Source organism: Nocardiopsis sp. TSRI0078 (assembly GCF_001905145.1).
Taxonomy (GTDB): Bacteria; Actinomycetota; Actinomycetes; order Streptosporangiales; family Streptosporangiaceae; genus Nocardiopsis.
In genome coordinates this window covers 343,636-385,773 of record NZ_LWLB01000034.1, presented here as the reverse complement: position 1 = coordinate 385,773, position 42,138 = coordinate 343,636, and the positions used below count along the sequence as shown (strand labels likewise).

Below are 42,138 nucleotides of genomic sequence, written 5' to 3'. Positions count from 1 at the left end.
TCCTCGCCGTCCCGCAGCGACCCGATCGACTCTAGGCAACCGATCTGGTCGTGTCAAATCCATCGTCCGTTCCAGATCCGGATGCCCGCCGGGGACGCCTGTCGGCGCCTCCTGAGAGACCCGGTACAACGTGCAACGGGGGCGGCATCCGGAACATTCCCGCGCCGGACGCCGCCCCCGTTGTCCCGATGCGCGCCACCGCTCGGGCATGGAGCCCCTGGTCAGAGGATGTCCGCGAGCTCCTGGGCCAGCTTACGGAAGGCGATCCCCCGGTGGCTGATGGCGTTCTTCTCCTCCGGGGACAGCTCCGCGGTGGTGCGGCTCTCCCCCTCGGGAACGAAGACCGGGTCGTAGCCGAACCCGTTCTCCCCCCGGCGTTCCCGCAGCAGGCGACCGCGCAGCACGCCCTCGGCGACCGCCTCGGTCCCGTCCGGCATCACCAGCACCGCCGCGCACACGAACTCGGCGCCCCGGCGCTCGGCCGGGGTGTCGGCGAGCTGGTCCAGGACCAGGTCCAGGTTGGCCCGGTCCTGGTCGCCCGCGCCGAAGCGGCCGGCCCAGCGGGCGGACAGCACCCCGGGCATCCCCCGGAGCTCGTCCACGCTCAGACCGGAGTCGTCGGCGATGGAGGGCAGCCCCGTGTGCTCGGCGATGGCACGCGCCTTGAGCAGTGCGTTCCCCAGGAAGGAGGGCTCGGTCTCGGGGACCTCCGGCGCGTCGGGAAACGCGTCGAGCGAGAGCACCTCCGCGTCCATCCCGGCGTCGGCCAGGATGGCCCGCATCTCGGGCACCTTCTTCTTGTTGCGTGTGGCCAGGACGACCTTCACGGTTGCTCCTCCCACCCGGACGCCGCCGATCCGGGTGAGTCCCCGCTTTGCGACGGTCACTCCGAGAGCGCCTTCTTCTGGATCGCGGTCAGTTCCTCGCACCCCGCCGAGGCGAGGTCGAGCAGCTGGTTGAGCAGGTCCCTGTCGAAGGGGGCGCCCTCCGCGGTGCCCTGCACCTCGACGAACCTGCCGTCGCCGGTGAGTACGACGTTCATGTCGGTCTGGGCGACCGAGTCCTCCAGGTAGTTCAGGTCCAGCCGGGGCTGTCCCTGCACCACGCCCACGCTGACCGCGGCCAGGGAGCCGGTCAGCGGGTTGTTCTTGAGCTTGCGGCGCTTGCGCAGCCACTTCATCGCGTCGGCCATCGCCACGTACGCGCCCGTGATCGCCGCGGTGCGGGTACCGCCGTCGGCCTGGAGCACGTCGCAGTCCAGGGTGATGGTGTGCTCGCCCATCGCCTTGAAGTCCACGACGGCGCGCAGGGAGCGGCCGACGAGGCGGGAGATCTCGTGGGTGCGGCCGCCGATCTTGCCGCGAACCGACTCGCGCGCGCCGCGGGTGTCGGTGGAGCGGGGCAGCATCGCGTACTCGGCGGTGACCCACCCCTCTCCGGTGCCCCGGCGCCAGCGCGGGACGCCGTCCTCGACGCTGGCCGCGCACAGCACGCGGGTGTCCCCGAACTCGACGAGTACGGAGCCCTCAGCGTGGCGGAGCCAGTTGCGGGTGATGGTCACGGGGCGGAGTTGGGTCGGAACACGTCCGTCAGGTCGGGCCATGTCAAGAGCGTATATCCGCGCGGGGCCCTGCGTGACTGAAGAGGGCGACCGCCCGTTCCGGGAGGACACCCGCCACCTTCTCCCCCGTCCACCCCGCCCCAGGTCCGCCGGGCCCGTGGATCCACGGGCCCGGCGGCCCGGCGCGGGAGCGCCGGTCAGCGGCCGACCGTGTGCACCTGGCCGCTGCGGGCCAGGTCGATGGGGCCGCCGTAGGTGGAGCGCGCCTCGGTGAGCGTGACGTCGTCGTCGTTCCACGGCACGAGATGGGTCAGCAGCAGGCTGCGCGTGCGGGCCCGGCTGGCGTGCTCACCCGCCTCGCTCCCCGTCAGGTGCATGTCCTTGGGGTGTTCGAGGTGGTTCTGGAAGGCCGCCTCGCACAGGAACAGGTCGGTGTCGGTGGCCAGGTCGACCAGGGAGTCGCACACCCCCGTGTCGCCGGAGTAGGCCATGGACGCGCCGCCGTGCTCCAGGCGGATACCGAAGGCCTCCACGGGGTGGTTGACGTAGTCGACGCGGGCGGAGAACGGACCGATCCGCAACCCGCCTGGGACGAGTTCGTGGAAGTCGAACACCTCGGTCATGCCCGGGTCGGGGTCCAGTCCGTAGGCCTCGGAGACCCGGTGTGCCACCCCCCTGGGCCCGTAGACCGGGATGCGGGGCTTGGCTCCGCCCGGGTGGAACATCCTGGCCACCCAGTACGAGCACAGGTCGAAGCAGTGGTCGGCGTGCAGGTGGCTCAGGTAGACGGCGTCGACCGAGTAGATGTCGATGTGCCGTTGGAGCGCGCCGAGAGCACCGTTGCCCATGTCGAGCAACAGGCGGTACCCGTCCGCTTCGAGCAGGTAACAGGATGCCGGACTGTCTGGCCCGGGGAAGCTCCCCGAGGACCCGATAATCGTGAGTCGCACGTCGTCGTCGCCTTCTCGATGGGCCGCGCGGCGTCCGTGGCACCCCGTCGAGAGTGTGTGAGGAGTGCGGATGGCGGCTGGTTCTGCGGATGTCCCGTTGTTACGGGTGTACCCCAACGACCGCCCAGGTGGTACAAAATGTGGCCCGCGTCTCACGCGACCTCGGTCACGTGTGAATTTTTCACATGCCTTGACGCCTTCTGTCCTGTTTGTTCAGAACATGTTTCCGGTGTGTTGGCGAAAGCGGCGGGGGCCGACGCCCAAGCGCCGGCCCCCGGAGGGTTGCGCGCGCCCGCCGCACCCCGGCAGGGGGTCGGCGGGCGCCGTGCCGCATCAGGCCCAGAGCTGGCCGTCGAGCCGCTCCTCGGCCTCTTCGAGGGTGCCCTCGTAGGCTCCGGTGGACAGGTACTTCCATCCGGCGTCGGCGATGACGAACGCGATGTCGGCGCGCTCACCCGCCTTCTCGGCCTTGCGCGCCATGCCCAACGCGGCGTGCAGGGCGCCGCCGGTGGAGATGCCCGCGAAGATGCCCTCCTTGTCCAGGAGCTCCCGGGTCCGCTTGAGGGCGGCGTCGGAGGGCACGGAGAAGCGGGTGGTGAGCACCGACTCGTCGTACAGCTCGGGCACGAACCCCTCGTCGAGGTTGCGCAGCCCGTACACCAGCTCGCCGTACCGGGGCTCGGCGGCCACGATCTGCACGTCCGGGCTGTGTTCACGCAGGTAGCGGCCCACGCCCATGAGGGTGCCGGTGGTGCCGAGTCCGGCCACGAAGTGGGTGATCTCCGGCAGGTCGGCGAGGATCTCCGGGCCTGTGGTCTCGTAGTGGGCCCTGGCGTTGGCCGAGTTGCCGTACTGGTAGAGCATCACCCAGTCGGGATTGGCCACCGCCATCTCCTTGGCGACGCGGACGGCCTCGTTGGAGCCGCCCGCCGCGTCGGAGAAGTGGACCTCGGCGCCCCACATGGCCAGCAGCTGCTTGCGCTCGGCGGAGGTGTTCTCCGGCATGACGCAGACCATGCGGTAGCCGCGCAGCTTGGCGACCATGGCCAGCGAGATGCCGGTGTTCCCCGACGTCGGCTCCAGGATGGTGCAGCCCGGGGAGAGCAGTCCGTCCTTCTCGGCCTGTTCGATCATGAAGAACGCGGCGCGGTCCTTGATCGAACCGGTGGGGTTGCGGTCCTCCAGTTTCGCCCACAGCCGTACCTGCGGCGAGGGTGAGAGCCGGGGCAGGCCGACGAGCGGCGTGCCGCCGAGGGAGTCGAGCAGGGAGTCGTAGCGCATGCCCGGCCTAGTGGCTTCCGCCGGCGACGGCCGGCAGGACGGTCACGTTGTCGCCGTCGGAGAGCTTGGCCTCCAGGCCGCCGACGAAGCGGACGTCCTCGTCGTTGAGGTAGACGTTGACGAAGCGGCGCAGCTTGCCATCGCTCACCAGGCGCTCGCCGATACCCGGGTAACGGCTGTCCAGGTCGGTGAACAGCTCGCCGATGGTGGCGCCGGAACCCTCGACGACCTTGGCGTCGTCGGTCAGGTTGCGCAGGATGGTGGGGATGCGGACCTCGATGGCCATGAAGGTGTCTCCGTTAGCGGTCGTTGGTGTGCGTTCATTGCCAACAGGGGGCGTTCCGCGCCCATTCCTGGACGCCGCCCCCGCGTGGTTGGGAACCTAGCTGTCCCCGTCGGCCCCGGTGACCTCCACCGGCTCCTCGGTGACCTGGCCGTCGACGATCCGGTAGGAGCGGAACTCGACGGTGTCGGGCTCGCGGGTGGACACGAGCACGTAGTGGGCGTTCGGCTCGGACGCGTAGGAGATGTCGGTGCGCGAGGGGTAGGCCTCGGTGGCGGTGTGGGAGTGGTAGATCACGACGGGTTCCTCGTCGCGGTCCTCCATCTCGCGCCAGACCCTGAACTGTTCCATGGAGTCGAACCGGTAGAAGGTCGGCGACCGCTCGGCGTTGATCATCTCGACGAACCGCTCGGGGCGGTCCGAACCCTCGGGTCCGGCCACAACACCGCACGCCTCGTCGGGGTGGTCGCGGCGGGCGTGGGCGACGATCTTGTCATAGATCGAGCGATCAATCCTCAGCATGTCTCCAGAGTACCTATATCCAGTTCCCTACCAACCAGATGGGTATTGTAGTCGGGTGAGGCGGGTCACCCGGTGTGGAGCTGGTGGGGGCGTCCGCCGCGGACCCGTACACCACGGATTAGGCTCGTGCCCATGAGCGAGGACAGCAGCAGCGCGCTGCTCACCGACCACTACGAACTGACGATGCTCCAGGCGGCGCTGCACAGCGGCGCCGCCGCCCGCCGCTCGGTGTTCGAGATGTTCGCCCGGCGGCTGCCGGAGGGGCGCCGATACGGGGTCGTGGCCGGAACGGGCCGCTTCCTGGACCTGCTGGAGCGGTTCCGGTTCGACACGGAGCAACTCGACTTCCTGTCCGACAACGGGGTCGTGGACGAGCGCACCCTGAAGTGGCTGGCCGACTACCGGTTCTCGGGCAACGTGTGGGGCTACGGCGAGGGCGAGGCCTACTTCCCCGGGTCGCCGATCCTGGTGGTGGAGGCCTCCTTCGCCGAGGCCGTGGTCCTGGAGACACTGGCGCTGTCGGTGTACAACCACGACAGCGCGATCGCCTCGGCCGCGACGCGGATGGCGGTGGCCGCGGGCGAGCGGCCGCTGATCGAGATGGGGTCGCGCCGCACCCACGAGCGGTCGGCGGTCGCGGCGGCGCGCGCCGCCTACGTGGCCGGGTTCGCGACCTCCTCCAACCTGGAGGCCGGACGCCTCCACGGGGTACCGACCGGCGGCACGGCGGCACACGCGTTCACACTGCTGCACGACAGCGAGCGGCACGCGTTCAAGGCGCAACTGGAGTCCCTGGGCGGCGGGACGACACTGCTGGTGGACACCTTCGACGTGGAGCGGGCGGTGCGCACCGCGGTGGAGCTGGCCGGGCCCGACCTGGGCGCGGTGCGGATCGACTCCGGCGACCTGGCGGTCCACGCCTCGCGCGTGCGCTCGCAGCTGGACGCCCTGGGGGCGACCCGTACCCGGATCGTGGTGACCGGCGACCTGGACGAACACTCCATCCGGGCCCTGGCCGTGGCGCCGGTGGACGGCTACGGGGTGGGCACCTCCCTGGTCACCGGATCGGGCGCGCCGACGGTGTCGCTGGTGTACAAGCTGGTGGCCCGGGCACGGGGACTGGAGGAGGACGCGCCACTGGAGCCGGTGGCCAAGCGCTCGGTGGGCAAGCCCAGCCGCGGCGGCCGCAAGTGGGCGGTCCGGCGCCTGGACGACGGCGGCACGGCGGTGGCGGAGGAGGTCTATCCCCACCCGCCGACTCCGCAGGCGGGAACGCGCCCGCTGCTGCGCTCCCTGGTCGCCGGCGGCGAGGTGGTGGGCCGCGAGACGGTGCGCGAGGCACGGGAGCGGCACCGGGCGACGGTCGCGGAACTGCCCGAGGAGGCTCTGCGGATGTCGCGCGGCGAGGCCGCGCTGCCGACGGTGTTCCACTAGGGGCCGGCACGGGCCAGGATTCGAAAGAGGAGGCGGCGTGATGAGGGCGCTCATCGTGGTGGACGTTCAGAAGGACTTCTGTGAGGGCGGGCACCTGGGGGTGCGGGGCGGTGCGAGCACGGCCGCGGCCGTCACCGAGCACGCCCGCGCGGGCGGCTACGACCACGTGGTGGCCACACGCGACTACCACATCGACCCCGGGGAGCACTTCTCGGAGGACCCCGACTTCGTCGACAGCTGGCCCCGCCACTGCGAGGCGGGGACGCCGGGGGTGGAGTTCCACCCCGACTTCGACGCCTCGCTGGCCGAGGAGGTCTTCGACAAGGGGCAGTACACGGCCGGCTACAGCGGCTTCGAGGGTGCCTCCCGGGAGGGGACCCCGCTGGCCGGGTGGCTGCGGGAGCACGGGGTGGACGAGGTGGACGTGGTGGGGATCGCCACGGACCACTGCGTGAAGGCCACCGCGCTGGACGCGGCGCGGGAGGGCCTGCGCACGCGGGTGCTGCTCGGGCTGACCGCCGGGGTGTCGCACCCGACGGTGGAGGCGGCCCTGGAGCGGCTGCGCGAGGCGGGTGTGGAACTGGAGGGCGAGCCGCGGGTCGGCTGAGGACTCCCTTCCGCGAACCGGGGGCGGCGGTGCCGGCACCGCCGCCCCCGTCCTGCCTCGCCCCGGTGCGTCAGGCCACGCCGATGGCGGCGCGCACCCGGTCGATGGTGGCGCGGGCGCGCAGGCGTGCGCGCTCGGAGCCGGCCGCCAGGACGGCGTCGATCTCCGACGGGTGGGCCATCAGCTCCTCGTAGCGCTCGCGCTTGGGGCCGAGTTCGGCGTTGATCGCCTCGAACAGCTCGTTCTTGAGGTCTCCCCAGCCCATGCCGCCCGCCTCCAGGCGCTTGCGCACCTCGGCGACCTTCTCCTCGTCGGCGAAGTGGGTCAGCAGCTGGAAGGGCACCGAGCTGTCGGGGTCCTTGGGGGCCTCGACCGGCGTGGAGTCGGTGGGGATGCGGCGTACGGCCTTCTTGAGCTTGTTCTCCGGCAGGAAGAGCGGGATGTGGTTGTCGTAGGACTTGCTCATCTTGCGGCCGTCGACGCCGGGCAGGATGCTCGCGTCGCTGTCGTCGATGACGCCCTTGGGGACGGGGAAGCTGTAGGCCTTGCCGTAGCGGTGGTTGAAGTACCCGGCGATGTCGGCGGTGTACTCGATGTGCTGGGTCTGGTCGCGTCCCACGGGGACGTGGGTGCCCTCCATGACGAGGATGTCGGCGGCCATGAGGATGGGGTAGTTGTACAGCCCCATGTTGATCCCGGCGTCCAGGTCGGCGACCCCGGCCTCGGTGTTGCGGTCGCGTGCGGCCTTGTAGGCGTGCGCGCGGTTCATGAGGCCCTTGGGGGTCAGGGCGCTCAGGATCGTGGTGAGCTCGAAGGTCTCGGGCACCTTGGACTGCTGGTAGACGATCGTGCGCTCGGGGTCGAGCCCGCACGCGAGCCAGGTGGCAGCGCCTGACCGGATGCTGTGGCGGAGCTCGTCGGCGTCCCTGATGGTGTTGAGCGCGTGGTAGTCGGCGATGAAGTAGTAGGTGTCGTACGCCGTGGACGCCTCGAGGGCGGGTTTGATCGCGCCGATGTAGTTGCCCAGGTGGAAGTCCCCGGTGGGCTTGATACCGGTCAGGTAGGTGTTCGCTGCCATGCCCTCCAGGGTAGCGGTGGCCGGGGCGCGGCGGGTCGGGGAAGGGCTGCGGCGCGGGCCGGGGTCCCGCCTCCCCGGTGGGGTCGGCCCCACCGGGGAGGGCGGTCAGTCCGCCCGGGCCTGGGAGGCCCCGCCGCGGAAGGCCGCCCAGTGCTCGACCATGCGCTTGCCCTGGCCCGCGGTGAAGTGGGTCATGCAGGCGTCGTCGCTGTAGTTCATGAAGTTGGTGACCGGGTCCTCGCCCTCCTTCTCGGGGCAGGTGTCGCGGCCGTCGGGGCAGCCGGAGGCGGCCTCGCGCTCGTACGGCGTGTCGTCCACGTAGTCCCCGGGGTCGGTGCAGCCGTTCTGGAACGTGTGGAAGAGCCCGAGCCAGTGGCCCACCTCGTGCGTGCTGGTGTGGCCGAGGTTGAACTGCTCGCGGTCGCCCCCGGGCAGGGTGTCGTGGGCGACCACCACCCCGTCCTGCTCGGGGTTCTCCTCGTAGTCCTGGGGAAAGGTGGAGTAGCCGAGCAGCCCGGGTCCCAGGTCCGCCGTGTAGATGTTGAGGGTCCCGGCGCCGCCCTGGCGCAGCTGCGCGCGGGCGGTGTCGCGGTGCTCGTCGAAGTTGGTGAACCAGTCGTCGTTGACCGTGCGGGTGACCTCGGACAGCTCGAACCGGAAGCCGGTGTCGGCGGCCTCCGCCTCCGCGGCCGGGGCCGCGCTCGTGGTGGACCGGGCCGCCGCGTCGGCCCGGCCGCCGCTGTAGGCGGCGTTGAGGACGTCGACCTGCTTCTGGACGCGTTCGTCGCTGACGTCGCCGCGCCCGTCCTCGGCGGAGATGACGTGCACCACCACCGGGACGGTCTGCGGCGGCTGGAGCTCCTGGCCGCGCAGGGACACGAGTTCCTCGCGCAGCCGCTGGTGGTAGCGGGCGGCCTCCTGCGGAGTCAGTTCTCCGCCTTCGGGGGGCCGCGCCTGCCCGCCGGAGCCGGTCAGGCGTGCCTCGGTTCCGGGGAGGCACTCCTCGAAGGGGACGGTCCTCCCCATCCGCTGGGCGTGTTCGGAGGAGTCGGGTGCGGTGGCCGCGACCACGCCGGTCAGGGCGAAACCGCACATCAGCAGTCCGGTCCAGAGCGCGGCTGACCCGCCGCGAGGGCTGTGTCCACTCATCTCACTCAAGGTAATTGAGTGAATACATAATGCTTATGACTGTGTCGTGAACTTACGAAGTGTTTGCCCGATTTAGTAGAGGAAGTCCTAACGACCGCCGACGGCCCAGGAGCGGAGCTTGGCGATCCGCTCACGGATCTGGGCCGGTGAGGCCTGCGCGACCGGAGGGCCGCCGCAGGCGCGGCGCAGTTCGTTGTGGATCACCCCGTGCGGCTTGCCGGTGCGGTGGTGCCAGGCGCCCACCAGCCCGCTCAGCTCACGGCGCAGGTCGGCCAGGACCTGGTGGGTGGGGCCCTCCTCCTCGGCGGGCTCCTCCTTCTTCCTGGTCCTGAGCTCGCTGGCCCTGAGGTCGGCCTTGCGCTTGCGCAGGAGCTGGGAGACCTGCTGCGGGTCGAGCAGTCCGGGGAGCCCCAGGAAGTCCTCCTCCTCGGTGGACCCCGGAGCGCCGCCGTACTCGGCGCCGTCGTAGAGGGCGCGGTCGAACTCCGCCGCCGACTCCATGGTCTCGAAGGGCAGTTCCTCCCCCGCGTCGGGGGTGTCCCGCTTCTTGTTGGCCTCCTTGAGGAGGTCCTCCTCCGGGTACTCGTCGCCCTCGCCCGGCGTCTTGTCGAGCACGTGGTCGCGCTCGCGCTCCATCTCGCCCGCGTACTCCAGCAGGGTCGGCACCGAGGGCAGGAACACCGAGGCGACCTCGCCGCGCTGGCGCACACGCACGAAACGGCCGATGGCCTGGGCGAAGAACAGGGCCGTGCTGGTGGAGGTGGCGTACACCCCGACCATGAGCCGGGGCACGTCCACCCCCTCGGAGACCATGCGCACGGCGACCATCCAGCGGTCGTCGCCCGCGGCGAACCGGGAGATCTTCTTGGACGCGGTGGGGTCGTCGGAGAGGACGACGGTGGCGCCCTTGCCGGTGATCTGCCGCAGGATGCGCGAGTAGGCGCGGGCGTTCTCGTGGTCGCTGGCGATGACCAGCCCGCCCGCGTCCGGGTGGGTCTTGCGGACCTCGGTCAGGCGGCGGTCGGCGGCCTGGAGCACCCGCTTGATCCAGTCGCCCTTGGGGTCCAGGGCCGCGCGCCAGGCCTGGGACAGGGCGTCCTGGGTGAGGGGCTCACCGAGCCGGGCGGCCAGCTCGTCGCCCGCGCGGGTGCGCCAGCGCATCTCGCCGGAGTAGGCCATGAAGATGACCGGGCGCACGACGCCGTCCTCCAGGGCGGGCCCGTAGCCGTAGCTGTAGTCCCAGGAGCAGCGGCGCACCCCGGCACCGTCCTGGACGTAGTCCACGAACGGGATGGGGTTGACGTCGGAACGGAAGGGGGTTCCGGTGAGGGAGAGCCGTCTGCTCGCCGGGTCGAAGGCCTCGCGGGCCGCGTCCCCCCAGGACAGGGCGTCGCCGGCGTGGTGCACCTCGTCGAAGATGACGAGGGTCTTGCGCGCCTCGGTGCGGTTGCGGTGCAGCATCGGGTGGGCGGCCACCTGGGCGTAGGTGACCGCCACACCGACGTACTGGCGCCCCAGGGCGCCCTGCCCGTTGCGAAAGTCCGGGTCGATGGCGATGCCGAACCGGGCGGCGGCCTCGGCCCACTGCTTCTTCAGGTGCTCGGTGGGGCACACGATGGTGATGGCGCGCACCGCGTGCCGCTGGAGGAGTTCGCTGGCGAGGGTGAGGGCGAAGGTGGTCTTGCCCGCGCCGGGGGTCGCCACCGCGAGGAAATCGCGCGGCTCCCGGCGGAAGTACTCCTCGAAGGCCTCCCGCTGCCATGCGCGAAGGCCCCGAAGCCGATCCTCCGTCGTGGTCTGCGTCACCGTCATACTTCGAACCGTCCCCCATTGCTCACCTGCAAGAGGTTAGCGGGCACAGCGGACCGGTCCGGGAGACCGGCCGGTGGTGCCGCGCACATGGTGCGCCCCCGTCCGGCGCGAAACCGTCAGCCCCCGCCTTCGGAGGCCCCCTCCCCGCCGGGAGGCGCCTCCTCCTCCGGTGTCCCGGAGGCCCCTTCCTCCCCGCTGCCCCCGCCGGAGCTCCCGGCCCCGGCGCCCTCGATGTCGACGGCGCCGTCGTTGAAGGGCATGTGCGGGGAGATCGCCGGGAAGGCGAAGAACCACAGCAGCGCGGCCGCACCCGCCAGCAGGCCGACCGCCATGATGAACTTGGAGGCCCACGGGCCCGGCAGGACACGCCAGATCAGACCGTACATTCGCGTTCCTCACTCGTCCTCGTCGGCTTCGGGGGCCATGTGCGCGATCGACTCGGGCATCCCCTCGGACTTGGGTGTGGTCTCCGCCAGCTCCGCCCAGACGATGAGGCGGTGCGTGTTGTTCAGCTTGGGCGCGCAGGTGGTGAGGGTGAGCAGGGACCGCCCGGGCTCCTCGTCGGTGGCCTCGTCGAACGGGTCCGGCTCGACCACCCACACGTCGGTGGGCAGCACCGTCTCCTCCCGGAAGACCTCGTAGGTGTAGAAGTTCTCCGCGTCCTCCAGGACCATGACGTCGCCGTTCGACAGCAGGTCCAGGTCCCAGAACAGGCCGGGGGTGCGGTGGGCGGCCACCGCGTAGTTGCCCGCCTCGCCGGGATCGCTGGGGTGCTCGGTGTAGTGCCCCGGGCTGTAGCGGATGTCATCGGGCGTGGTGCCGTTGACCACCACCCAGTCCAGGTCCAGGGACGGCAGGTACAGGCGGCTGTCCGCGCTGCCCGGCAGCGGCGCGGAGTCCGGCCCCGCCTCCTCCTCGGAGGCGTCGGCGGCCCACGCCTCCTCCAGGCCCTGGGCCAGGTCCTGCTGCTCGCGGTCGGTCTCCCACTGGGAGCCGTAGACCTCGTAGGAGGCGTAGAAGAGCATGAGCAGACCGGCGGTCAGCATGACCTCGCCGAAGAACCGGACGATGCCGCGTACGACATCGCCGGGCGTGGCCCTGGCCCTGCGGGTCCGACGGCGCCGACCGCCCGAAGCCCGCCGTCCGCGCCCCCTCCCGCCCTCGGGGCGGGAACCCTCGTGGAACTGCCGTTCAGTTGTGGACACCAATACGACCTACTTCTGTGGAAGCTTCCGCGCGCACCGGCAGACACCTACCGAAGGGGTACGACCAGCGGGACCCCGGTGCGCGGATGCGGCAGGACTTCGACCTCGTGCTGGTAGACGGAGCTGGGCAGCGACGCTGTGAACACGTCTGCGGGGGCGCCCTGTGCGGCTACCCGTCCTCCGGAGAGTATCGCCACACGGCGGGCGTAGGCTGCCGCAAGCCCCAAATCGTGCGGGACCACGATAACCGCACCGCCGTACTCCGCGGGCGGTTCTTCGTCCGTACAGCACGAAGGCCCTGGCACACACCGTGTGTCAAGGCCTTTTCGTGTACCGCCGCCGGGCGGCGGACCCGTGGAACGGGCCGCGGGGAGGGGCCCTACTTCATCATCTCTTCGTATGTCCGCTTGCAGTCGGGGCACACGGGGAACTTCTTCGGGTCCCGGTTGGGCACCCACACCTTGCCGCACAGGGCGATCACGGGGTTGCCGGTGACGGCGCTCTCGGTGATCTTCTCCTTCTGCACGTAATGGGCGAACCGCTCGCGGTCCCCGTCGTCGTGGGAGATGTCCGGTTTGGTTTCGCTGTCCGGAAGGACCTTGTTGAGGATGTCCATCGCCATAGTGCCTCACACCTTTCGACGTCTGCGTTCCACGGTATAGGGTGTCGCGGCCCACCCCGGCGAACTCAGTTCATGGTGGGGTCGTCGGGGTAGGTGGACAGCAGTGCCATGTCCCCGCCCTGGCGGCGCAGCACCCGCGGCCACAGGCCCTCGGGAGCGGTGGTGAAGACGTCGTCGGCGAGCGCGTCGACCACGTACCAGGCCCCCTCGTCGATCTCCCCGGCGAGCTGGCCCTCGCTCCACCCCGCGTAGCCGGCGAAGACACGGAACGCACCGAGCGCGCCGCCCACTACCTGGGGAGGGCCGTCGAGGTCGACCACGCCGATTCCGTCCAGGCCCAGGTGCGGCTCCATGCCCTCCAGAGGCGACCAGCCGGGCGGCGGCTCGCCCGGCCCCACCACTCCCAGGGCGATACCGGAGCCGAGGCCGACCGGCCCTCCGGAGAACATCACCGCCGGCTCACTCGCGTAGGCGCCCCAGTCGGTGACGACCTCGTCCACGGGCATGCCCAGGGGACGGTTGAGGATCACCCCGAGGGTGCCGTCGGGGGTGTCGTCCACGACGAACACCACCGAGCGGCGGAAGGAGTCCTCCTGGAGGAGTGGGGCCGCCACGAGGAGGCGCCCGGTCATCGTCGGCTGGTCCATGCTCCACACCTACCCGCAACCGCCGCCGACCCGACGGTGTTCCCCGAGCCGTTGCCGAGACGAGTCCCGGTGCGCTACGCGCCCTTGGAGGCGCGTCCGGCGACCTCTCGCACGGCGGTGGCCACGTGGTTGGACAGGTCGGAGTGGAACACGCTGGGGATGATGTAGTTCGGGCCCAGCTCGTCCTCGCTCACCACGTCGGCGAGGGCCTCGGCGGCGGCGACCATCATGTCCGAGCTGACGTGGTGGCTCTGGGCGTCCAGCAGCCCCCGGAAGAAGCCGGGGAAGACCAGCACGTTGTTGATCTGGTTGGGATAGTCGCTGCGGCCGGTGGCGACGACGGCGGCGTGCAGGTGCGCGACCTCCGGGTCGACCTCGGGGTCGGGGTTGGCCAGCGCGAAGATGACGGGGTCCTCGTTCATCTCGGCGATGTCCTCGCCGCCGAGCACGTTGGGGGCCGAGACGCCGATGAACACGTCCGCTCCGGCCACGGCGCCCCGCAGGTCGCCGCTGTAGCCGCCGGGGTTGGTGTTCTCCGCGATCCACCGCAGGTTGGAGTCCAGGTCCTCACGGCCGGTGTGCACGGCGCCGTGGACGTCGCTGACGATGATGTCGCGCGCTCCGGCGTGCATGAGCAGCTTGAGGATCGCGGTGCCGGCCGCTCCCGCGCCGGACATGGCGATGCGGACCTCGCCGAGCTTCTTGCCCACCACGCGCAGCGCGTTGCGCAGGGCGGCGAGCACGACGATGGCGGTGCCGTGCTGGTCGTCGTGGAAGACGGGGATGTCGAGCAGCTCGCGCAGGCGGGCCTCGACCTCGAAGCAGCGGGGCGCGGAGATGTCCTCCAGGTTGATGCCGCCGAAGCCGGGGGCGAGCACCTGGACGGTGCGCACGATCTCGTCCACGTCCTGGGTATCCAGGGCGATGGGCCAGGCGTCGATGTCGGCGAAGCGTTTGAACAGGGCCGCCTTGCCCTCCATGACGGGCATGGCGGCCTCGGGGCCGATGTTGCCCAGGCCCAGGACCGCGGAGCCGTCGGTGACCACGGCGACGCTGTTGCGCTTGATGGTCAGGCGGCGGGCGTCGTCCTTGTTGGCGGCGATGGCCTGGGACACGCGGGCCACACCGGGGGTGTAGGCCATGGAGAGCTCGTCGCGGTTGCGCAGCGGCACCTTGGACTTCATCTCGATCTTGCCGCCCAGGTGCATGAGGAAGGTGCGGTCGCTGACCTTGTGCACGACCACGCCCTCGACGGCGCCCAGGGCGTCGACGATGGCCTGTGCGTGCTCGGTGTCGCGCGCGGCGCAGGTGACGTCGATGCGGATGCGCTCGTGTCCGGCGGCGGCCACGTCCAGTGCGGTGACCAGGCCGCCCACCTGCTCCACCGCGTTGGTGAGGCTGCCGACCGCGCTGCCCCCAGCGTCCAGTTCGAGGCGGACGGTGATGGAGTAGGAAACGCTGGGAAGGGTGGCCACGTGTTGCTCCTTGGCTCTGGCTGGGTGTTGTGCGTCCGTGGGGCACGCGGGCGGTCCCACCGGTGAGGCGGTCGCCGGGCATGGTGTTGTCGGGCGCGCGAGCGTTGGGGTGTCGCGTGTCCGGTGCGCGCGGTACTGCCGGCCACCGGCGCGTGGGACCCGGTCCGCGGGCGGGGGACGGGTCGGGCCCGTAACCGAGTCGCCTCACCCTACCCGAGTCAAGCGCCCACCGTCAGCACAAGGTGACAATTGCCGCGATGGTAAAAAATCGCACAATTTATGTCGGATCTGGGGTATCGCCGAGGGAGACACCCGGGTCGGCCCCCGGAGGGGCGAGGCGGTCGCCCGCGGCTCGCACGACGAGGTCCACGCAGGCGTCCAGCGACAGCGACAGCGCGTCCAGGACCAGGTGGTAGTGGCGCGGGTCGGCGGGATCGGTCCGGTAGAAGCGCCGCACGTAGGCGGCCCGGGCGCGGTCGTTGTCGTCGAGCAGGCGCGGGGTGGGCTCCTCCTCCCCCTCCCCGTGACCGCCTTCCCCGGCCCGTCCGCCGGCCTCCCACAGCGCCCGCGCGCGACGCAGGCGCGCGTGGCGGTCGCCGTCCAGCCGCACGTGCAGGGCGGTGGGGTGGTCCGCCAGGACGACGGCCCCGGCGCGGCCGAGGACGACCCCGCCGCTGTGGGCGACCTCGCCGACGACCCGCTCGGTCTGCTCCACGAACTCGTGGTCGTGGAGGAGGCGGCCCTCGTCGTTGGTCGCGCCGATGAAGGCGGTGTCCACGCTGCCGAGGGTGACGGTGGGCAGGCGGGCCGCGCTGGAGAGCAGGCGCTCGAAGCCTCCGGGCGCGCGGTCGTCGCGCTGGAGCACCTCGTCCAGGGAGCAGCCGATCTGGGCGGCCACCGCGCTGGGGATCGCGCGGTCGAGGAAGGGGACGCCGAGCCGTGCGGCGACGGCCGGCCCCACGACGCCGCCGCCCGCGCCGTAGGCGGCCGAGACCGTGACCACGGGTCCGCCGTGCCTGTCGGGGGTGTCGTCGGTCGCCATGGGGTACCTGCCGGGTCGCCGCGCGGGCCGTCGGCCCGTCTCATGGCCGTGTTGTACCCGCGCGGGCCGCGGACTACCCCGCGCGGGGCCGGCCCCGCGGCCCTGCGCGGCCGTGAGGGCCGCGGGAGCGCTCCGCCGGTCCTCCCGCGCGGGCGCCCCCGCCCCCTCCCGGACCTCCCGGTCACCCGGTCAGAACAGCGCGGAGGTGAGCTTGCGCCGTGCGGCGCCGATCCTGGGGTCGTTCGGGGGCAGCAGCTCGAAAAGTCCCAGCAGGTGGGTGCGCGCCCGGTTCCGGTCCTCGTCACCGGTGCGCCTGACCGTGTCGATGAGGCGGTCGAAGGCGTCCTCGAACCTGCCGCCGTACATGTCGACGTCGGCGACGGTGATCTGGGCGTCGACGTCCTCGGGCCGGTCGGCGGCGGCCTGCCGGGCGGCGTCCGCGTCCACGTTCTGGAGGCGGCCGACGAGGCGGACCTGGGCGAGCTTGCTCCTGGACTCGGTGTCGCCGGGGTCGGCTTCCACCGCCTTGGCGTAGGCCGCCTCGGCCGTCGCGAAGTCGCCCTGGTTCAGGGCCTCCTGGGCCTCGACGTCCACGGGACGGGCCTGGGGCTCCTCGGAACGGCCGGGCTCGCCCCCGGCCTCCCCCGCACCGGGCTCACCGGTGATGGTGCCGGGGTGGCCCTGGGGCAGCGCGCCCTGCTCCTTGAGCGCGGCGAACGCCTCGACGAGCCAGCCGGTGAGCTGCTCCTCCGTGGCCGGGCCCGCCGGGCCGGGCAGGAGCTGCCCCTGGACGACCACGACGATCATCGGGGTCGTGGGCACCCGCAGGGCCTGGACCAGCTGGGGGCTGGCCTCGCTGTCGACCTTGGCCAGGAACCAGTTGCCGCCGGAGGCCGCCGAGAGCTTGTCCAGGGCGTTCTCGAACTGCTCGGACTGCTCCGACCAGCCGGCGAGGACGGCCAGCACGACCGGGGAGGCCATGGACCGCTCCAGGACCTGGGCCTGGAAGTTGGACTCGTCGACGTTGACGGCATAGGGATTGGATCGACCCGCCGACTCCGCCGCACGCTGTTTGGCCTCGCGTTCCATGGCCGCCTTGCGCGCGCCGAGGTCAACGGCACTGTTCGGTGAAAAGTCCGAAGGCTGCATGCTTCCATCCTGCCGTATACGGGACCGGGAGCGGACCGTGTTCCACACCTGTCCGCGGGCAGGGGCCCGACCCCCGTTTCCGGGCCCCTGCCCTTCCCCTTCCTCGCCTCAGCCCCTCCTGAGGCTCCTCCCCGGGAAGGGGAGCTCTCACTCCGGCGGGTCCGGAGTGGTCCGTGTCCCGCCCGGTGCGGCAGCGCCGCGCTCACCGGCGGACGCGAGCACAGGCGGGTGTGCTCCGCGGTCGCCCGCGGTGTCCGTACCGGTCGGGCCGCCCCACAGCCGCACGCACGCTGTCAGAGCAGTCACCGAAGGAGCGAGGGGTCCGCGGAGGAACGGTGTGCTCCGTCGGCGGACGCCGCCCATCACCCCGTACAAGGTTCGATCGGAGCACAGTGAAGCATCACGGAGCACCACGGCCCCGTCCTTCACCACCAGAGTCTGCAAGCCGCATTCCGTGTCCCGCGAGCTTCTGCGGCGTATCCTCAAAGGCGTGGTACCGAATGCAATTCTGTCGCTACGATCTGGGACATGGTGCAATCCCCCTTCCCCTCCCAGATCACGAAGTGGCGTGAGCTCCGAGGCCTCACACAGAGGCAGTTAGCGGCCCGGCTCGGCACGTCCTCCTCGTCCCTGTGCAGATGGGAATCCGGCGAGAACACCCCAAAACGGGATCATGTGGAAAAGCTGGACGAAGTCCTTCAGGCGTCCGGCCGGCTCCTGAAGGTATGGGAGACGCAGACCGTCGGCTCCGCGCTCCCGCCGTGGATGCGCGACCTCTGGCGGTTGAAGGAGGAGGCGGTCCACATCGAGTTCCTCTCCCCCGTCCTGGTCCCGGGGCTCCTGCAGTCCCCCGGCTACGCGCGGATCGTCTTCGAGCACGGGCAGCCGCTCGCCCCTCCGGCCGAGATCGACCACCTCGTCTCCATGCGCTGCGCCCGCTACGAGCGCCTGCGCAAGCGGAACGACCCCGAGGTGGTCGCGGTGTTCCCCCACAGCGCGCTCATCTGTGTCTCCGACGACGTACGGCGCGAACAGGCCTCGCACCTGGTCTCACTGGCCGGAGGCGGGAAGGTCCGCCTCCACCTCGTGCCGGAGGGCTCGGCCCTGATCGGGATCACCTCCCCGCTGCTCCTGTGCCGACTCGTGGACGGGTCGCGCGTCGCCTCCAGCGACCACGTTTCCGGTAACGTCCTCTACGACGAAGGAATCGGATTCGACCGGCTGTCTGAGCTGGTGAAACGCGCCCTCGGCAGTGCGCTTCCCCCGGATCAGTCAGTGCAGGTCCTCAAGGGGTTGAGCGCGTGACCGGTGAATGGCACAAGTCCAGCTACAGCAGCACGGGTGGACAGTGCGTCGAGGTACGGGAGCACGAGACCTGGACGGAAGTACGCGACTCCGTCCACCCCGATTCGGGCTGTCTGTCCTTCCCCCTTGTCCAGTGGGTGACCCTGACCACCCACGCGGACGCCGTCTGAGCTGACAGGGCGGGGCCCCGCCGGAGGACTTCCGGCGGGGCCCCGCCCCCGGGTCACGGCCTCGGGACGGTCAGAACCTCGGGTCCTCGGTGTAGGTCCCGAACTCCTCCCCCATGGCCGCGCAGATCTCGCCGAGCGTGGCCTCGGCGCGGGCCGCGTCCATGATCAGCGGGATCAGGTTGCGGTCGTTCGCGCGCACGCCCTCCAGCAGGGCGGCCAGGGCGCGGTCCACGGCGGCACCGTCGCGCTGGGAGCGGCGCTCGCCGAGCACCCGCTTCTGCTCATGCTCGACCTCGTGGCTGATCTTGAGGATGTCGAGCTCGCCGGAGACGGTGTTGGTGTGGCAGTTGACGCCCACGATCTTCTTGTCGCCCTTCTCCAGCGCCTGCTGGTATTGGAAGGCGGACTCGGCGATCTCGGAGCTGAAGTAGCCGTTCTCGATGCCGGCGAGGATGCCGGAGGTCATGGGGCCGATCTCGTGCTCGGCCCCCTCTCCCCCGCCCATGCGCATGATCTGGGCGAAGATCCGCTCCGCGTCGGCCTCCAGCTCGTCGGTGAGCGACTCCAGGTACCAGGAGCCGCCGAGCGGGTCGGCGACGTTGACCACCCCGGTCTCCTCCATGAGGACCTGCTGGGTGCGCAGGGCGATCTCGGCGGACTGCTCGGTGGGCAGGGCCAGGGTCTCGTCCAGGGCGTTGGTGTGCAGCGAGTTCGTGCCGCCGAGGACGGCCGCGAGGGCCTCCACGGCGGTGCGCACCACGTTGTTGTAGGGCTGCTGCGCGGTGAGGGAGACCCCGGCGGTCTGGGTGTGGAACCGCAGCCACTGGGCCCTCTCCGTCTTGGCGCCGTAGACGTCCCTCAGCCAGCGCGCCCAGATGCGCCGGGCCGCGCGGAACTTGGCGATCTCCTCGAAGAAGTCGATGTGCGCGTCGAAGAAGAAGGACAGGCCGGGCGCGAACCTGTCGACGTCCAGTCCCCGGGACAGGCCCAGCTCGACGTAGCCGAAGCCGTCGGCGAGGGTGTAGGCGAGCTCCTGGGCGGCCGTGGCGCCGGCCTCGCGGATGTGGTAGCCGGACACCGACAGGGGCTTGTACGCGGGGATGTTCTCCGCGCAGTACTCCATGAGGTCGCCGATCAGCCGCAGCTGCGGCTCGGGCGGGTACAGCCACTCCTTCTGGGCGATGTACTCCTTGAAGATGTCGGTCTGGAGCGTGCCGTTGAGGGTCCGGATGTCCACCCCCTGGCGCTCGGCCGCCACCAGGTACATGCAGAAGGCGGGGACGGCCGGACCGCTGATGGTCATGGAGGTGGTGGTCTCGCCGAGCGGGATCCCGTCGAAGAGCAGGTCCATGTCGGCCACGGAGTCGATCGCCACGCCGCAGTGGCCCACCTCGCCCAGCGCGTGGGGGGAGTCGGAGTCGTGCCCCATGAGGGTGGGCATGTCGAAGGCGACCGAGAGCCCGCCCCCGCCCGAGGCCAGGATCATCTTGTAGCGCTCGTTGGTCTGCCGCGCGTTGCCGAACCCCGCGAACTGGCGGATGGTCCACGCCCGGCCGCGGTAGCCGGTGGCGTAGAGGCCGCGCGTGTAGGGGTACTCCCCCGGCCAGCCGATGCGCTCGAAACCGGGGACCTCGGCACCGGGCCGGGGCCCGTAGACGGGCTCCAGGGTGCGTCCGGACAGGGTCGTGAAGTCGGCGTCGCGTGTGCGCGCGGAGTCGTAGCGGCGCTGCCAGCGCTCTCGACCGGCCTCGATCTCCCCGGCCCCGCCGCCGTTGGTGGGGTCGTTCGTGGTGTTCGCCATACCGAGATAGTAGGACGTCCAAGTAATGATGTACAGCGAGGGCGCCCGTGGCGCCTCGGGGCGCGACGGGCGGGTCAGCGGCCCTCGGCGGCTCCCGAGACGGGTTCGGGGAAGTCCCCGAAGTCCACCCTGAGCCGGGTGAACATCTCGTGCATGCGCCACAGCTCCTCGTCGGAGTAGCAGGCCAGGCCGAAGTCCATGGACAGCAGCGCCTGTGTCGCCTCCTCGGTGACCCGGCGCCCGGAGTCGGTGATCTCGGCCAGCACGCCGCGACCGTCGCTGGGGTTGGGGAGGCGGCGCACGAAGCCCTGCCCCTCCAGCCGGTCGATGGTGTTGGTGACGCTGGTCGGGTGCACCATGAGGCGCTCACCGATCTTGCCCAGGGGCAGGGAACCCGAGCCGCTGAAGGTGAGCAGCACGAGCGCCTCGTAGCGGGCGAAGGTCAGGCCGAACGGCTTGAGGGCTCCGTCCAGCTCCCCGATCAGGATCTGCTGCGCGCGCATGACCGAGGTGACCGCGGCCATCGCGGGCGAGGCCCCCCATCTGCGCGTCCAGTTCTCGTGTGCGCGCTCGATCGGGTCGAACGGAAGATTCAACGGATTACCCACGCCGCCACTCTAGCCAGGGGTCGGCACAGCCCTCGCCGAATCCGGCATCCCGGGACAAGCACGGCGCGCCCGTCAAGCAGGCGCGACGCGCCGGGCACCCCTCGAGGGGGCGGGGCGGCGGGCACGCGGGCGAGGACGACCTCCTTAACAGCCGACCGGAAAGAAGGCAAGACTTTTCCGTGGCCACAAGGGGACAGATGCCGACAGCGGAATCCGGTCCACCCCGCCAACTCGGAAAATCCGGATCCGGCACCGGGGAACTCCCGGAAAGTCCGCGCACCGACCGAGGGGATCCCCGAAAGTTCCGGCGCAGGCGTTGACGGCACCCGGAATTATTAGTTAAGTTTCCTAAAAATTTATCCCCCCACGTCAGAAGCACAGGAGTGACCGCCCGTCCTCACCCGGCCCGTGGAACACCTCCCCAGGAGGGCGCCGACCCGGCCGCGGACCGCCGCTTTGCGCGGTCGTCCGACCGCAGACCGTCCCACCCGCCCACGGCGCGGCGACCGACACATCCCCCCGACCCCCGCTCACGCACCAGGAGATGCCCCGACGTGAGAGCACCGCGTTTCAGAACCCGCCTCGCGGCCGCCGCGGCCACCGTGCTGCTCGCCCCGCTGGCGCTGGCCACGCCCCCGGCCGCCGCCGAGGAGGCCCCCGTCCAGGCGACCGCCGCCTCCGGCCTCACGGCCGCCTACACGGAGTCGGCCCGGTGGAACACCGGCTACACCGGCGAGATCACCGTCCACAACACCTCGGACTCCCCCGTCGGGGACTGGACCGTCGAGTTCGCGCTCCCCGACGGCAGCAGCATCCACCACCTGTGGAACGCCACGCTCGCGGGCACCCCCGAGGGCTACACGATCACCCCGCCGCACTGGGGCGCCGACATCCCCGCCGGCGGCAGCTACTCCTTCGGCTTCAACGGCCTGCACTCCGGCGGCGCCACCGAGCCGGTGGACTGCCTGGTCAACGGCTCCTCCTGCGCCGGAGGCGGTGAGGGCCCCTCCCACGACAGCCTCAGCGTCGCCTACTACACCCAGTGGAGCGCCAAGGAGCGCGACTACCACGTCCGGGACCTGGTGGACAGCGGCAGCGCCGAGAAGCTCACGCACATCCAGTACGCCTTCGGCAACGTCAGCGCCGACGGCGAGTGCTTCATGAGCAACGAGCCCGGCCAGGGCGACGCCCTCGCCGACTACGGGCACACCGTCCCCGCCGCGGAGAGCGTGGACGGCGTCGCCGACGACCCGCACCAGGACCTGCGCGGCAACTTCAACCAGCTGCGCGAACTCAAGGAGATGTACCCCGAGCTGGTCGTCAGCGTCTCCCTGGGCGGCTGGAACTGGTCCGAGCACTTCTCCGACGCCGCGCTGACCGCCGAGTCCCGCGAGCGCATGGTCTCCTCCTGCATCGACCTGTACCTGCGCGGCGACCTGCCCGAGATCGACGGTGCGGGCGGTGAGGGCGCCGCCTACGGCGTCTTCGACGGCATCGACCTGGACTGGGAGTGGCCCGGTTCCGGCGGCAACCCGCACAACACGGTCCGCCCCGAGGACAAGGAGAACTACACCGCCCTGGTGCAGGAGTTCCGCGACCAGATGGACGAGCTCGGCGAGGAGACCGACCGCCACTACGAGCTGACCGCGTTCATGCCCGCCGGCGGGTGGCGCCTGGACGCCGGGTACGACCTGGACCGGCTCATGCCCAACTTCGACTTCGTCACGGTGCAGGGCTACGACTACCACGGCACGTGGGAGGGCACGACCAACCACCAGTCCAACCTGGTCGTCGACGCACGCGACCCGGAGCCGGTGATCTCCACCGAGCTCATCCTCCAGGCCTACCTGGACCGGGGCGTGGACCCCGGCAAGCTCGTCCTGGGCGTCCCCTTCTACGGACAGGGGTGGACGGGCGTGGAGCCCGGCCCCGAGGGCGACGGCCTCTTCCAGGCCGCGACGGGCCCCGCGCAGGGCACCTACGCGGCGGGCACCGAGGACTGGAAGGTGCTGAAGGAGAAGGCCGCCTCCGGCGGGTTCGAGCTCCTCCGCAACGACGAGGCCGGTACCGCCTGGATCTACGACGGCGAGACCCTCTGGAACTACGACGACGAGGTCTCCATGACCCAGAAGACCGACTGGGCGCAGGCCCAGGGGCTCGGCGGCGTCATGATCTGGTCCATCGACGGCGACGACGCCGAGGGCAGCCTCATGGCGGCCATCGACACGGCGCTGAGCGACTGAAGGCCCCCGGTCCGGTGGGGATCTTCCGGACCGGGCCCGAGCGGCGCCGGTGCTCTGATCCGGGGAGCACCGCCGCCACGGTCGGCGCGGACCGATGTGCGACGGTCCGCGCCGGCCCCCACTCCCTCCCCCCGACCCCCGGGACACCGCGCCATGCCCCCAGCACGCGTACGGCACCTCTCACGCGCGCCGCCGAGAACCGGTACCGGTCAGCTCAGGACACCGGACTCCTCGGGCGCACACCCCGCAGCCGATCCGCCGCCCCGCCGCGGCGGAAGGCGAACCCCCACACCCGCTCACGCACCAGGAGCAACAGTGAGAGCACGACTCAGAAACCGGATCGCGGCCCTGGCGGCCGCGGTCGTCGCCCTACCCATCGCCCTCTCCTCCGTTCCCGCCGCCGCCGACACCACCGGCGTCACCGTCACCTACGTGGAGACCAGCCGCTGGGAGACCGGCTACGGCGGACAGCTCACCATCGGCAACGGCTCGGACGCCCCGCTCTCGGACTGGAGCATCGAGATCGGGCTCCCCTCCGGCGCGGCGATCACCAGCCTGTGGAACGCCACCCTCAGCCGGTCCGGCGACACGTACACCATCACCCCGCCCTCGTGGGGCGCCGCCGTCCCCGCCGGCGGCAGCTACTCCATCGGGTTCAACGGCACCCACGGAGGCGGCGACACCGCGCCCGTGGACTGCGCGCTCAACGGCAACCCCTGCTCCGGCGAGCCGGGCGGGGAGGACACCGAGCCGCCCGCCGCGCCGGGCGGACTGACCGTCACCGGCACGACCTCCACCACCGCGTCCCTGGAGTGGACGGCCGCGAGCGACGACGTGGGGATCGCGGGCTATGAGGTCCTCTCCGGCGGAGAGGTCGTCCGCGCCGTCACCGGCACCACCGCCACGGTCACCGGGCTGGCGCCGGAGACCGGGTACACGTTCACCGTGCGGGCCTACGACACCTCCAACAACCGGGGCCCGGAGAGCGCCCCCGTCACCGCCACCACCGGCGCGGGCGACGGCGGCGAGCCCACCGACCCGCCCGGGGACCGCCGGGTCGCCTACTTCACCCAGTGGGGCGTCTACGACCGCGGCTACCTCGTGAACGACCTGGTGACCTCCGGTACCGCGGAGAAGCTCACCCACATCAACTACGCCTTCGGCAACATCAACGCGGGCGGCGAGTGCTTCATGGCCAACCAGCCCGGCCAGGGCGACGCCTGGGCCGACTACGGCCGCTCCTTCGGCGCCGCCGACAGCGTGGACGGGGTCGCCGACACCTGGAGCCAGGACCTGCGCGGCAACTTCAACCAGCTGCGCGAGCTCAAGGAGATGTACCCCCACCTGAAGGTCAACATCTCCCTCGGCGGCTGGACCTGGTCCGAGCACTTCTCCGACGCCGCGCTGACCGCCGAGTCCCGCGAGCGCATGGTCTCCTCCTGCATCGACCAGTACCTGCGCGGCAACCTGCCCCTCTTCGACGGGGCGGGCGGCGCCGGGTCCGCCTACGGCGTCTTCGACGGCATCGACCTGGACTGGGAGTGGCCGGGGTCCGCGGGCCACGAGCACAACACGGTCCGCCCCGAGGACAAGGAGAACTTCACCGCCCTCGTCGCGGAGTTCCGCGACCAGCTGGACGCTCTGGAGGGCGAGACCGGCCGCGAGTACGAGCTGACCGCCTTCCTGCCCGCCGACCCGGAGAAGATCGAGCTCGGCTTCGAGATGCCGTCGCTCATGAGCGACTTCGACTTCATCACCGTGCAGGGCTACGACTACCACGGCGGCTGGGAGGACGTCGCCAACCACCAGTCCAACCTGGGCGAGCACCCCGCCGACCCCGGTCCCGACGTCTACTCCACCGAGACCACGGTCCAGGCCTACCTCGACCGCGGCGTCGACCCGGCCGACATGGTCCTGGGCGTGCCGTTCTACGGGCGCGGCTGGACCGGTGTGGAGCCCGGACCGAACGGTGACGGCCTCTTCCAGAGCGCCACCGGTCCTGCCCCCGGCAGCTACGAGGCCGGGATCGACGACTGGAAGGTGCTGAAGGAGCTGCAGGGCTACGAGCTCCACCGCGACGACGCGCTGGGCACCGCCTGGCTCTACGACGGCTCCACGTTCTGGACCTACGACGACGAGGTCTCCATGACCCAGAAGACCGACTGGGCGCAGGCCCGGGGGCTCGGCGGCGTCATGATCTGGTCCGTCGACGGCGACGACGCCGAGGGCAGCCTCATGACGGCCATCGACACGGCGCTGGACGACTAGGGCGACCCCGGTCCGGCGGCACCGGGCCGGAAGGGGTGTCGGTGCTCCGGTCCGAGGAGCACCGGCGCCCGGGCCGGTGCGGACCGATGTGCGACGGTCCGCACCGGCCGCTTCCTTCTCTCAGGGGTGGGGGTCCCCACCCCGCCAAGGCCTGTTCCTGCCATCCTTGGCCCGGACGAACACGCGCGAGAAGGAGCGTCCGCCGTGGCAAGTACCCACTCCCTGGAGACACCCGACGGAACGCTGTACTACGAGGTCCGTGGCCAGGGGCCCGTCCTCGTACTCACGGGCGCGCCCATGGGCGCGGGGGAGTTCGCCCCCGTGGCCGACCTGCTCGCGCGGGACCGCACCGTGCTCACCCACGATCCCCGGGGCATCTCCCGCAGCCCCCTGAACGACCCGGAACAGGACTCCACCCCCGAGTTGCGCGCCGACGACGTCGCCGCGCTCCTGGACGCACTCGGCGCGGACTCCGCCGACGTACTGGGGACCAGCGGCGGGGCGGTGACCGCGCTGGCGCTGGCCCAGCGCCACCCCGACCGGGTCCGCACGGCCGTCGCGCACGAGCCGCCCCTGATGGAACTGCTGCCCGACGCCGCCGAACAGCGCGCGGCCACCGAGGAGCTCATCGCGACCTACCACCGGGAGGGCCTGTTCGCGGCCCGGGAGAGGTTCGCGGCCAACGCCGGATTCCCCAGGAGGGGAAGCGGCGAAGCGCCGGCCGAGGAGCCCTCGGAGCAGATGCTCGCCGACAGCACCCGCTTCTACGTCCACGAACTGCGGCACACCACCGGGTACGTGCCCGACACCGGCGCCCTCAAGGCGGGGCCCGTCCGCGTCGTCGTCGGACTCGGCGCCGATTCGGGTCCCCTGCTGACCTCCCGGACCTGTGCGGCGCTGGCCGACCTGCTCGGCACCGCGCCGGTCACCTTCCCCGGCGGCCACGGCGGCTTCACCGACGACCCCGAGGGCTTCGCCGCCGTGCTGCGCGACGTCCTGGACCGGCCGTAACCGCTGCGGGTGTGGAGCACTCCGATCACACCGGCAACGGATCCGGTCAGCCCACTAGCCGATGTCGGCCCCGAGCTCCTTGGCCAGGACCTCCGCGGCCGAGTAGGGGTCCCGCCGCCCCTCGGCGACCTCCCCGGCCAGCGTGTCCAGGCCGGCCTCGTCACCCACCTCGCCCATCCGGGCGCGCAGCAGGTCCAGCACGATCGCCTGCACCTCGTGCCCGGCGCGGGCGCGGCGGCGCGCGGCCAGATCGCCACCGGCCTCCAGGTGGGCGAAGTGCTGGTCCATCCGCTCCCACAGCTCGTCGACGCCCTCGTCCTTGGAGGCGACGGTCATGACGATCGGCGGCTTCCACTCCTCGTCGCCGCGGTCCTTCATGGCGATCATCTGGCGCAGTTCGCGCAGGGTGGACCTGGCTCCGTCCCGGTCGGCCTTGTTGATCGCGAAGACGTCGGCGACCTCCAGCACACCCGCCTTGGCGGCCTGCACCGAGTCACCCATGCCCGGAGCGCAGAGCACCACGGTCGTGTCGGCCTGCCCGGCGATCTCCACCTCGGCCTGGCCCACGCCCACGGTCTCCACCAGGATCACGTCGAACCCGGCCGCGTCCAGCACCCGCAGCGCGTGCGGCGTGGCCCAGGACAGCCCGCCCAGGTGGCCCCGGTTGGCCATGGAGCGGATGAACACCCCCGGGTCGGTGGCGTGCTCCTGCATCCGCACGCGATCGCCCAGCAGGGCGCCGCCGGTGAACGGCGACGAGGGGTCCACGGCCAGCACGGCCACGGTCAGCCCCTTCGCCCTGGCCGCGCGCACCACGGCGTTGGTGGTGGTGGACTTGCCCACCCCCGGGGATCCGGTGAAGCCCACCACGCGGGCGCGGCCGGTGTGCGGAGCCAGGCCCGCCATGATCTCGCGCAGTTCCTCGGACCCGTTCTCGACCAGGGTGATCGCGCGGGCCAGCGCCCGGCGGTCACCCCCGCGGACCCGTTCGACCAGTCGGGGGGCGTCCATGTGACTCCTCGGTGTAGCGAAGCAGGGCGGGGCGAGGGCTCGTGGCCCCCGCCCCGCGGCTGTCAGGTGCGTCGTGCTTCCCGGGGCTCTCCCGGGTACACGTTTTCTTCGGGTCGGGTCTCCCGCACGGACGTGCCACGCGGGCGGTCGGGGATCTCCCGGTGCCCGCGGCCCGGGCCGCGGGGAGGCGGCCGCCGTCCGCCGGGAACCGGCTCCGGCGGCCGCGGGTGCCCGGTGGCCCGGACCCGGCGCCCCGTCACCCGGGGGCACCGGGGCGGCCTGGCCACCCGGGCGCGTGCCGCGTTACTCGGCGGGCACCGTGAACAGCAGGGCGTCGCCCTGGCCGCCGCCGCCGCACAGGGCCGCGGCACCGAGCCCGCCACCGCGGCGGCGCAGCTCGTAGACCAGGTGCAGGGCGATCCGGGCCCCGGAGGCGCCGATCGGGTGTCCGATCGCGATGGCGCCGCCGTCGACGTTGACGATGTCCTCCGAGACGCCCAGGTCCCGGGTCGACTGGATACCCACCGAGGCGAAGGCCTCGTTGATCTCGACCAGGTCCAGGTCCTCCACCGACCTCCCGGCCTTGGTCAGCGCGTGGTTGATGGCGTTGGAGGGCTGGGAGTGCAGCGAGTTGTCCGGGCCGGCGACGTTGCCGTGCGCGCCGATCTCGGCGAGGACCGGGACGCCCAGTTCCTCGGCCTTGGCACGACTCATCACGACCACGGCGGCGGCGCCGTCGGAGATCTGGGAGGAGGAGCCGGCGGTGATCGTGCCCTCGCTGTCGAAGGCCGGGCGGAGCTTGGCCAGGCTCTCGGCGGTGGTGTCGGGCCGGACGCCCTCGTCCGCGGAGAAGACGACCGGGTCGCCCTTGCGCTGCGGGATCTCCACGGGGACGATCTCGGCGTCGAAGCGTCCGGCGGAGGCGGCGGCCGCCGCGCGCTGGTGGGAGCGGGCCGCGAAGGCGTCCTGCTCCTCGCGCCCGATGCCGAGCTTGCCGTTGTGGCGCTCGGTGGAGGCGCCCATGGAGTCGCCCTCGAAGGCGTCGGTCAGGCCGTCGTGCGCGGTCGCGTCCAGGACCTCGATCGACCCGTACTTGTAGCCCTTGCGGGACTTGGGCAGCAGGTGCGGCGCGTTGGTCATGGACTCCATGCCCCCGGCCACCACCACGTCGAACTCGCCCGCGCTGATGAGCTGGTCGGCCAGGGCGATGGCGTCCAGGCCCGACAGGCAGACCTTGTTGATCGTCACCGAGGGCACGCTCATGGGGATACCCGCCTTGACGGCGGCCTGGCGGGACGGGATCTGTCCGGCGCCGGCCTGGAGCACCTGTCCCATGACCACGTATCCGACCTGTTCGCCGCTGATACCGGCGCGTTCCAGCGCGGCCTTGATCGCGAAGCCGCCGAGGTCGGCGGCGGAGAACCCGGCGAGGGAGCCGAGGAGTCTGCCGGTGGGGGTCCGAGCCCCACCGACGATGACGGAACCGGGCATCGTAACTGGCCTCCAAGTGATGGGTGACGCACCTGGTCTGCAACGATACCCACACAGCCGTCAGCGATCCCCGGGAGGTTCACCCCATGAGTGACGCACCGCACTCGGCCAGCGAGTTCACCGACCCGCCCCCCTCCCCCGGCCCCGTGCCGTTCTCGGGGCTGACCCGGCTCGACCACGTGGGGATCGCCTGCCATGACCTCGACGCCTCGATCGCGTTCTACCGGTCCACGTACGGGTTCGAGGTGGCCCACGAGGAGGTGAACGAGGAGCAGGGCGTGCGCGAGGCCATGCTCCGGATCAACGGCACCGACGACGGCGGCGCCACGTACCTGCAGCTGCTGGAACCCGTCCGGGAGGACTCCCCCGTGGCGAAGTTCCTGGCGCGCAACGGCGAGGGCGTCCACCACCTCGCCTTCGGGACCGCCGACGTGGCCCGCAGCGCGGCGGGTGTCGGAGAACACGGCGTGCGCGTCCTGGACGCCGAGCCCCGCGCCGGGACCGCCGGATCCAGGATCGTCTTCCTGCACCCCAAGGACTGCGGGGGCGTGCTCACCGAGCTGGTCCAGAGCGCCCACCAGTAGCGGAGCCCGGGGCCGGGGCGGGCGGCATCGCCGCACGAAGCCGCCGAAAACACGTCACGGGGGCGTTCCGGACACATCACAGGTTGAGGGTCATGTGCGTGGTCGGGCACAGAGGCCACCGGAAGTTACCCGAAACCCTCTTCCCAGGGGTTCGGCGCTTGATAAAGTCGGCTAGCTGCCGGATTCACCGTTCCGGCTCTGGTCCATGTCTTGCAGTTCGGTAGTCGAGCCGGGTCGGCCGTACCGCCGTGTCAGGTGACAGGGCGCACGCGGACGGCCTCGGAGGCGGTCAGGGACGCGCAAAGCCCGTCGCGTTGGCCCCATCCTCCCGGTTCGCCGCCCCGGACCCGCCTGTCCCCCGGGGACGACGCAGCCGCCCTCCTCGCCGCCCCCGGCCGTTTGCAAGTAGCCGTCTCGCACCCGTTCAGGATTCCGCCACATGCCGTCAAACAACATTGACACCCAGCTCAACAACATCTTCGACGAAGACAACACACCGCACGAATTCGACGTGGTGCTGCGTGGCTATGACCGCACCCAAGTGGACGACTACGCGGCCAGCCTGCGCCAGGAGGTGAAGCAGGCCGCCAAGGAGGCCGAGAAGCTCAAGTCCGAGCTGGCCGCCAAGACCCGCCAGCTCCAGGAGCGCGAGCGCCCCTCCTACTCCGGCCTGGGCTCGCGTATCGAGGAACTGCTGCGCCTGGCCGAGGAGCAGGCCAACGAACTGGTCCAGAGCGCGCAGGTCGACGCCAACGACATCCGCTCCGCCGCCCAGATCGAGGCCGCCGAGATGCGCGCGGCCGCCGAGTCCGAGGCCACCGAGGTCCGCACCCTCGCCCAGCGCGAGGCCGACGAGGCCCGCCAGACCGCGGAGTCGGAGGCGGAGGAGATCACCACCACCGCCCGCCGCGAGGCCGACGAGCTGACCTCCACCACCGAGCGCGAGGTGCAGAAGAAGCGCTCGGCGGTCGACCACGAGATCGCGGAGAAGCGCGCCACCTTCGAGGGTGAGATCGCCAAGCTGCGCACCACCACCGAGCGCGAGTGCGCCCAGGCCCGCGCCGCCGCCAAGCGCGAGCGCGACGAGACCATCCAGGCCGCCAAGAGCCAGGCCGAGGAGCTGCGCAAGAACGCCGAGCGCGCCTACGCCGAGTCCGAGGCCCGCCGCACCGAGGCCGAGGACCAGTTCGAGCTGCAGCTGGCCGACCGCCGCGCCGAGGCCGAGCGCCAGGACGCCGAGCGCCTCGCCGCCGCCCAGGCCGCCACGCAGAAGATGGTCAACGAGGCCGAGGAGCGGGCCGCCAGCGCCGAGCAGCGCGCCACCAAGGCGAGCCAGCAGGCCGAGCAGACCCGCCGCGACGCCGAGAACCACGCCAAGCAGCTGGTCGGCAACGCCAAGAAGAACGCCTCCCAGATCGAGGCCGAGGCCAAGTCCAAGGCCGACCACCAGCTCAGCGACGCCAAGGCCGAGGCCAACCGGATCATGACGGCCGCCCGCAAGGAGGTCGACGAGCTCAACCGCCAGCGCGACAGCATCCAGTCGCACCTGCAGCAGCTGCGCCAGCTGCTCGGCGGCGGCGGCCCCGCTCCGGCGGCGCCCGCGGCCCCGGCGGCCCCGTCCCCGGCCGCGATCCAGCAGGAGTCCGCGCCGGCCGCCGAGGAGACCAAGCAGCCCGCGCACTCCGGCAAGGGCACCGACGACGAGGACTGGTGGCAGGAGTAGCGTCCCGTCCCCCCCCGGGGGCTGACGCACGCTCACGCACGGGGGCCCGCCCCTCCCTTCGCGGGGAGGGGCGGGCCCTCGCCGTGCCGGTCCGGTGCCGCCCGCTTCCGGTCAGGGCGGAGGAGGGGCAACGGGCGCCGGAAGGCCCGGAGCGCTGGGAAGCGCGTCACCGGAGGGTCTGCGTGTCCCTCTCGTACGGGCCGTCCCACTCGACGGGCAGCGGGTGGGCCTCGGGGTTGACCCGCTTGACGATCTCGTCCAGCACGCGGCGCACGTAGGGCTCGCCCACCCACAGGTGCTTGGCGCCCTCCACCCCGATGATCTCGCACTGGGTGAGCGGGCCGAACCGCTCCCTGGCCTCGTCGGGGCGCAGGTAGTCGTCGTGCTCGGGCACCAGGGCGACCACGGGCTTGCCCGAATCGGCCCACGCCCTCATGTCCGACTCGTCGGCGCGGTGCAGCGGCGGGGACAGCAGCAGGGCGCCCTTGACCTGCGGGTCGGCGCCCCACTTGAGGGCCAGCTCGGTACCGAAGGACCAGCCCAGCAGCCAGGGGTCGGGCAGACCCTCGAACTCGGTGAACTCGATGGCGGCGAGGACGTCGTGCTTCTCGGTCTCACCCCCGCCGAACTCGCCCTGGCTGGTGCCGTGCCGCGAACTGGTACCGCGGGTGTTGAAGCGCAGCACCGCGACGTCGGCCAGCGCGGGCAGCCGGAACGAGGCCTTGCGCAGGACGTGGCTGTCCATCATGCCCTCGGCGGTGGGCAGCGGGTGCAGGCACACCAGGGTGGCCTTCGGGTCGCGTCCCTCCGGCAGGGCCAGCTCGCCGACCAGCTCCAGGCCGTCGGCGGTGTGCAGGGTGATGGGTCGTCGCACGGCGGGCAGCACCGTGGTGGCTCGGATCTCCATGGCTCCTCGTGTCCGGGTTCGGTGACCGTGGGCTCAGTATCGGGGGAGTCGGGGAGCGCGGTGGGAGCGCCTGTCCCAGCAGGAGGAGTGCCAGTGGCGCCGGTCGCCGCCGTCGCCGTAGGGGCGCCAGGCCACGACGTGGGCCATGCCCACGGGGATCTCCTGGGCGCAGCCGGGACAGCGGTAGACCTTGGTGGCCGAGGCGCCCGGGATACGGCGCGTCACCCACTCCCCGTCGGGACCCGTCTCGCGGCGCTGTCCTCCCGTGATGCGCAGCACGAGGGAGTCCTCGTCGTCGGGGGCACGACCGGGGGCGTTACGGCCCCGGCCGGACTTGCGGCGGGGGGAGTTACGGCGCGGGCTCACACCCCCAGGGTAGAAGAGGAGCGGCAGTGGCCGCCGCCACACATGTGACGGCGGCCGTGACGGGTGGAGCTCACGGGGCAGGCGGCGAAGCCGAGCCCCGAAGCGAGCGCCGTCTACCCCTGGCAGGCGCAGCCGCCGCCGTGCCCCCCGCCCTCCTCGGTGTCGGGCAGCCGGTCCATCAGCAGCGGTGCGGGCACCGAGACGGTGGTCAGGCTGTACTCGCCCATCGCGACCAGGGTGGTGACCACGGACTCGGCGCCGCGCTCCTCCAGGAGCTCGGTCGGGCCCTTGGGGTAGCCGCAGCCGAACCTCATGGCGGTGTCGACGTCCTTGGCGGAGGCGTACCCGTCGCCGATCATGCGCATGGCGTCGTCGATCTGCGGGGCGAGGAGCATCTCGCCCAGGTCCAGGGTCTCCTCCTCACGGACCATCTCCGCGTAGCGTCCCGTGGGCCGGGGCTCGGGCTCCTCGTCGGCGCCCGCGTAGAAGCCCTGGCCGGACTTGCGGCCCAGACGGCCCGCGGCGACCATGCGGCGCATCAGCGGCGAGGCGGCGTAGCGCGGGTCGCGGTACTCCTCCCACAGCACGTCCATGACGGCCAGGCAGACGTCCAGGCCGACCAGGTCGGCGAGGGTCAGCGGGCCCATGGGCAGACCGGCCGCCTTCTGGGCGGCGGCGTCGATCTCCTCGCGGGTGGCGACCCCGCGCTCGTAGAGGCGGACCGCGTCGTTGATGTAGGGCACCAGCAGGGCGTTGGCCACGAACCCGGCACGGTCGCCGGCCGTCACGGGGGTCTTGCCGATGCGCTTGGCGACCTCCGAGACCAGGTCGACGGTCTCGTCGCTGGTGGAGACCGTGGTGATGACCTCGACCAGCTTCATGACCGGGGCCGGGTTGAAGAAGTGCAGACCCACGACCTTGTCCGGACGGCCGGTGAGCGCGGCGATCTCGGTGACCGACAGCGACGACGTGTTGGTGGCCAGGATCGTGCCGGGCGGGCAGATCCGGTCCAGGTCGCTGAAGACGTCCTTCTTGATGTCCATCCGCTCGGGGACGGCCTCCACGACGAAGTCCGCGTCGGCGAGGTCCTCGCGCGAGGTGGTGAACGTCAGCCGGGCGTCGATCCCGGTGCGTTCCTCTTCGGTGAGCTTGCCCTTGCTGACCGCCCGTGAGAGGGACTTGTCCACGTGGGCGCGGCCGCGGTCGACGGCGGCCTGGTCGATCTCGACCCCGATGACGTTGAACCCCGCGCGTGCGAACACCTCAGCGATACCCGCGCCCATCGCGCCGAGTCCAACGACACCGACCTTGTCAAATTCCTGCACCATACGCCCAGAGTACGGGCCCCCGCGTCCCCGACCGCGCACGGGATGCCCCGGCGGGACACTCGGTGCCGCTGACGCACCGTCGGCGGGACCGCCGCACCGCGCCCCGGCGCGGCGGTCCCGCCCTTCGCCCTCGTCGGAGAGCCGCCGCCCTCAGCAGTCCACGAGCTCGGGGGACTGGTTCAGCAGCTGGGCCCTCGGGGAGGTGAACTCCGCGTGGGCGGCCTCCGCGCCGGGCGCGAACAGCGCCACGCGGTGGCAGTTCTGGAAGGCCAGGCGCAGGCCGAAGTGCCGCTCCACCGCGCCGCGCATGGCGTCGCTGGCGAGCAGGCGCAGCAGCTGGCCCCTCTCCTTCTCACCGGGCGGGGGCACCTCGTTGGCCTCGAAGCCGGACTCGGCGCTGCGGGCGCCGTCGGCCAGACCGCTGACCACCTCCCAGGCGTAGGGCAGGGAGTCCTTGATGCAGGCGATGAAGTCGGCGTCGTCGACCGGGCCGCGCTGCGCCTTCTCCAACAGGTCCGATGAGACCGTCAGCGACATGGATGTCCCTTCGTCGTTACGACAGAGCGGTTCGTCCGCGCCTGTCCTCTGGCGACGTTAGAGGTCCGTCGGCACCCAGTCACGGGGCGTGAAGGACACAACTGCCTTCCCTCGGGGGTACACGGATGTGGATACGGTTGTCATTGCCGACTGGGTGCGCGGGGGTTACGCGGACCGCGCCCCGTACACCGCCCGGAGGCGGTAACGTGGCCTCTCGTGCGTCTCGTCATCGCTCGGTGCAGCGTCGACTACGTCGGCCGTCTCACCGCCCACCTGCCCATGGCTCCCCGCCTGATCCTGATCAAGGCCGACGGGAGTGTGTCCATCCACGCCGACGACCGGGCGTTCAAGCCGCTGAACTGGATGAACCCGCCCTGCAAGCTGCGCGAGGAGACCGCCGAGGACGGCCCCGACGTGTGGACGGTCACGCACGGCAAGTCCGGTGAGAAGCTGGTGCTGACCGTCGAGGAGGTCATGCACGACTCCTCGCACGAGCTGGGCAAGGACCCCGGCCTGCAGAAGGACGGCGTCGAGGCCCACCTCCAGGAGCTCCTGGCCGAGCACATCACCACCCTCGGCGAGGGCTACACCCTCATCCGCCGCGAGTACCCGACGGCGATCGGCCCGGTCGACATCCTGTGCCGGGACGGCGAGAACGCCACCGTGGCGGTGGAGCTCAAGCGGCGCGGGGACATCGACGGCGTCGAACAGCTCACCCGCTACCTGGAGCTGCTCAACCGGGACCCGCAGCTGGCACCGGTGCGCGGCGTGTTCGCCGCCCAGGAGATCAAGCCGCAGGCCCGCGTCCTCGCCGAGGACCGCGGCATCGCCTGCGTGGTGCTGGACTACGACGAACTGCGCGGTATCGAGCCGGACGTCCTGCGCCTGTTCTGAGGCCCCGCCCCTGCGCGGCCCGCCCGCACCCCCTACTTCCGTCGGGGCCGGGTCCTCCGGGCGGAGAGGCGGACGCATCCCGGCGGCCGATGCCCGGACGGACGCCGTCGCGGGAGGGCCGGTGCCATGAGCGAGACGGCGATCGAGGTGGCGGGGCTCCGCAAGAGGTACGGCGACGACGAGGCCGTCGCCGGTGTCGACCTGACCGTTGCGCGCGGCGAGGTCCTCTCCCTCCTCGGCCCCAACGGCGCGGGCAAGGCCACCACCGTCGAGATCCTGGAGGGCTTCCGGCACCGCGACGGCGGCACCGTCCGGGTGCTGGGCGAGGACCCCGGCACGGCCGGGCGCCGGTGGCGCTCCCGCATCGGCGTGGTCTGGCAGTGCGAGGCCCTGACCCCGCGGCTGACCGTGCGCGCGGTGGTCCGCCACTTCGCGGGCTACTACCCCCGGCCCCGCGACCCCGACGCCGTGGTCGGCATGGTCGGCCTCGGCGAGAGGGCCGGCGCGCGGGTCGCCTCCCTGTCCGGCGGCCAGCGCCGCCGCCTGGACGTGGCCCTCGGCATCGTCGGCCGGCCCGAGCTGCTGTTCCTGGACGAGCCCACCACCGGGTTCGACCCCCGGGCCCGGCGCGACTTCTGGTCGCTGGTCGGCGGCCTGGCCCGGGGCGGCGCCACCGTCGTCCTGACCACCCACCACCTGGAGGAGGCCGAGGCGCTCGCCGACCGCGTGTGCGTGCTCGCGCGCGGCAGGGTCCGCGCCCTGGGAACCCCCTCCACCCTGGGCGGGCGGGCCTCGGCCCGGGCGACCGTCGGCTGGAGCGCGGACGGGCGGCGCCGCGAGGTCCGCACCGACGAGCCCACACGGCTGGTGGGCGAGCTGGCCACCCTGTTCTCCGGCGAGGTACCGGAACTGAGCGTGCACCGCCCCACGCTGGAGGAGGTCTACCTGGACCTGATCGGCGAGGCGGGCCGCGAACGCGGCGGTGGACCCGGTCTCCCCGACGCCCCCGGCGGACGCCGTGCCGGAACGGAGGTCACCGCGTGAGCATCCGCGCGGAAGGCCCCTCCCCGGCCGACCGACCGCCCGGGGCACTGCGCGTCGGGCTGTCCCGGGGCCTGCTGGAGATCCGCGAGTTCGCCCACGCGTGGAAGAGCGTGATCCTCACCTTCTCCCTCCCCGCGCTGGTCCTCGCCATGCTCTCCTCGCTCCTCGACGGCGTGTTCGCGGGCACGTCCGCCGTGGACCACTACCTCCCCGGCCTGATCGCGATGGGCCTGATGTCGGTCAGCTTCCAGAACCTGGGCCTGTCCATCGCCCAGGAGCGCGACACCGGCGGCCTGCGCCGCCTGCGCGGCACCCCGATGCCGCCGACCGCCTACTTCGTGGGCAAGACGGTGCTGGTGATGTTCCTGGCCCTGGGCCAGGTGGCCCTGCTGCTGGGCGTGGCCCGCCTGGCCTTCGGCGCGCGGCTGCCCGCCGACCCGGCCGCCTGGGCGACGCTCGGGTGGGTACTCCTCCTCGGCACCGCCTCCTGCTCCCTGCTGGGGATCGCGGTCAGTTCCCTGGTCCGCGATTCCCGCTCCGCCTCCGGCATCGTGATCGCGCCGTTCCTCGTCCTGCGGTTCACGTCGGGGATCTTCGTGCCCGTCGCGGTCCTGCCCGGGTGGGTGGTCGACGCCGCCTCGCTCTTCCCGCTGCTGTGGATGGCGCAGGGCCTGCGCGCCGCGTTCCTCCCCGCCGGCGCGGCCGCCCTCGAACCCGGCGGGGCGTGGAACCCGCCCTCGGTGGCGCTCGCGCTCGGCGTGTGGTGCGTGGTGGGCCTGGCGCTGGTACTCCTGACGTTCCGGTGGAAGGCGGGCAAGGACGGGTGAGCCGACGCGCGGACCGGCTCCCCGGCCCCTCCCCCGGGGCTCCCGCACCCGGGGTTCCCGCCCCGGAGTTCAGGGCCGTTTCAGGGATCGTCCGGATGTGGCGCACCGCACCGGGCGGAAGAATGGGCATATGGTGGAACCGATGAGCGAAGTGAATCCCCCCGAGCACGGTCGGATGCGCGCCTCCGACGCCGACCGTGACTCCGTCGCGCACCGGCTGCGCGAGGCCCTCGCCGAGGGGAGGCTGGACCCGGACGAGCACAGCGAACGCCTGGACGCCGTCTACCGGGCCAAGACCATCGGCGAGCTCGTCCCCCTCACCGAGGACCTCCCCGCGGAGAACGGCTCCACCGCCTCCGTCGCGCCCACCGACTTCCGCTCGCCCCGCCCGGTCTACGGCGGCGGACGGATCGTGAACCAGCAGCCCACCAGCCAGAGCGCGATCGCCCTGCTGGGCGGCGCCGACCGCTCGGGCAGCTGGGTCGTGCCCGGGACCTTCGTCTCCTTCGCGGTGATGGGCGGGATCGAGCTGGACCTGCGCGAGGCCCGGTTCACCCAGCGCGAGACCACCATCTGGGTCTGCACCGTCATGGGCGGGGTGGGCGTCATCGTGCCCGACGACGTGCAGGTGCGGGTACACGGGTTGCCGCTCATGGGCGGCTTCGGCATCTCCGAGAACACTCCCAGCGTGGTGGACCCGGACGCGCCGGTCGTGCACATCCGTGGCCTCGCCGTGATGGGCGGGGTGGGCGTCGAGTACAAGCCGCGCAAGCACCAGGACGGAATCGAGGAGTAGGGGCGGCCTCCCGCCCCGCCGGAGCGCGTCCAGCGGGCGCGCCGTGAGACGTTCTGCTCTGTCGGAGCCGTCCATCGAACCACAGTGGCTTCCCATACGTAAGGTCTGTGGCTGATTGTGGCAATTGTGGCCACTGGTCCTTGCCGTCGGAACCCTTCTGATGTCAGGCTGCAGCGGTACTTCGCCTACTCGAGGTGTTCATCCCCCAACACCGCGGAGCGGTGGACCCCCCGTACTTTCGGAGGAAGATCGTTGCGTCCCACACATGAAGGGGCCTCGCCGCGCGCGGCGGCCCCGGCCTTCCGGCGCCGCGCCGCCACTGCCGGCGCCGCCGCCGTCCTGATGGCCGTCGGCACCCTGGCGGCCTCCCCGGCGCACGCCGAGCCCGGACCGCCGGACCACTCCCGCGCCCCCGAGCACGCGGGCAAGCCCGCCAAGCCCGGCAAGCCCGGCAAGGATCTGCCCCTGTCGGAGCGGGTGACCGCCGAGGCCATCCGGGAGCACCTGGAGAACCTCGACACCATCGCCGAGTACAACGGAGGCAACCGGGCCACGAACACCCCGGGCTACGACGTCGCCGCCCTGTACATCGAGGACCAGCTGGAGCGCGCCGGGTACGAGCCCTACCGGCACGAGTACGAGTACGAGCTCTGGCGGGAGCAGTCCCCCTCGGTCCTGGCCCAGACGGCGCCGGAGGAGGTCGTCTACGAGTCCGACACCGACTACGTGACCATGAGCTACTCCGGCGCGGGCGACGTGACCGCCCCCGCCGTGGCCGTCAGCCCCGACAGCACCGCGAGCGCCTGCTCCGCCGACGACTTCGCGGACTTCCCCGAGGGCGCCATCGCGATCACCATGCGCGGCAGCTGCCCGTTCGCGGACAAGGTCCAAAACGCCGCCGACGCGGGGGCCTCGGCCGCCCTGGTGGTCAACAGCGCCGACGAGGCCTTCCTCGGCACCGTGAGCGAGCTCTCCGACATCCCCGCGGTGGGGGTCTCCGGGGCGGTGGGCGCCGACCTGCTGGCCGCCGAGGGCCTGGAGCTGCGGGTGAAGGTGGACGCCTCGGTCAGCAACGAGACCTCCTTCAGCGTCCTCGCCGAGACCCCGGGCGGCCGGGAGGACAACGTGGTCATGGTGGGCGGCCACCTCGACAGCGTCGCGGAGGGCCCCGGCATCAACGACAACGGCAGCGGCTCGGCGTTCGTGCTGGAGACCGCCATCCAGCTGGCGAAGCAGGCGGACCCGGAGAACAAGGTCCGCTTCGCCTTCTGGGGCACCGAGGAGGAGGGTCTGGTCGGCTCCACCCGCTACGTGGAGGACCTGTCCGCGGAGCAGGTCGACGACCTCGCCCTCTACCTCAACTTCGACATGATCGGCTCGCACAACTACGCCCGGTTCGTCCTGGACGGCCGGATGGAGCTGCCCGGGTCCGTCCAGGCGCCCTCCGGTTCCGGCGCGATCTCGAAGGTCTTCGAGGACTACTTCGCCTCCCAGGACCAGGTCAGCGAGCCCGGCGTGCTGAGCGGGCGCAGCGACTACCAGGCGTTCATGGAGGCGGGCATCCCGTCCGGCGGCCTGTTCAGCGGCGCCGACGGGGTCAAGACCGAGGAGCAGGTCGAGTGGTACGGCGGTACCGCGGGCGAGCAGTTCGACCCGTACTACCACACCGCCGAGGACACCCTGGACAAGATCAACTGGGACTCGGTGGCCGACCTGTCGGCCGCCGGTGCGCACGGCGTGGAGTTCTTCGCCGAGAGCACCCTGCCGGTGAACGGTGTGCTGCGCTACTCCGCGGCCAGGACCGAGTTCCCCCAGGTGGGCGACGCCTGGCGCATGTAGTCCGCGCCTTCTCCCGCGCGAGACCGACCGCACGGCCCTGAGGGCGGGGCGGGCGGCGTGAACCCCCCGGTTCCACGCCGCCCGCCCCTTGCGGTGTCTCCCCCTCCACGACCGCCCGGGTGGCCCCCTCTGCCCACTCGGAAGTCCGTGTGCGAACACCGCCGGAAACTACTTTGCGTAGCCCCCTGAACCCTTAATGTATCAGTGAGCTGCATCACTTTCACCCCCTGCTACAGAACAATCATCCTCGGCCATGGCCGTCACGCCGGTCCCATGCCCCGCAGCACACCCTCCGCAACGCCTGGGGACGGGCCCCGCCCTCACTCCCTCCCGACCTCCGGAGGATCACCGCGCAGGCGGGTGTTCTCCTCCTCCAGCTCCAGGATCCGGCCGATCCCGGCGAGGTTCACGCCCTGGGCCGCCAGCTCGGCCACCCGACGCAGCCGGGCGATGTCGTCATCGCTGTACATCCGTGTGCCGCCGTCCGTACGCGCCGGCGCGACCAGCCCCCGCTCCTCGTAGGAGCGCAGACTCTGCGGCGCGATGCCCGCCAACTCCGCCGCCACGGAGATCGTGTAGAGGCCCCGCGCGGAACCCGACCGGGTTTTCGCCATGAGCGGCATCCCTCCTCTGCGCATGTCGCGCGGCCGCGGCCGTGTGCGCCCCCGGCTGACGAAACCTTTATCCGACACTGTTGTTTATCTCCTCAAGCATGAGGTATAAAACTTGCGTCACCTCGCATCAGGTTTTGTGGTACGAGCAGAGGAGGTATCCATGATGCTGATGCGCACCGACCCCTTCCGCGACATCGACCGCCTCACCGAGCGGATCCTGGGCTCCGCCGGCCGACCGGCCACGATGCCCATCGACGCCTACCGCGACGGGGACGTCTTCATCGTCTGCTTCGACCTGCCCGGGGTACGCGCCGACTCCATCGACCTGGAGGTCGAGCGCAACGTGCTGACCGTGACCGCCGAGCGGCCCGACACCGTGCGCGACCGCGAATCGGTGGTGGTCGCCGAGCGGCCCACCGGCACCTTCTCCCGGCAGCTGTTCCTCGGGGAGACGCTGCAGACGGACGACATCCGGGCGGAGTACGCCGACGGTGTCCTGACACTGCGCATCCCGGTCGCCGAGCAGGCCAAGCCCCGCAAGATCAGCGTCAGCCAGGGCGAGGGCCGGCCGCAGAGCATCAGCGCCTGAGCAGCCGCGGCAGGTCCGGGGCGGGCCCCGGACCTGCCGCGGCCCCACACGGCCGAACCCGTGTCCCGTCGATCAGGAAGTAGTGATTCGATGCCCTCCATCCTGCGCAGAACCCGTGCGGTAGCCGAGCACATCCAGCGCCAGAGCGGCGGGGAGGCGACGCATCTGGCGTGCGTCCGCTTCTTCCACGCGCTCCGGGCCTACGAGAACGCCTGGGGGAGCACCCCCGACCGCCTCCGCCTGGCCCTGGAGGAGCTCAGGCGCGCCACCACCAACCTCACCGGCGATCCCGACACCTTCCGCCGGGCGTGCCGGGACCCCCGCCACCGGGGTGTGCCGCAGAGCCTCGACGAGCCCCTCGCCGAGGAGCTGCGGGCGTTCCTGTCGGTCCCCGCCTGACCGCCCCTCCGGGCCGTGGGGACGCCCGTGCGCCCCGGGGGGCGCCGGCCCCGCTCCCCTAGGGTTGGGGCATGAGCAAACGGGACACCGACAAGCCGGTCGTGCTGTCGAAGATCTACACGCGTACCGGCGACGCCGGTACGACGGCGCTCGGCGACATGAGCCGAACCAGCAAGAACGACACGCGCCTGGTCGGATACGCCGACACCGAGGAGGCCAACGCCGCCATCGGAACCGCCCTGGCCATGGGCGAGCTGCCCGACGACGTCCGGACCCTGCTCGGCCGCGTCCAGAACGAGCTGTTCGACCTGGGCGCCGACCTGTCCACGCCGATCGTGCCCGATCCGGAGTTTCCTCCACTGCGGGTCGGGCCCGAGTACGTCGCCCGCCTGGAGGAGGACTGCGACGCCTACAACGCCGACCTGCCCACACTGCGCAGCTTCATCCTGCCCGGGGGCTCCCCCACCGTGGCGCTCATGCACACGGCCCGGATCGTGGTCCGACGGGCCGAGCGCAGCGTGTGGGCGGCCGTCGAGGAACACGGCGAGACGGTCAACCCGCTCACCGCCCAGTACCTCAACCGGCTCTCCGACCTGCTGTTCATCCTCGGCCGGTACGTGGCCGGGGAGGGTGACGAGGTCCTCTGGAAGCCGGGGGGAGAACGCTAGCCCGCCGCCTCGCGAGAAGGGGCCCGCCTCCGCGGAGGCGGGCCCCTTCTCGGTGTCCCCCTCCCCCACCGGCCCGAGTTCGGCTCCCCCACCTGCGAGGACGAAGAACGTTCGGAAAAGGACGTGTCGCCCGTAAAAACAGGGTTATGGGTTCGTTACAGGGATCTCCGACCAAGGAAGGGGACGCACATGACCACCGGAGCCAGACCGGGGGCCGTCACGGCGGTCCTCGCCCTGCTGATCCTGATCGCCCTCTACCAGATCGGCATGAGCCTGGTGGCCCTCGCCGGAGCCGTCG

The 42,138-nt window shown here is 71.6% G+C and carries 43 protein-coding genes and 1 pseudogene (1 of these 44 only partly in view); 18 read left to right on the top strand and 26 right to left on the bottom strand.

The window, feature by feature from the left end:
- Window positions 1–221 precede the first annotated feature (221 nt).
- The 6 genes from rdgB to A6A08_RS22950 all read right to left on the bottom strand — a co-directional run bounded on the left by rdgB (window position 222) and on the right by A6A08_RS22950 (window position 4,597).
- On the bottom strand, window positions 222–827 hold the full coding sequence (gene rdgB / locus A6A08_RS22975; RefSeq protein ID WP_073704697.1) for an RdgB/HAM1 family non-canonical purine NTP pyrophosphatase: 606 nt from the start codon (window positions 825–827) through the stop codon (window positions 222–224).
- Between the two features lie 56 nt (window positions 828–883).
- Entirely contained in the window at window positions 884–1,603 is a 720-nt protein-coding gene (gene rph / locus A6A08_RS22970; protein WP_073704696.1) for a ribonuclease PH, read from the bottom strand.
- A gap of 155 nt (window positions 1,604–1,758) precedes the next feature.
- Window positions 1,759–2,511, bottom strand: coding sequence for an MBL fold metallo-hydrolase (locus A6A08_RS22965; protein WP_073704695.1), 753 nt, complete (start codon window positions 2,509–2,511; stop codon window positions 1,759–1,761).
- A gap of 333 nt (window positions 2,512–2,844) precedes the next feature.
- Window positions 2,845–3,792 (bottom strand): PLP-dependent cysteine synthase family protein, encoded by a 948-nt coding sequence (locus A6A08_RS22960; protein ID WP_073704694.1) that lies wholly within the window; start codon window positions 3,790–3,792, stop codon window positions 2,845–2,847.
- Between the two features lie 7 nt (window positions 3,793–3,799).
- Window positions 3,800–4,078, bottom strand: coding sequence for a MoaD family protein (locus A6A08_RS22955; RefSeq protein ID WP_073704693.1), 279 nt, complete (start codon window positions 4,076–4,078; stop codon window positions 3,800–3,802).
- A 96-nt stretch (window positions 4,079–4,174) separates the two neighbouring features.
- On the bottom strand, window positions 4,175–4,597 hold the full coding sequence (locus tag A6A08_RS22950; RefSeq protein ID WP_073704692.1) for a Mov34/MPN/PAD-1 family protein: 423 nt from the start codon (window positions 4,595–4,597) through the stop codon (window positions 4,175–4,177).
- A 132-nt stretch (window positions 4,598–4,729) separates the two neighbouring features.
- Between A6A08_RS22950 and A6A08_RS22945 the strand changes: the two genes are divergently transcribed.
- Both A6A08_RS22945 and A6A08_RS22940 read left to right on the top strand, forming a co-directional pair.
- Window positions 4,730–6,031: a nicotinate phosphoribosyltransferase gene (locus A6A08_RS22945; protein WP_073704691.1), complete on the top strand. Its 1,302-nt coding sequence runs from the start codon at window positions 4,730–4,732 to the stop codon at window positions 6,029–6,031.
- Between the two features lie 37 nt (window positions 6,032–6,068).
- Window positions 6,069–6,638: a nicotinamidase gene (locus tag A6A08_RS22940; protein ID WP_073704690.1), complete on the top strand. Its 570-nt coding sequence runs from the start codon at window positions 6,069–6,071 to the stop codon at window positions 6,636–6,638.
- A 70-nt stretch (window positions 6,639–6,708) separates the two neighbouring features.
- On the opposite strand, the gene A6A08_RS22935 is transcribed toward A6A08_RS22940, so the two are convergent.
- The 11 genes and pseudogenes from A6A08_RS22935 to A6A08_RS22885 form a co-directional block, all read right to left on the bottom strand.
- Window positions 6,709–7,716 carry a tryptophan--tRNA ligase gene (locus tag A6A08_RS22935; protein WP_073704689.1) on the bottom strand — a complete coding sequence of 336 codons (1,008 nt, stop codon included), beginning with the start codon at window positions 7,714–7,716 and terminating at the stop codon, window positions 6,709–6,711.
- Window positions 7,717–7,821: 105 nt separating this feature from the next.
- Complete coding sequence (locus A6A08_RS22930; protein WP_073704688.1) at window positions 7,822–8,811, bottom strand: zinc metalloprotease; 990 nt, start codon at window positions 8,809–8,811, stop codon at window positions 7,822–7,824.
- Window positions 8,812–8,952: 141 nt separating this feature from the next.
- Window positions 8,953–10,677, bottom strand: a complete 1,725-nt coding sequence (locus A6A08_RS22925; protein WP_073704687.1) for a DEAD/DEAH box helicase — start codon at window positions 10,675–10,677, stop codon at window positions 8,953–8,955.
- 116 nt (window positions 10,678–10,793) lie between these two features.
- Window positions 10,794–11,063, bottom strand: a complete 270-nt coding sequence (locus A6A08_RS22920) for a hypothetical protein (protein ID WP_073704686.1) — start codon at window positions 11,061–11,063, stop codon at window positions 10,794–10,796.
- Window positions 11,064–11,072: 9 nt separating this feature from the next.
- Window positions 11,073–11,885 (bottom strand): class E sortase, encoded by an 813-nt coding sequence (locus A6A08_RS22915; protein ID WP_073704685.1) that lies wholly within the window; start codon window positions 11,883–11,885, stop codon window positions 11,073–11,075.
- A gap of 44 nt (window positions 11,886–11,929) precedes the next feature.
- Window positions 11,930–12,148, bottom strand: a pseudogene (locus A6A08_RS28955) (hemin ABC transporter ATP-binding protein); the annotation flags it as partial.
- A 113-nt stretch (window positions 12,149–12,261) separates the two neighbouring features.
- Window positions 12,262–12,504: a DUF3039 domain-containing protein gene (locus A6A08_RS22905; RefSeq protein ID WP_073704684.1), complete on the bottom strand. Its 243-nt coding sequence runs from the start codon at window positions 12,502–12,504 to the stop codon at window positions 12,262–12,264.
- A gap of 65 nt (window positions 12,505–12,569) precedes the next feature.
- Window positions 12,570–13,151, bottom strand: a complete 582-nt coding sequence (locus A6A08_RS22900; protein ID WP_073704683.1) for a YqgE/AlgH family protein — start codon at window positions 13,149–13,151, stop codon at window positions 12,570–12,572.
- Window positions 13,152–13,225: 74 nt separating this feature from the next.
- Entirely contained in the window at window positions 13,226–14,626 is a 1,401-nt protein-coding gene (locus A6A08_RS22895) for an NAD-dependent malic enzyme (RefSeq protein WP_073704682.1), read from the bottom strand.
- Between the two features lie 277 nt (window positions 14,627–14,903).
- Entirely contained in the window at window positions 14,904–15,668 is a 765-nt protein-coding gene (locus tag A6A08_RS22890; RefSeq protein WP_073704681.1) for an AAA family ATPase, read from the bottom strand.
- Between the two features lie 189 nt (window positions 15,669–15,857).
- Window positions 15,858–16,817 (bottom strand): tetratricopeptide repeat protein, encoded by a 960-nt coding sequence (locus A6A08_RS22885; RefSeq protein ID WP_073704680.1) that lies wholly within the window; start codon window positions 16,815–16,817, stop codon window positions 15,858–15,860.
- 528 nt (window positions 16,818–17,345) lie between these two features.
- On the opposite strand from A6A08_RS22885, the gene A6A08_RS22880 reads away from it, so the two are divergent.
- Both A6A08_RS22880 and A6A08_RS22875 read left to right on the top strand, forming a co-directional pair.
- Window positions 17,346–18,122, top strand: coding sequence for a helix-turn-helix transcriptional regulator (locus tag A6A08_RS22880; RefSeq protein ID WP_073704679.1), 777 nt, complete (start codon window positions 17,346–17,348; stop codon window positions 18,120–18,122).
- Window positions 18,119–18,292 (top strand): DUF397 domain-containing protein, encoded by a 174-nt coding sequence (locus A6A08_RS22875; RefSeq protein ID WP_073704678.1) that lies wholly within the window; start codon window positions 18,119–18,121, stop codon window positions 18,290–18,292. The genes A6A08_RS22880 and A6A08_RS22875 overlap by 4 nt, the downstream gene beginning before the upstream one ends.
- 70 nt (window positions 18,293–18,362) lie before the next feature.
- On the opposite strand, the gene A6A08_RS22870 is transcribed toward A6A08_RS22875, so the two are convergent.
- Window positions 18,363–20,093 (bottom strand): methylmalonyl-CoA mutase, encoded by a 1,731-nt coding sequence (locus tag A6A08_RS22870; protein ID WP_073704677.1) that lies wholly within the window; start codon window positions 20,091–20,093, stop codon window positions 18,363–18,365.
- Between the two features lie 74 nt (window positions 20,094–20,167).
- Window positions 20,168–20,689, bottom strand: coding sequence for a MarR family transcriptional regulator (locus tag A6A08_RS22865; RefSeq protein ID WP_073704676.1), 522 nt, complete (start codon window positions 20,687–20,689; stop codon window positions 20,168–20,170).
- 566 nt (window positions 20,690–21,255) lie between these two features.
- Here A6A08_RS22865 and A6A08_RS22860 point away from each other — a divergent pair.
- From A6A08_RS22860 to A6A08_RS22850, 3 genes are all read left to right on the top strand, one after another.
- Entirely contained in the window at window positions 21,256–22,944 is a 1,689-nt protein-coding gene (locus A6A08_RS22860) for a glycosyl hydrolase family 18 protein (protein WP_073704675.1), read from the top strand.
- Window positions 22,945–23,259: 315 nt separating this feature from the next.
- Window positions 23,260–25,212: a glycosyl hydrolase family 18 protein gene (locus A6A08_RS22855; protein WP_073704674.1), complete on the top strand. Its 1,953-nt coding sequence runs from the start codon at window positions 23,260–23,262 to the stop codon at window positions 25,210–25,212.
- 204 nt (window positions 25,213–25,416) lie between these two features.
- Entirely contained in the window at window positions 25,417–26,223 is an 807-nt protein-coding gene (locus A6A08_RS22850) for an alpha/beta fold hydrolase (RefSeq protein WP_073704673.1), read from the top strand.
- A gap of 54 nt (window positions 26,224–26,277) precedes the next feature.
- On the opposite strand, the gene meaB is transcribed toward A6A08_RS22850, so the two are convergent.
- Window positions 26,278–27,234, bottom strand: coding sequence for a methylmalonyl Co-A mutase-associated GTPase MeaB (gene meaB, locus A6A08_RS22845; RefSeq protein WP_073704672.1), 957 nt, complete (start codon window positions 27,232–27,234; stop codon window positions 26,278–26,280).
- A 303-nt stretch (window positions 27,235–27,537) separates the two neighbouring features.
- On the bottom strand, window positions 27,538–28,725 hold the full coding sequence (locus tag A6A08_RS22840) for an acetyl-CoA C-acetyltransferase (protein WP_073704671.1): 1,188 nt from the start codon (window positions 28,723–28,725) through the stop codon (window positions 27,538–27,540).
- Between the two features lie 86 nt (window positions 28,726–28,811).
- On the opposite strand from A6A08_RS22840, the gene mce reads away from it, so the two are divergent.
- Together mce and A6A08_RS22830 are read left to right on the top strand one after the other, a co-directional pair.
- The gene (gene mce / locus A6A08_RS22835) at window positions 28,812–29,309 is read left to right on the top strand and encodes a methylmalonyl-CoA epimerase (protein ID WP_073704670.1); all 498 of its coding nucleotides are present in this window, start codon (window positions 28,812–28,814) and stop codon (window positions 29,307–29,309) included.
- A gap of 439 nt (window positions 29,310–29,748) precedes the next feature.
- Window positions 29,749–31,032, top strand: a complete 1,284-nt coding sequence (locus A6A08_RS22830) for a DivIVA domain-containing protein (protein ID WP_073704669.1) — start codon at window positions 29,749–29,751, stop codon at window positions 31,030–31,032.
- Window positions 31,033–31,198: 166 nt separating this feature from the next.
- Here A6A08_RS22830 and A6A08_RS22825 read toward each other — a convergent pair whose 3' ends face one another.
- From A6A08_RS22825 to A6A08_RS22810, 4 genes are all read right to left on the bottom strand, one after another.
- Window positions 31,199–31,939, bottom strand: a complete 741-nt coding sequence (locus tag A6A08_RS22825; protein ID WP_073704668.1) for an alpha/beta hydrolase — start codon at window positions 31,937–31,939, stop codon at window positions 31,199–31,201.
- Window positions 31,940–31,972: 33 nt separating this feature from the next.
- Window positions 31,973–32,305 (bottom strand): ATP/GTP-binding protein, encoded by a 333-nt coding sequence (locus tag A6A08_RS22820; RefSeq protein ID WP_199867018.1) that lies wholly within the window; start codon window positions 32,303–32,305, stop codon window positions 31,973–31,975.
- Window positions 32,306–32,418: 113 nt separating this feature from the next.
- Complete coding sequence (locus tag A6A08_RS22815) at window positions 32,419–33,633, bottom strand: 3-hydroxybutyryl-CoA dehydrogenase (RefSeq protein ID WP_073704666.1); 1,215 nt, start codon at window positions 33,631–33,633, stop codon at window positions 32,419–32,421.
- A gap of 150 nt (window positions 33,634–33,783) precedes the next feature.
- Window positions 33,784–34,170 (bottom strand): SCO5389 family protein, encoded by a 387-nt coding sequence (locus A6A08_RS22810; RefSeq protein ID WP_073704665.1) that lies wholly within the window; start codon window positions 34,168–34,170, stop codon window positions 33,784–33,786.
- Window positions 34,171–34,386: 216 nt separating this feature from the next.
- Here A6A08_RS22810 and nucS point away from each other — a divergent pair, with 216 nt between their 5' ends.
- The 5 genes from nucS to A6A08_RS22785 all read left to right on the top strand — a co-directional run bounded on the left by nucS (window position 34,387) and on the right by A6A08_RS22785 (window position 39,570).
- Complete coding sequence (nucS, locus tag A6A08_RS22805; protein ID WP_073704664.1) at window positions 34,387–35,064, top strand: endonuclease NucS; 678 nt, start codon at window positions 34,387–34,389, stop codon at window positions 35,062–35,064.
- Between the two features lie 126 nt (window positions 35,065–35,190).
- The gene (locus A6A08_RS22800) at window positions 35,191–36,108 is read left to right on the top strand and encodes an ABC transporter ATP-binding protein (RefSeq protein WP_073704663.1); all 918 of its coding nucleotides are present in this window, start codon (window positions 35,191–35,193) and stop codon (window positions 36,106–36,108) included.
- Window positions 36,105–36,935, top strand: a complete 831-nt coding sequence (locus A6A08_RS22795) for an ABC transporter permease (RefSeq protein ID WP_073704662.1) — start codon at window positions 36,105–36,107, stop codon at window positions 36,933–36,935. The genes A6A08_RS22800 and A6A08_RS22795 overlap by 4 nt, the downstream gene beginning before the upstream one ends.
- A 130-nt stretch (window positions 36,936–37,065) precedes the next feature.
- Window positions 37,066–37,731, top strand: coding sequence for a DUF1707 domain-containing protein (locus A6A08_RS22790; RefSeq protein ID WP_073704661.1), 666 nt, complete (start codon window positions 37,066–37,068; stop codon window positions 37,729–37,731).
- Between the two features lie 252 nt (window positions 37,732–37,983).
- Entirely contained in the window at window positions 37,984–39,570 is a 1,587-nt protein-coding gene (locus A6A08_RS22785; protein WP_073704660.1) for a M28 family peptidase, read from the top strand.
- A gap of 320 nt (window positions 39,571–39,890) precedes the next feature.
- Here the strand turns inward: A6A08_RS22785 and A6A08_RS22780 are convergent, their stop codons facing one another.
- Window positions 39,891–40,184 (bottom strand): MerR family transcriptional regulator, encoded by a 294-nt coding sequence (locus A6A08_RS22780; protein WP_073704727.1) that lies wholly within the window; start codon window positions 40,182–40,184, stop codon window positions 39,891–39,893.
- A 160-nt stretch (window positions 40,185–40,344) separates the two neighbouring features.
- Between A6A08_RS22780 and A6A08_RS22775 the strand changes: the two genes are divergently transcribed.
- The 4 genes from A6A08_RS22775 to A6A08_RS22760 all read left to right on the top strand — a co-directional run.
- Window positions 40,345–40,773: an Hsp20/alpha crystallin family protein gene (locus tag A6A08_RS22775; RefSeq protein ID WP_073704659.1), complete on the top strand. Its 429-nt coding sequence runs from the start codon at window positions 40,345–40,347 to the stop codon at window positions 40,771–40,773.
- 90 nt (window positions 40,774–40,863) lie between these two features.
- A complete protein-coding gene (locus A6A08_RS22770) occupies window positions 40,864–41,172 on the top strand; it encodes a hypothetical protein (protein ID WP_073704658.1) in 309 nt (102 codons plus the stop codon).
- 71 nt (window positions 41,173–41,243) lie between these two features.
- On the top strand, window positions 41,244–41,840 hold the full coding sequence (locus A6A08_RS22765) for a cob(I)yrinic acid a,c-diamide adenosyltransferase (RefSeq protein ID WP_073704657.1): 597 nt from the start codon (window positions 41,244–41,246) through the stop codon (window positions 41,838–41,840).
- Between the two features lie 189 nt (window positions 41,841–42,029).
- Window positions 42,030–42,138, top strand: partial view of a hypothetical protein gene (locus A6A08_RS22760; RefSeq protein WP_073704656.1) — the 5' portion only. It continues 338 nt past the right edge of the window; only the first 109 of its 447 coding nucleotides appear in the window; it begins with the start codon at window positions 42,030–42,032; its stop codon lies beyond the right edge, outside the window.

Bases quoted from the DNA above. Each gene is read 5' to 3' on its own strand.
- A6A08_RS22945 (WP_073704691.1), top strand. From the start codon at position 4,730: ATGAGCGAGGACAGCAGCAGCGCGCTGCTCACCGACCACTACGAACTG.
- A6A08_RS22840 (WP_073704671.1), bottom strand. From the start codon at position 28,725: ATGCCCGGTTCCGTCATCGTCGGTGGGGCTCGGACCCCCACCGGCAGA.
- A6A08_RS22885 (WP_073704680.1), bottom strand. From the start codon at position 16,817: ATGCAGCCTTCGGACTTTTCACCGAACAGTGCCGTTGACCTCGGCGCG.
- A6A08_RS22870 (WP_073704677.1), bottom strand. From the start codon at position 20,093: ATGGCGAACACCACGAACGACCCCACCAACGGCGGCGGGGCCGGGGAG.
- A6A08_RS22765 (WP_073704657.1), top strand. From the start codon at position 41,244: ATGAGCAAACGGGACACCGACAAGCCGGTCGTGCTGTCGAAGATCTAC.
- meaB (WP_073704672.1), bottom strand. From the start codon at position 27,234: ATGGACGCCCCCCGACTGGTCGAACGGGTCCGCGGGGGTGACCGCCGG.
- rph (WP_073704696.1), bottom strand. From the start codon at position 1,603: ATGGCCCGACCTGACGGACGTGTTCCGACCCAACTCCGCCCCGTGACC.
- A6A08_RS22815 (WP_073704666.1), bottom strand. From the start codon at position 33,633: ATGGTGCAGGAATTTGACAAGGTCGGTGTCGTTGGACTCGGCGCGATG.
- A6A08_RS22770 (WP_073704658.1), top strand. From the start codon at position 40,864: ATGCCCTCCATCCTGCGCAGAACCCGTGCGGTAGCCGAGCACATCCAG.
- mce (WP_073704670.1), top strand. From the start codon at position 28,812: ATGAGTGACGCACCGCACTCGGCCAGCGAGTTCACCGACCCGCCCCCC.
- A6A08_RS22775 (WP_073704659.1), top strand. From the start codon at position 40,345: ATGATGCTGATGCGCACCGACCCCTTCCGCGACATCGACCGCCTCACC.
- A6A08_RS22830 (WP_073704669.1), top strand. From the start codon at position 29,749: ATGCCGTCAAACAACATTGACACCCAGCTCAACAACATCTTCGACGAA.
- A6A08_RS22935 (WP_073704689.1), bottom strand. From the start codon at position 7,716: ATGGCAGCGAACACCTACCTGACCGGTATCAAGCCCACCGGGGACTTC.
- A6A08_RS22925 (WP_073704687.1), bottom strand. From the start codon at position 10,677: ATGACGGTGACGCAGACCACGACGGAGGATCGGCTTCGGGGCCTTCGC.
- A6A08_RS22800 (WP_073704663.1), top strand. From the start codon at position 35,191: ATGAGCGAGACGGCGATCGAGGTGGCGGGGCTCCGCAAGAGGTACGGC.
- A6A08_RS22955 (WP_073704693.1), bottom strand. From the start codon at position 4,078: ATGGCCATCGAGGTCCGCATCCCCACCATCCTGCGCAACCTGACCGAC.
- A6A08_RS22930 (WP_073704688.1), bottom strand. From the start codon at position 8,811: ATGTGCGGTTTCGCCCTGACCGGCGTGGTCGCGGCCACCGCACCCGAC.
- A6A08_RS22900 (WP_073704683.1), bottom strand. From the start codon at position 13,151: ATGGACCAGCCGACGATGACCGGGCGCCTCCTCGTGGCGGCCCCACTC.
- A6A08_RS22890 (WP_073704681.1), bottom strand. From the start codon at position 15,668: ATGGCGACCGACGACACCCCCGACAGGCACGGCGGACCCGTGGTCACG.
- A6A08_RS22960 (WP_073704694.1), bottom strand. From the start codon at position 3,792: ATGCGCTACGACTCCCTGCTCGACTCCCTCGGCGGCACGCCGCTCGTC.
- A6A08_RS22880 (WP_073704679.1), top strand. From the start codon at position 17,346: ATGGTGCAATCCCCCTTCCCCTCCCAGATCACGAAGTGGCGTGAGCTC.
- A6A08_RS22810 (WP_073704665.1), bottom strand. From the start codon at position 34,170: ATGTCGCTGACGGTCTCATCGGACCTGTTGGAGAAGGCGCAGCGCGGC.
- A6A08_RS22950 (WP_073704692.1), bottom strand. From the start codon at position 4,597: ATGCTGAGGATTGATCGCTCGATCTATGACAAGATCGTCGCCCACGCC.
- A6A08_RS22790 (WP_073704661.1), top strand. From the start codon at position 37,066: ATGGTGGAACCGATGAGCGAAGTGAATCCCCCCGAGCACGGTCGGATG.
- A6A08_RS22920 (WP_073704686.1), bottom strand. From the start codon at position 11,063: ATGTACGGTCTGATCTGGCGTGTCCTGCCGGGCCCGTGGGCCTCCAAG.
- A6A08_RS22905 (WP_073704684.1), bottom strand. From the start codon at position 12,504: ATGGCGATGGACATCCTCAACAAGGTCCTTCCGGACAGCGAAACCAAA.
- A6A08_RS22825 (WP_073704668.1), bottom strand. From the start codon at position 31,939: ATGGAGATCCGAGCCACCACGGTGCTGCCCGCCGTGCGACGACCCATC.
- A6A08_RS22780 (WP_073704727.1), bottom strand. From the start codon at position 40,184: ATGGCGAAAACCCGGTCGGGTTCCGCGCGGGGCCTCTACACGATCTCC.